Genomic DNA, 56,810 nt, shown 5'->3' on the forward strand with positions numbered 1-56,810 from the left:
CACTTTTTTAAATATTCCCCTTTCCGGGTGTCCAGGTTTACTTGACCACTACAGTGCCGCCCCGCACAGGGGCAACGCTAATAGACCACTAACAAAACAAGGCACCAAAGCCAGAACAAGGAAAGGCCAAAGCCCCAAGAACACGGCCAATGCCGCCGCAAAAGGCAAAAAAGCCAAAAACCAAAACCACTAGCCGCCGCGAGGCGCCCGAATCGCCTCTTCAAACCTCCGGTTAGCCTCCCCAACCTCAGCCCTGAACTGCTGCAAAGCACTAACCTCCAAATCCGGCGGCATCAAAGCCGCCCACAACACATCGATTAACTGCCCCGCGGTAGCGTCAATATCGATATGCCGATTAGCCAGCGTAGCGTCCCACAGCACATGTTCCATCGGCCCAAACACCATCGACCGCAATAACCTCAACGGCATATCAGCCCGAATCTGCCCCGTCTCCTGGCCCTGCGCCAACACCCTCATCAACGGCGCCGTATACCGCCGCTGCAATTCAGTCAGCGCCTCACTCAACTCATGATGCCGGGCCCGGCCCTCCGACAACACCAAAGCACACAGATCCGTGCCATTCACCAGCATCAACCGCAAATGCGTCCGCACAATAAAAGCAAACTGCTGCCGCACGCTGCCATCCCGTGGCAGCCCCGACTCGATCGCTTCAATGATCTCGTCGTACCAGTCGCCAATCACCCGCGCGCATAACTCGCGCTTGCCGCGGAAATAACTGAATACCGTCGCCTCGGAAATCCCCAGGCGCTGCGCAATCTCCGCCGTCGTCGCGCGCTCGTAGCCCTTCTCGGAGAACACGTCGCGCCCCGCCTGCAAGATCTCTTTCACGCGCTGCTGAGACTTGCGCCCCGCCGGCTGGCGGCGCGAGGCAGGTAACTCAGCCTTCATGGCAACCGTCATATGAGTCCAGTTCAGTTTTGTGAGGCCAATCGCCTCGGTCACACCCATCCCATCACTGTATAGCGGCTCCAGACGCCTGCCAACCGGTTTCTGAGTGATACTCAAAAATACCACTTGACGCTTACGTAAATCTGGCGTGAAATGCGCCTTGAACGTTTCGCGCCTCGTGCGGGGCGGTAATGGCGGCCCATAAGGCCGCTGCCGCCAGCTGAGCCGCACTCAGACGGGCCGGTGCCTACCCAGGCAACCCGGTCCGCCAACGAACTCTGGAGACACTGCAATGAGCAACCTGCCCGGTTTGCAATTCCCGCTCGGCGAAGAAATCGAAATGCTGCGCGACAGCATCGCCGGATTCGCCGCCAAAGAAATCGCCCCGCGTGCCGCGGAAATCGATCGCACGGATCAGTTCCCCATGGACCTGTGGCGAAAATTCGGCGACCTGGGCGTGCTCGGCATGACGGTCTCGGAGGAGTACGGCGGCGCGAATATGGGCTACACGGCGCACATGATCGCGATGGAAGAAATCTCGCGCGCGTCGGCATCGGTCGGTCTCTCGTACGGCGCGCACTCGAATCTGTGCGTCAACCAGATTCATCGCAACGGCACGGCAGCGCAGAAGGAAAAATATCTGCCCAAGCTGGTCTCCGGCGAACACATCGGCGCTCTCGCCATGAGCGAACCGAACGCGGGTTCGGACGTCGTCAGCATGAAGCTGCGCGCGGAGAAGAAGGGCGATCACTATGTGCTGAACGGCACGAAAATGTGGATCACCAACGGCCCGGATTGCGACACGCTGGTCGTCTATGCCAAAACCGATCCCGAAGCGAATTCGCGTGGCATTACCGCGTTTATCGTCGAGAAGGGCATGAAGGGTTTCTCGGTCGCGCAAAAACTCGACAAGCTCGGCATGCGCGGTTCGCACACCGGCGAATTGGTGTTCCAGGACGTCGAAGTGCCGGAAGAAAATATCCTCGGCCAGTTGAACGGCGGCGCGAAGGTGCTGATGAGCGGCCTCGATTACGAACGCGCCGTGCTCGCCGGTGGTCCGACCGGCATCATGGTCGCGGTTATGGACGCAGTCGTGCCGTATATCCACGACCGCAAGCAATTCGGTCAGCCGATCGGCGAATTCCAGCTGATTCAAGGCAAGGTCGCGGATCTGTACACCACGCTGCAAGCGTGCCGCGCGTATCTCTACGCGGTGGGCCGGCAACTCGATACGCTCGGCAAGGACCACGTGCGCCAGGTGCGCAAAGACTGCGCGGGCGTGATTCTCTACACGGCTGAAAAAGCGACGTGGATGGCCGGCGAGGCAATCCAGATTCTCGGCGGCAATGGCTATATCAACGAGTATCCGGTCGGCCGTCTGTGGCGCGATGCGAAGCTCTATGAAATCGGCGCGGGCACGAGCGAAATCCGCCGCATGCTGATCGGCCGCGAACTGTTCGCCGAGACGGCTTGAGCCACACTTTGCATGGGATCGGAGTAAGGGCTTTGCATCCAACTCCGATCGACAGAGGAGATTCCAAGCAATGCCGATCATCGAATCAAAACTGAATCCGCGCTCGGACGACTTCCGCACCAATGCGGCGGCGCTCGAAGCGCTGGTCGCCGATCTTCGCGCGAAGGTCGAGAAACTCGCGCTGGGTGGCGGGCAGGCGGCGCGCGACAAACACACGGGCCGCGGCAAGCTGCTGCCGCGCGACCGCATCGAGAAACTGCTCGATCCTGGCACGCCGTTTCTCGAGTTCTCGCAACTCGCAGCCTATGGCATGTACCACAACGATGCGCCGGGCGCGGGCGTCATCACCGGCATTGGCCGTATCGCGGGGCAGGAGTGCGTGATCGTTTGCAATGACGCGACGGTCAAAGGCGGCACCTACTATCCCGTCACCGTGAAAAAGCACGTACGGGCGCAGGAAATCGCCGCCGAAAACCATCTGCCGTGCGTCTACCTGGTCGACTCGGGCGGCGCGAATCTGCCGAATCAGGACGACGTGTTCCCCGATCGCGATCACTTCGGCCGCATCTTCTTCAATCAGGCGAATCTGTCCGCGGCAGGCATTCCGCAGATCGCCGTCGTGATGGGTTCGTGCACGGCAGGCGGCGCCTACGTGCCGGCCATGAGCGACGAATCGATCATCGTCAAGAATCAGGGGACGATTTTTCTGGGCGGACCGCCGCTCGTCAAAGCCGCAACCGGTGAAGTGGTGAGCGCGGAAGACCTCGGCGGCGGCGACGTGCATACGCGTCTGTCGGGCGTGGTCGATCATCTCGCGCAGAACGACGCGCATGCGTTGGGTATTGCGCGCAGCATCGTCGGCAATCTGAATCGCACGAAGCAGGTGCCGGTGGCGTTGCAGGAGCCGAAGCCGCCGCGCTATGACGTGAAGAGCATGTACGGCGTGATTCCCGTCGATACGCGCAAGCCCTTCGATATTCGCGAGGTAATCGCGCGTATCGTCGACGATTCCGCGTTCGACGAATTCAAGGCCCGTTATGGCACCACACTCGTGTGCGGCTTCGCGCATATCTGGGGACATCCGGTCGGCATCATCGCGAACAACGGCATTCTGTTTTCGGAGTCGGCGCTCAAGGGCGCGCACTTCATCGAACTGTGCTGCCAGCGCAAGATTCCGCTGGTGTTCCTGCAGAACATCACGGGCTTCATGGTGGGCCGCAAGTACGAAAACGAAGGCATCGCGCGTAACGGCGCGAAGATGGTGACGGCGGTGGCCACGGCGAAGGTGCCGAAGTTCACGGTGATCATCGGCGGTTCGTTCGGGGCAGGCAACTATGGCATGTGCGGCCGCGCGTATTCGCCGCGCTTCCTGTGGATGTGGCCGAACGCGCGGATCTCGGTGATGGGCGGCGAGCAGGCGGCCTCGGTGCTGGCCACGGTCAAGCGCGACGGCATCGAAGGCAAGGGCGGTGCGTGGAGCGCGGAAGAAGAAGAGGCGTTCAAGCAACCGATCCGCGATCAATACGAGCATCAGGGCCACCCGTACTATGCCAGCGCCCGTCTCTGGGACGACGGCGTGATCGACCCGGCGCAAACGCGCGATGTGCTTGGGCTCGGCCTCTCGGCGACGATGAACGCACCGATCGAAGACACGCGTTTCGGCGTGTTCAGAATGTGACAGAGCGCAACGCGCAGGAGCTGTAACGATGCAATACGAAACGCTGAATGTCGCTTTCGCCGGGCAGATCGCCACGGTCACGCTGAATCGGCCTGACGTGCGCAACGCGTTCAATGAAACGATGATCGCCGAGATTACCTCGGTTTTCAAGGCCCTGAACGCGCGCGACGACGTGCGTGCGGTAGTGCTCGCCGCGAACGGCAAGGCATTCTGCGCGGGCGCCGATCTGAACTGGATGAAGAAGATGGCCGGTTACTCGGACGACGAGAACCGTGCCGACGCGATGCTGCTGGCGAACATGCTGTCGTCGATCTATCGCTGCAGCAAACCGGTAATCGCACGGGTGAACGGCGACGCCTACGCTGGCGGCATGGGTCTGATCTCGGCGTGCGATATCGTCGTCGCGGTGGAGAGCGCGCGTTTTTGCCTGTCGGAAGCGCGTCTCGGCCTGATCCCGGCCACCATCGCGCCGTACGTGATCCGCGCGCTGGGTGAGCAGGCGTCGCGCCGCTACTTCGCGACCGCTGAGCAGTTCGATTGCGCGACGGCGTTCCGCCTCGGCCTGGTTAGCGAAGCGGTCAGCGCGGAACAACTCGACGCTACCGTGCAGCAGATCGCCGAGACGCTTTGCGCAAACGGTCCGCAAGCGGTGCGTGCCTGCAAGCAGCTCGTACAGGATATCGCCGGCCGTGAGTTGAACGCGGCGCTGATCGAGGACACGGCGGCGCGCATCGCGCGCACGCGAGCCGGCGCGGAAGGCCGCGAAGGCGTCGCGTCGTTCCTCGAAAAACGCACACCTTCGTGGCGCAACTGAAGCGCAAACAAGCAGACATTCCGAGGCGCTCGTCAGCCCTCATCAGAACAACAGCCCGAGCGGGACATTCACCGAGACACCTCATGTTCAACAAGATCCTGATTGCCAACCGAGGCGAGATTGCGTGCCGCGTCGCCGCGACCTGCAAGCGGCTCGGTATCGCGAGTGTGGCCGTGTATTCCGATGCGGACGCCAACGCAAAACACGTAGCCGCATGCGACGAGGCGGTGCATATCGGCGGATCGACCGCGGCGGAAAGCTATCTGCGGGTCGAGCGCATCATCGAAGCCGCTCGCGCAACCGGCGCACAGGCGGTGCATCCGGGCTACGGTTTTCTGTCGGAAAACGAAGATTTCGCGCATGCCTGCGAAGCGGCCGGCATCGTCTTCATTGGACCGCCGGTCGAAGCGATCGCCGCCATGGGCTCAAAGGCGGCCGCGAAGGCGCTGATGCATGCGGCGGCCGTGCCGCTCGTGCCGGGTTATCACGGCGACGATCAGGACGCTGAGTTGCTGCATCGTGAAGCCGATGCGATCGGTTATCCGGTCTTGCTGAAGGCGAGCGCGGGTGGCGGCGGTAAAGGCATGCGCGTGGTCGAGCGCACGGAAGACTTCGCGGCGGCGTTGGCGTCGTGCAAACGCGAAGCGGCCAGCAGTTTCGGCAATGACCGCGTGCTGATCGAAAAGTATCTGACGCGGCCACGTCACGTGGAAGTGCAGGTGTTCGCGGACCGTCACGGCGGCGCGGTGTATCTGTTCGACCGCGACTGCTCGGTGCAACGGCGTCACCAGAAGGTGCTGGAAGAAGCGCCGGCGCCGGGCTTGTCGGCGGAGGTCAAACGTGAGATGGGCGAAGCGGCCGTGGCCGCCGCGCGCGCGGTGAATTACGTGGGCGCGGGCACGGTCGAGTTCATCATGACCAGCACGGGCGACTTCTACTTCATGGAGATGAACACGCGCCTGCAGGTCGAGCATCCGGTCACGGAAATGGTGACGGGACAGGATCTGGTGGAGTGGCAACTGCGCGTCGCCGCTGACGAACCGTTGCCGCTCTCGCAAGAGCAACTGAAAATCGACGGCCATGCGATCGAAGCGCGCATTTACGCGGAGCATCCTGCCCGCGGCTTCCTGCCGTCGACGGGTACGCTCAAGCATTTGCGCATGCCCGAAGGCGTCGAATTCACCCTAGGCGAGCCCGACCGCAAGGCGCCGGTGCGTATCGACAGCGGCGTACGCGAAGGCGACGCCATCACGCCGTTCTACGATCCGATGATTGCCAAGCTGATCGTCCACGGCGCGACGCGCGAAGAGGCGCTCGCGCGGATGAATCGTGCGCTGCGTGCCTGCGAAGTGGTCGGTCCGCACACCAACGTCGAGTTCCTGCAACGCATTGTCACGAGCGAACCGTTTGCGACGGGCGATCTCGATACGGGTTTGATCGAGCGTCATCACGACGCCTTGTTCGCGCCCGTGAAAAAGCCCTTCAAGGAAGCGCTGGCGCTTGCTTGCGCAGCATTGTTGACGCGTGAAGGCGGCACGGCGCACGGCGCGTCGCCGTGGGATGCACTCTCGCACTGGCGTCTGAACAGTGGCTATACGCAGACGCTCGGCTGGCGTGACGTCGAAAACGAAAGCGTTTTCACGGCCACGTTTGCTCGCGACGGCGCCACGCAAACGCTCGAACACGACGGCGTGCGCGAAGGCTTCACCTGGTCGGAAGGCACCGGTCAGCACGAATACCGCGCGACGATCGGCGATGCGCGAGTCACGGGGCGTGTTTTCATCGACGGCGATACGTTCCACGTGTTCTGCCTCGGCGAGGCGCTGGCGTTCGAGTGGCAGAACCTGCTCGCCCATGCCGCGGATGCTGAAGGCGGCGAAGGCCGTTTGACCGCGCCGATGCCTGGCAAGGTAATCGCCGTACTGGTCGAACCGGGCACGGTGGTGGAGAAGGGCACGCCGCTGATCGTGATGGAAGCGATGAAGATGGAGCACACCATCGGCGCGCCGGCGGCAGGCACCGTAACGGAAGTGCTGTATGCGGTTGGCGATCAGGTCGCCGATGGCGCGCAGCTTCTGGTGCTGGACGTAGGCTAACGGTAACGGCCGTGCTTAAACGAGGCGCGCGTAGCCGGCGGCGCGCGCTTCGTTTTCGAGTTGCTCGATCCGTTCGTAGTCGGTGAGCGGCAACGCGGAAAAGCCCTTCAGACGCAGGCGTTTGGCACGTTCGGGCTGGGCGCGGTGCGCTTCGTTGAGTGCCTCGCGCAGCGTCTCGATCGTCGCGGACGGCACGTTGTTGGAAGCAATCAAAGGCAAGCCCGGCGATGCCGCCGTCAAGCCGATTTGCCGAACCTTTTGCGCCAGTTCCGGCAATTCATCACAGACAAACGCGAACGTCACGCAGTCGATTGCGGCGACGTCCGCGCGATTGTCGACCACCGCTCGCAACGACCCGAGATGCGAACCGGTGCGCAGCACCGCGCTGAAAAACGCGCTCTTGCGCGCAAGCGGCGCCACCGCGTGGCGAAACACATTCATGCCGCTATTCGAATCGTCCTGATTGTAGGCGGCACGCGCGCCACGGCACGCCGCGAGCGAATCGAACTGCGACTCCGCTCGCGTGACCAGCACGCTCGAATAATCCGCGCCTGCGCAGCCCGGCGCATCGAATTGCGGCGTGGCGATCACCTGAACCTGCTCGTTCAAGCCATGCACCAAGGGATAGCCGCAGGTTTGCGAGAGCAGTACGTTAGGGCGCCGCCAGAAGCCATGCAATTCTTCGTCGGGCTCGACGATGCGGCAGGCCGGGCTCACCATGCGCAGGACGTCGTCCAGCCACTCGCGCCACACAGTGGCGAGCGCGGGTGTCACGTTGTACATCGGCAGGGCGGCGATCCAGGTCATGGACGCGATTCTGGCATACCTAATGTCTGACCATTCGGAATTCGTCGAGACCCAGGCGCACCGGCTCGGTCTCTTTGAACGGCCACTTGCACTCCACCACCTTCAGTATTTCCAGTTGCGCGTCTTCGAACGCGACGAGCAAATCCGTGCGCCGCTTGCTCGCGGCCCCGCAATAGGTCATCAGCGCCTCGGCGCTGACCTCGAAGACCTGCACCCGATCGTCATAGCAGACGCGGAAGGCGACAGTCGCGCATTCCGTGACACAGGGCCTGAATCCTTCATCGACATATACCGACATGACAACCTCCCGCCGCACGCCTGAGTCATCAGGATGACTGGCCCTAAGCTTTCGGTATGTGGGAAAACCGGCATTTGCTGTGAAAATGCCGGGCCTCCGTTCCATCTTACCGGTCGAAAATAATTGTCGCTTGAGTGGCCGCGTGCGCGTAGTCAGAATTCGCGTCAGGACGGCGGGCCCGTCATTCAGAGTTCCAACGTCAGTCCGTCCGTTGCGGCGACGTCGTCGGCGACCGGCCGGCCCATGCAGATGAGGGCATGGCCTTCCTCGATGGAGGCGTCCGTCGGTGCTTCGTAGGCGACTCGCCCGTTCAACACGCGCGTGGAGCATGTGCCGCACATCCCGGAGCGGCAGCTCGACGGCGCGGCGATCCCGGATGCCTCGGCGAGATCGAGAAGCGTGCCGTTCTCCGGCAGCCATTGAACCGTGCGCTGCGAGCGCGCGAACGTCACGGGTATGCCTGCGCCGTCGCTTGCCGGCACGTTTGCGGGGCGCGCGCTTTGGCCGTTTTCCGCCGCCGCCGGTGGGATTGCCGGCGTGCGTTTGACAGTTGCCGGTCCAAACGCCTCAAAGCGAATTCTGTTATCGGCGACGTTGAGCGCGCGTAATCCTTCATACAGTTCACGCATGAACGACTCGGGTCCGCACAGATAGAAGTCGTAGTCGTCGAAGGGCAGCGCGCGTTTGATTTCAGCCAGGGTCACGCGACCGGGTAAGGCGCCGTAAGGCGATTGGGTGGCTGGATCGGCGGCGCTGTCGAACAGGTGCATCGAGACGGCCGGATGGCGCGACGAGAGTTCCTGCAGGTGCGCGCTGAACGGCCGGTCGCCGTCGCGTCGCGCGCCATGGAAAAAATACAGCGGCTTGGGCGGACTATTCGGTTCGCGCGCGGCAATCGCGTGATGCAGCATCGTGATCATCGGCGTGATGCCGATGCCCGCCGAAATGAACACGGCAGGGCGCGGGCTGGCTGAATCGTAGGTGAATGCGCCACGTGGCACCATCGCTTCGATCTGCATGCCGGCGGCGAAGCGGTCATGCAGCCAGGCGGAGCCGACGCCGTCGCGTTTCACGGTGATTCGGTACTGCTGCCGGTTGCTCGCGTCGGACAGCGTATAAGTGCGCGTCAGCGGCTTGTCCAAGCCGTCGACCGGGACGCGGATCGGCAAGTATTGCCCAGGCTCGTACACCGGCAACGGCGAGCCGTCCGCCGATTCAAAATAGAACGATCGGATCATGGGCGTTTCTTCGCGCACGGCGGCGATCTTGAGCTTTTTCCACGGCGATTCGAGTTGTGAAGCTGGCAGTGAAGCGGGCACCGAAGCCTGCGTCACGAACTGCGGCGCATAGCCGACTTCCGACCAACGAAACGGTAACGCCTGGCGGCTGCGCCGCACTTCGGTAATACGAAAGCGCACCAGCCGCTCGGCCAATGGAAACCTGGCCAGTTCCGGACCGTCCCACACGATCTCAGCGAGGGCCGCGATGTACAGCATGTCGCCGCTCGCAAAGTCTACGAACAGCAGGCCGGCGCGTGGATCGTGGACCAGGTTGCCCAGTGTGTTGAAGAAGCGGTTGCCGCTGAAATCGGGCGTTGTCAGGGTAGTCGCGTCGTCAACGCGTACGAAGCCCGGCATGCCGCCGCGATGCGAAACATCGGCGCCGCGAGCCGGACCCGCATCTTCACTGACGTTCGCGCTGGCGATAAAGAAAGTATCCGCGTTGGCCAGCACTGCGCGGTCCGCGTCGCTGAGTTGAGTCGACGTCTCAACGGGTGTCCCAGTGCCGGTTGCACCACGCGTAACAAAAGTCGGCGTACGACTTTGAATATATTTGGCGCAGTTGCCGAAGCTTTGCATGACCTCGAGCGTGACCGTATCGCCATCTACCGACGACACCACGCCGTTGACGCGATTGCGTCGGCGGGTCTGCGCCTGCAGCCCCAGGCCACCGATCATCATGCCGGGCTGCCAGTACCCAGCCAACGGATCACCCGGTAAAACGCCGCCTTCGATCCGCAACGTGCGCGGGTCCGGGGACGATACAAAGCCCGGTTCGGCCGCGCGCAGGGTTGCCCACGGCTGGCCGTTTGCGTCGAGGCCGCCGAACACCATGAATGGCTGTTCGGCATAAAACTGCCGATGCTGATCCGGCATATAGCGACGGATGCCGCGACGACCGATCGATTCTGCCTCTTTGTCCACTCCGGCATGTTGCTGTACCAGGAGTTCGGCGGCGTGAAACGGCGACTCGGCGGCGTCCCAGCCGCGCGGCGCGCTGGAAGAATGCTGGGACATATCGGCCTCTGCCCATTAGGGCGTGTGCACTTCTCTGGTTAGGCGGCGAGCAGTCCAGCCTTCGTCGCAGGCATCGCGATGAAGCGCGGCAGCGCTTCAACACGGCGGAGCCACGCCCGGATGTTCGGGTACGGCTCGAGCGAGACACCGCCTTCCGGCGCATGGGCGATGTACGTATGCGCGGCGATGTCGGCAATGCTTACGTGGTCGCCCGTAGCGAAATTCTTGTCGGCAAGCTCCGCGTCGAGCACGTCGAACAGCTTGAGCGCGATCTTCTGCGCGGTGTCGAGATTGAGCGGCGCACCGAATACGGTGACCAGCCGCGCGGCGCACGGTCCATATGCGATCTGCCCAGCTGCGAGCGACAGCCACCGTTGCACGGTGGCGGCGCCGAGCGCGTCTTCCGGCAGCCATGACGGGTCGCCATAGCGTTTCGCCAGATAGACGAGGATTGCGTTGGAATCGAACAGCACCGTCTCGCCGTCTTCGATCGTCGGCACCTGGCCGAACGGGTTGAGCTTCAGGTATTCCGGGCGACGATTGTCGCCGGCAGCCATGTTCAGCTCGATCACTTCAAAAGGCAGATCGAGCAAAGTCAGGAACAACTTGACGCGGTGTCCGTGCCCGGAGAGAAGCGTAGTGTGAAGGCGGATGGGCTGGGCGGGTTTAGCGGCTGACATTGAAAGCTCCTGGGGCGGGGAAAGCCGACAACCGTCGACTGGAATGGAGTAAGCGTACCGGTCCGTGGCGCCGCGCAGAAGCCTGCTAAGCTAGAAAACATAATCAATCAAAGATGGACAATCGGCGAATGGCAGATCTAAAAGATGTCAATCTGAACCGCCTTGCGATTTTTGTTGCCGTGGTGGAAGCGGGTTCGTTTACCGCCGCCGCGGCGCGTCTCGGCCTCACGAAAACCATGGTCAGCACGCATCTGCAGCGGCTCGAGCGCGAAATCGGCGCGGGTCTGCTGGTCCGAACCACAAGGCGGCTCAGCGTGACCGAGAGCGGGCGTGCCTTCTACGAGGCAAGTTGCAAGATCTTGCAGGCGGCGGAGGAAGCGCTATCGGCCGTAACAGGGGAATCGGCGCCGTTGCGCGGCACGTTGCGCGTGAATGCGCCGATCGACTATGGAGCGTTGGTGGTGACACCCGCGTTGGTGGAGATGCGCCGTGCGTATCCGGAACTCGACATCGAACTGGTCTGCAACGACCACTATGTCGATCTGATCGCGGAAGGCATCGACGTGGCCATCCGTCTGGGGCAACTGGCCGACTCGGGCTACCGCGCTGTGAAGCTGGGTGGTTTCGTCAAATGGATCGTCGCGAGTCCGGAGTTCATCGATACGTGGGGTAAGCCGAAGACGCCGGCTGCGCTCGCGCCCATGCCTCATGTCGCGCTATCTGTCTTGCAGCATCCGCTTACGCTTGAGCTGCAGCGCGTGAAAGGCGCAAAACAAAGCGTGCGCTGCGAGAATGTTCTGCTGGTGAATACGGCCGATTCAGCCCGTGCGGCGACACTCGCGGGCGGTGGCTTCGGATTGCTGACGGATTTTTCGATCGCTGACGATGTGGCGGCGGGGCGGTTGGTGCGCCTGTTGCCGGACTGGGCCGGAAAGCCCAAGGGCATCTACGCGGTGTTTCCGCCTACCCGTTATCCGACGGCAAAGGTACGCGCGTTGATCGACGTGATCAGAAGAAGGCTCGAGGCGCCGGTGGACGGTTAGCGCCTCGCAGAGCATGGAGTACGCACTGGCTCTCAATGCCGTTTTTCATCGTTATGCCTTAGCCTGCTAAGCATAGCTAAAACGCTCGCTTATCCATGCGATTCGGCGTTGTTACGATCGCGGTTTGATCGTATTGACCAGACCGGAATTTCGAGCCGTGACCTTTTCTATTTTTCGTTTGCTCGCTCGTGCGGCGCTGACTTCGTTGCTCGTCATCAGTACCGCTCACGCGCAGACCACCACCAATTCTTCGGCTCCGATAAAACTGCGGATCGGCTATCAAAAGTCCTCAACGCTCATCACGATCCTGAAGGTGCGTGGTTCGCTCGAGCAGGCGCTGGCGCCGCTAGGCGTCAGCATTAGCTGGAACGAGTTTGCCAGCGGCTTGCCGCTGACCGAAGCGCTCAACGCCGACGCGGTCGACTTTAGCGCCGATGTCGCCGATACAGTCCCGGTGTTCGCCCAGGCCGCTCATGCACGTTTCGTGTATGTCGCGCAGGAAGCGCCGTCGCCTGGCGCCCAGGCCATCATCGTGAAGCGCGACGGGCCGCTGCATACGCTTGCCGACCTGAAAGGCCAGCGCATCGCGGTGACCAAGGCGGCAGGCAGCCACTATCTGTTGCTCGCCGCGCTCGCCAAAGCGGGCCTTGCACCTGCTGACGTACGCATCAGCTATCTGACGCCCGCCGATGGACGTGCCGCGTTCGAGCGCGGCAGCGTGGATGCCTGGATCACCTGGGATCCGTATGTCGCGTCGGTGGACAAAGCGCCGGACGTGCGCATCCTCGCCAACGGTGAAGGCCTCGCCTCGTATCAACGGTACTACCTCGCGTCCAGCAGCTTCGCCGCGGCTCACCCTGATGTGATCAGCATCGTGGTTGCACAGTTGACGTCGGCGGGGGGATGGGTCCGCAGCCATCCTGACGATGCGGCAAAGCTGCTCGCGCCGATCTGGGGCCTGGACGCAGCGACGATCGAGCGTGCGAATGGACGCCGCAGCTATGCCGTACGCGCTGTAGACGCGCAGAATTTCGGTGAGCAGCAAAAGATCGCCGACACCTTCTATCGAGCGGGTCTTCTGCCGGCGCCAGTCGATACGGCCACAGCGCAACGCTGGAACTTCACCACGAAGCGGGCCGAAACAGCGGCCGTTTCGACCACCACTCCGACCACAGCTTCTGGTGGATAAGCCCTGCAGCGAACAGGGGTTTGGGGCCGAACGCGGCCCGCAGCGCGTTAAAGCATCGGGTTTATCACTCCAGCAGATAACCGTATGGGATTTGCTTCGTTGTCGTCGCGCGTATGCACCGGTAAATTCGTCTGACTTCGCCTTTGCCGGCGTCCTTCGAACAGATTCGACGAAGAGCTTCCTGTGACGACTGCTATTACACCCACCGCCGCCAGCGCCGCTGGCCATGCCAATCAAGCCCAGCACATCGAAATTCGCGCTTTCGACGGTCCCGTCGGCGCTGAAGTTCTGGGGCTCGATCTCAGCAAGCCGTTAGGTCAGGAGGATTTCGCACGCATTCACCGCGCGCATCTGGACCATCACGTGCTGGTGTTTCGCGATCAACGCATTACGCCGGATCAGCAGATTGCCTTCAGTCGCCGCTTCGGCCCGCTGCAGATTCACGTGCTGCATCAATTCCAGTTGCCGGGTTATCCGGAGGTGCTGGTCGTCTCGAACATCGTCGAGAACGGCCAGCCGATCGGTCTCGGTGACGCCGGTCATTACTGGCATTCCGATCTGTCGTACAAGGAGAAGCCGAGCCTCGGTTCGCTTCTGCATGCGCAGGAGCTGCCTTCGGAAGGCGGCGACACGTTGTTCGCCAACATGCACCTTGCGTGGGACACATTGCCGGAGCACTTGCGCAGCGCAGTGGAAGGGCGTTCGGCGGAACACACGTATCTAGCGAAATACGCGGAACTGCAGAAGCGCAGCCCGTGGCGGCCGAATCTGTCGGCGGAGCAGATCGCACAGGTGAAACCGGTGGTCCAGCCGATCGTGCGCACCCATCCTGAGACCGGGCGGCGCGCGCTCTTCGTCAGCGAGCATTTCACGACCCGTGTGATCGGCTTGCCGGAAGACGAGAGCAAATCGCTGCTCGAAGAGATTTTCGCGCACAGTGTGCGCCCCGAGCATCTGTACCGGCATCAATGGTCCGAGCACGACATGGTGTTCTGGGACAACCGCTCGCTGATGCATCTTGCGGCTGGCACGCCGGATCATCTGCGCCGCAAACTGTATCGCACGACGATTGAAGGCGACGTGCCGTTCTGACGGCAACGCCGCCCGCTATAACCACACCCACACGCTCACACGCTGACCGGAGTTCCGATGCTTGCCAGGTTTCACCCGACCGCTCTTCGGTCGTCCCTTTCCCGTCGTTTGACCGCCACGCTGCTTACTTTATCGATGGGTGTCGCCGGCTTTGGCGCAGCCGTACCCGCGCATGCCGAAGGGCAGATCCGCATCGCGGAGCAGTTCGGCATCGTCTATCTGCTGCTGAACGTGGCGCGCGACCAGCAATTCGTCGAGAAAGAAGGGCGTAAGCAGGGCCTCGATATCAAGGTCGACTGGGTGAAGCTCTCGGGCGGCTCCGCGGTCAACGACGCGCTGCTCTCCGGCGCGGTGGATGTCGCCGGTGCGGGCGTTGGCCCCTTGCTGACGATCTGGGACCGCACACATGGCAAGCAGAACGTGAAGGGCGTGGCGTCGCTCGGTAATCTGCCGTACTACCTCGTCAGCAACAATCCCAATGTGAAGACGATCGCCGACTTCACGGAGAAGGACCGCATCGCGCTGCCGGCGGTCAATGTGTCGGTGCAATCGCGCGTGCTGCAGTACGCGGCGGCGAAACGCTGGGGCGACAAGGATTACAACCGCCTCGACAAGTTCACGCAGGCGCTGCCGCATCCCGATGCCGCGGCGGCGATCATCGCGGGCGGCACGGAAATCACCGGGCACTTTGGCAATCCGCCGTTTCAGGAGCAGGAACTCGCCGGCAATCCGAAGGCGCACATCGTGCTGAATTCGTACGACGTGCTGGGTGGTCCGAGCTCCGCAACTGTGCTGTACGCGACAGAAAAATTCCGCGACAACAATCCGAAGACCTATCGCGCGTTCGTCGATCCGCTGGCGGATGCCGCACGCTTTATCTCGGCGAATCCCGATGCCGCAGCCGATATCTACATCCGCACGAACCAGTCGAAAATCGACCGCAATCTGCTGCTGAAGGTCATCAAGGACCCGCAAGTGCAGTTCAAGGTCGCGCCGCAGAACACGTTTGGACTCGCGCAGTTCATGTATCGCGTCGGTGTTATCAAAAACGAGCCGAAGTCGTGGAAGGATTATTTCTTCGACGATCCGGCAACCGCGGCGGGAAGTTGAACGTGATTTTCTTCGCCAGCTTCGCCGGCTATTCATCGGCGCGCGCGGTCGGCTTACAGGGAGCGATCTGATGGTGGCCAATCCTACCTTGCTGTTTCCGAACGATGCTGAGCAGACCGCTCCGGCGACCAGCGAAAGACTGCTCGCAGTCGAACACGTCAACCTCGAATACCGCACGCGTGAACGGATCGTCCGCGCGACCCATGACGTGAGTTTCGATGTTTACGGCGGAGACCGCTTCGTGCTGCTGGGACCCTCAGGTTGCGGCAAGTCGACGCTGCTCAAAGCCGTGGCCGGTTTTATCCAGCCGACGTCGGGCAGCATCTCGCTCGAAGGCGTTGCCGTGCGCGGCCCAGGCGCCGATCGTATTGTCGTGTTTCAGGAATTCGACCAGTTGCCGCCATGGAAAACGGTTCTGCAGAACGTGGCTTTCCCGCTGCAGGTGGCGAAGAAGCTTTCACGCGCAGAAGCCAAAGAACGAGCGCTGCATTATCTCGACAAGGTGGGGCTGGCTTCGTTTGCCAATGCCTATCCGCATACGTTGTCGGGCGGTATGAAGCAGCGCGTTGCAATTGCCCGCGCGTTGGCGATGCAACCGCGCGTGCTGCTGATGGACGAGCCGTTTGCCGCGCTCGATGCGCTGACTCGCCGCAAGATGCAGGAGGAACTGCTGCGCTTGTGGGAAGAGGTGAACTTCACGCTGCTGTTCGTCACGCATTCAATCGAAGAGGCGCTCGTGGTCGGCAACCGGATTCTGTTGCTGTCGCCGCATCCGGGCCGCGTCAGAGCCGAGCTGAACAGTCACCAGTACTCGCAGGATAGTTTCGGGCGCAGCGACTTTCAGCACAGCGTTGCGCGCATCCATCACCTGTTGTTCGAACAAACGGAGGCCGTTCAATGAGTACGCCCACCGTGCTGCTACCGCCGGTTCGCGAAGAGTATGAGCGTCCGCTCGAACCGCTCGGTGAACTTGTTCTCGAAGCACCGCTTCCGCTCGGCAGGCGCCTCTTTTCGCAAAGCTGGTTGCGCAAGACGCTGATTGCGCTGGTGTTGATCGCGATATGGGAAATCGCCGCGCGTGCGGTCGACAACGATCTGCTGCTGCCGACTTTCGGCGCGACGTTCAGCGCCTTCGTACAAGGTGTCTGGTCGGGCGAACTGCTGCAGAAAACGGCGGTGTCGATGTCCGTGCTGCTGCGCGGCTATCTGCTTGGCGCCGCACTCGCCTTTGTTCTGACCTCGCTTGCAGTATCGACGCGCATAGGCCGCGATTTACTCTCGATGCTGACCGCGATGTTCAACCCGTTGCCTTCCATCGCGCTGTTGCCGCTCGCTTTGCTCTGGTTCGGCCTTGGCACCGGCAGCCTGCTGTTCGTGCTGGTGCACTCGGTGCTGTGGCCGCTTGCGCTCAACACGTACTCCGGTTTTCAATCGGTGCCGGCGACGCTGCGCATGACGGGACGTAACTACGGCCTCACCGGTATGCGCCATGTGCTGTTGATCCTGGTGCCGGCCGCCTTGCCGTCGATTCTTGCCGGCCTGCGCGTGGGCTGGGCCTTTGCGTGGCGCACGCTGATCGCCGCCGAACTCGTATTCGGTGCGAGTTCCGGCAGCGGTGGGCTGGGGTGGTATATCTTTCAGAATCGCAACGAGTTGTATACGGATCGCGTTTTCGCGGGGCTGGCTGCCGTCATCGTGATTGGCCTGCTGATCGAGCATCTGGTGTTCGATACGCTCGAACGCGTGACCGTGCGGCGTTGGGGCGTGCAGCACTAACGGTCCAATGTCGCGACAATGAGGGTACGGTAACGCGCTTAAGTATGACGAAATGGGAAGCGCGCTGAAGTTCGCGAAACAACCGGTCGCTCCATCCGCTACCGGCCCCGAACCAGATCGACAGGAGACCCCGTCATGGGAATGCGCCCAGATCCTACGTTTCACGCATCGCCGAAACTCGCCATGGATGCGCCAGCGGAAGACTTCGCTTATACGCTGCTGCTCAGCCCCGATTTCTCGCAGCCCGATGCGCTCGCCGTCATCGACGTGAAGCCCGGATCGCCCACCTATAGCCAGGTGGTGCACACGGTGCCGGTGCCGAACAAGGGGGACGAGTTTCACCACTTCGGCTGGAACGCCTGCTCGTCGTCACTGTCGCCGCTGACCGGCCACGCCTTTCTCGAACGGCGTTATCTGATCATTCCGGGGATGCGCTCCTCGCGCATCTACATCGTGGATACCAAGCCCCATCCGACTCAGGCGAAGATCCACAAGATCATCGAACCCGAGGAAATCTTCCGCAAGACGGGCTACTCGCGTCCCCACACGGTTCATTGCGGACCGGAAGGCATCTACGTCAGCACGCTCGGCGGCGCTGGGAAGGATGGCACAGACGGGCCGCCGGGAATCTTTATCATGGACTGCGAGACTTTCGAGGTCCTTGGCCGCTGGGAAATCGACCGCGGGCCCCAGGAAAAACACTACGATTTCTGGTGGAACCTGCCGCGCGACTACATGGTGTCGAGCGAGTGGGCGTTGCCGCCGCAATTCGAGAACGGGATCGTCCCCGAAGATCTTCTCTCGAACAAGTACGGGCACCACATCCACTTCTGGGATCTGCGGGCGCGGCGCAACGTGCAAACGATCGACCTCGGCGCCAACCATCAGATGGCGCTCGAAGTGCGGCCCGCGCACGATCCCAGCCGCGAATACGGTTTCATTGGCGTGGTGGTGGATACGACGAACCTTGAAGGATCGATCTGGACCTGGTGGCGCGAGGATGGAAAGTTTCACATCGAGAAGACCGCGACGATTCCACCCGAGCCCGCAGATCCGGAACTGCTTCCGCCCTTGCTGCAGGGATTCGGCGCGGTGCCGCCGCTCGTCACCGATATTGATCTCTCCATCGACGACAAATTCCTGTACGTCGCCTGCTGGGGAACCGGCGAAATGCGCCAATACGACGTGACGGAACCCCGCAAGCCGAAACTCACGGGATCGGTGCACATCGGCGGGATCGTACGGCGCACGCCTCACCCGAACGGTCAGACCTTCGCGGGTGGTCCGCAGATGGTCGAGATCAGTCGTGACGGGAAGCGCGTCTACTGGACCAACTCGCTCTACTCGACGTGGGACGACCAGTTCTACCCGGCCGGTGTGCCGGCGGCACAGGTCATGGCGCGGGCTGAACCGGGCGGCGGCCTTGCACTGGCCGAGGAGTACTGGGTCGACTTTCCCGACGGATACCGGGCTCACCAGATCCGGCTCGAAGGCGGGGACTGCTCGACGGATTCGTTCTGCTACCCGTCGGTGGGGACTTGATTGGGAGTGGCTGGCCGCAGACCGGCCTCTGGTTAGCCGTCGCGGCGAGCGGCCTCTATCACGGGCTTAACCCGGCGATGGGATGGCCGCTCGCTGTTTCTAGCGGGCTGATGGAAAAACGTGCGCGGGCGCTGTTCTCCGCGCTCCTGTATCTCGCGGCTGGGCACGTACTGGCGATGTTCGTGGTGATCGTGCCTTTCGCCATGCTTGCAATGCTGCTCACCTGGCAGCGCGAGATCCAGATCGGCGCGAGTGTGCTGGTCATCGGCTTCGGTGTTTGCCTTCTAATCTGGCGGCGCCATCCGCGTGTCCTCGCGCGTATCCCGCCGTCGCGGCTTGCGCTCTGGTCCTTCGCCGTTGCCATCGCGCACGGCGCTGGATTGATGCTTGTGCCGATCTACCTCGGGCTGTGCCGGTCGTACGACATGGACCGAGGGCATCAGGCCGCACGCGCACTGATCGACTTCAATCTGGGGATGGCGCTGCTTGTCTCCGGCGTTCATGCCACCGCCATGATCGCGGTCGGTGGACTGCTGGCCTGGTTGGTCTATCGCTACCTGGGGCTCAAGTTCGTGTCACGGAGCTGGTTCAACCTGGACGCAGTCTGGGCATCGAGCCTCATTCTGGTGGGCACGCTCTCGTTGGTGTTCAATGCCGCGTTGTCTGGCGGTGAGGGCTGATAGGGGCGAGCGCAGCGATGCAAGCGGCGGGCTTGCGCTGCTCAGAAGCCATTCAGGCGCTGTTCAGGAGCCGCCGAACCAGTTGTAGCCCTGGTTCTCCCAGTAACCGCCGGGATATTCGTTCGTCACACTGATCGCGACGATATGCTTCGGATTCTTGTAGCCGAGCTTGGTCGGCATGCGCAGCTTCATCGGGAAGCCGTATTTCGGCGGCAGCACCGCACCGTCATAGGTCAGGGTGAGCAGGGTCTGCGCATGCAACGCCGTTGGCATGTCGATGCTGGTCCAATAGTTGTCCGCGCAATGCAATGACACGTACTTCGCCGTCATGTCCATGCCCGCACGCTTCATGAACTCGGAGAAGCGCACGCCACCCCAGCGGCCAATCGCGCTCCATCCTTCAATGCAGATATGCCGCGTAATCTGGCTTTCCTGCGGCAATGCGCGCAGCTCGTCGAGTGTCCAGACGCGTTTGCCATTCGCGAGGCCACTCACCTGGAGGCGGTAGGTCGCCGCGTCGACTTCGGGCACATCGTCGATGCCGTAAAACGCGTTGAACGGAAACGGCCGGGTGATCATCGACTCCGGATAGGTCGGGGCCATCTCTTTCGGATTGAACAGCAGTGCCTGCACATCATCGTTGAAGAACGACATCTTGCGCAGCATGGTGTTCACCGACTTGTCGTTGGACAAACTGCAGCCTGACAGCAGCGCAATGCCGCCGAGTGTGAGAATTCGTTTGCCGAGCAGGCGGCGTGCCGGATCTTTCAGTTCGCTGCGTGCATCCTTGATGATGGATTCGGCGTGAGACGAAAGAAACGTATCTAGCTTCACAGGTCGTTTTCGAAAAGTCATGGACTACCGTCCGCGAATCATCAGAAGCAGCGAGCGCGGCACCAGAGCGACCATGACGACGTGTACGAAGAAGAACGCAACCAGCACGCTCATCGCAAAGAAATGCACGACGCGCGCATTGTCGTACCCGCCGATCAGCGTGCGTAGCAACGGAAATTGCACCGACTTCCACACGGCCAGACCTGAGAGCACCAGCAGCGTGATATCGACGATTACCGCCAGGTAGGCGAGCTTCTGGATGGCGTTGTAGTGGCTGAGGTCTTCATGCCCGAGCTTGCCACGCAGCGCGGCGACGAGATCGGTTGTAAGTGACTTGAAGCTGAGCGGCAGCAGTTTGCGACGCAGACGTCCGGAAGCTAAATTCAGCCCGACGTAAACGAGGAAATTAGTCACCAGCAGCCACATGACCGCAAAGTGCCACAGTAGCGCGCCGCCAAGCCAGGTACCCAAGGTGATGGAGGAAGGAAATCGCAAGACTGGAAAGATGGGCGAGGCGTCATACACCTGCCAGCCGCTCATTACCATCAGTACAACGGCGAGCGCGTTAATCCAGTGCGTGATGCGGACCCAGGCGGGTTGAATCGTTACGTGGCTCAAAGCGATCTCGTAGTTGATGAGGTTGCCCGCGGCAGGAAGAGCGCCAACACGCTGCCTTTCCAGTCACGGGCATGCACACCGTGGCTTACTGGCCGGATTTCTGCGCTGCCTGTTCGATCATGGCGGCGACTTCCCGCGGATGGGATTCAAACACTGCATGGCTTGCACCGTTGATTTCGACCGTAGTCGCGTGAGCACGCGATGCATACATGCGTTCGAGCTCCGGATTGATTATCTTGTCGGCTTTAGCGACCATGTACCAGCTCGGCTTTGTCTTCCATGCCGGGTCAGAAACCTGCGCTGAGAACTCGGACGCCGCAAGCGGGATCTGCGCATGCGCCTCGAACTCGGCTTGCGCACGGGGCAGGTCGGGCGCGAACTGCAACGGATAGTCAGCCGGTTTCAGGTAAACAAAATTGTCCGATGTGCCGACGATGGACAGCGGACCGCCCGGGTACTTCTTGCCGTTCTCACCGATGGTTTCACCGGCGTCGAGCGCATGCGCGGCGATGTAGACCAGCGACTTCACGTGCTCGTCGTTCCCGGCTTCGCTAATGATCGCGCCGGCATAGCTGTGGCCGACAAGTACGCACGGGCCGTCGAGGCTATCGAGCACGCGTTTTGTGGCGGTCACGTCGTCGTTAAACGACGTCAGAGGTTGTTGCACCAGCGTGACGTGGTAGCCGTCCTTCGTCAGAATGTTGTAGACGGGACGCCAGCCTGCAGCATCGGCGAATGCGCCGTGGACGACTACGATGTTCTTGACGGGTGCGGCAAAAGCAGGCGCGGCGGCAACAGTAAGCAGGCAGAGCGCAGCAGCGGCTTGCGCGGCGGTGGATCGTAACGTCGGAAAGCGCATGTAAATCCTTGAATATTGAAAACGCAACAGTCGATTAGGATTGTTGAATGAATGGAAAAGACGACACGCAATGTCGGCGACGTAATGCGTTAGAACTGCGGCGCCACGCCGTCCTTTTCGACGAACAGCACGTGCGCGTCATAAACGCCGTTCGCACCCGGTGTAACCACAATGAATACCTTCTTTCCTGCCGTCAGATCCGTCTTGCTTGCCGGAACTGGTGTCACGACGGGCACGTTTGCCGGTACGGTTACCGTGCTGCTGCCGCCCTTGTATGACAGATTCAGCTCGCGGCCGCTGGTGCCAGTGACAACCGACACTACGTTTGCATTCGTCATCGTGCTGTTAGGACCGAAGTCGTAAGCGAAATGCCCTTCGGCCGTACCGCGTGCGGCCTCAGGAAAAACGATCATCGAAGTGGCCGTCAATTTTCCATCGCTGCCCGTGATCGCCGGCGTCCCCACGTATGAACCGACTTTGGCGTCGGAAAGCTTGGCGGGTTTGAACGCCGATACCCCGACGTCCGGTTTGACGTCGACAGACACGGTGTCGCCACTGTTCCGGTGTACGGTCAGAATTTCGCCCTTGAAGGACACAACATCGCCGCGAATCCGTTCCGGTTTGACGTCAGGCGTTTGCGCAAAAGATGCGCCCGAAAGCGTAAGGGCGGCAAACAGAGCACCTAATTTGTAATGAATCGACACGAGTTACTCCATCTATATGAATGTGATTGAATCGGAATGTCAGACGCTGGCGGACGTCACGTCTGCAACAAGCATCTTGTGCGGCTGGATGGGTTGGATTGGTGCGCTACCGAGGCGCAAGCAACTCACGCCAGTTGATTCTTCATGCCCAGAACATCGATCGCCTCGATCGACGGAGGGCTTGCCAGCAACTCGTCGGCGTGCGCCATCAGGGCTTTGGCAATATCACCCTGCAGGTGTGCCTGGCGATCCTCTTCACTGGCAAACGCGTCGAAGATGGCGAATGTGGTCGGCGATAGCTTGAGGGCGAACCAGATCGGCGTAGTCGCTTCCTGGCGTGCCATTTCCAGACCGGCGGCAAGGAAGTCTGCAAGCTCCTGCTCCTTTCCGGGTTTGGCTTCGAGTCGGACAAATAGCGCGGTCCTGATCATCTCTGTTCTCCGTTGTCCGCGTGATGAATTCATGCGGTGAACGACACTGTACAAACAGAGTGCGCTGCGGAATACTGTCTAAATCGACAATATTGGTACCAATCCTGCCATGCGAATTTTTGTCCTCGCACTCGAGGGAGTGTTCGACACAGGTCTCACCACGGTGCTCGATAGCCTGACGATGGCCAACGGTCTTGCGTGCACGATGGGGATGGCCACAACGCGCTTTGACATCACTATCGTGGGGATCCGGCCCGAGGTGCGTACCGCACTTGGGATGCAAGTGCCCGTTCACGATATGAGCGACGCTCCTGCGCCGGACTGGGTTGTGTTACCGGCGCTCAACCGCATGACGGGCGAAGATCTCGTGCCCGTGCTCGGCCGGAACGATGTGGTCGATGCATTCGGTGCTTTGCGTTCATGGCGTGAGGGCGGGGCCCGCGTTGCGGCCGCCTGTACGGGTACGTTCGTGCTGGCTGAAAGCGGCTTGCTCGATGGTGGCGAAGCTACGACTACCTGGTGGCTCTCGCCACTGTTCCGGCAGCGCTACCCGAAGGTGCACCTGGACGCGCATCGCATCGTCGTTCCGAGCGGTAGCGCGCTAACGGCAGGCGCGGCTTTGAGCCATGTCGACCTTGCCCTCTGGTTGATCCGCAATTACAGCCCTGAGCTTGCGGCGCTCGTCGCCAGGTACCTCGTATTCGATTCGCGCTTGTCGCAGTCTGCCTATGCGATTTCCGATCACCTTTCCCATTCGGACCCGCTCGTCGAGCGTTTCGACCGTTGGGTACGTGAACACCTCGACACGACAATTTCGCTCGACGTTGTCGCCGATGCATTGGCGACCACCACGCGGACGTTGACGCGACGTCTGAATGGCGTGCTCGGTAAAACGCCTGTCGAGTACATTCAGGATCTTCGGGTGGAGCGGGCCGTTCATCTGCTAAAGACGACCAAGCTCACGGTTGATCGCATTGCGGAGCAGGTCGGGTATGCGGACGGCCACACCTTGCGAACCTTGCTGCGGCGGCGGATAGGTAAGGGCGTGCGCGAATTGCGGGGCGCTTGAGCCGCCCCGTGCACCGCGAAATATTTCGTTTGCCGAATTAATTTTCCTGCGCCAGCGCCGCCGCCAACTCGCGTGCCGTCTGTCTCGCCGCGTGATCGAGTTCGGGACCAAGCAGTGTTTTCTCGACGACGATCGACTTGACGTCGGTCACGCCGACGGATCGCAGCCACGCTTCCATATATGGCCGCTGAAAATCGAACGAATGGGCGGGTGTGCTCGAGCCCACTGAATAGTCGAGACCTCGCGCATAAACGACCACCGCTTTCTTCTCTTTCAGCAAGCCCTGCAATCCACGCTCATCGAATGAGAACAGAATGCCGCGCTGCGACACGACGTCGATGAAATGCTTGAGCTTGTAGGGAATGGAAAAATTCCACAGCGGCACGGAGAACAGCAACGTATCGGCGTCGTGCAGTCGCTGCGCGAGTTCACGGATGCTCGTCCACGCCTGCTGCTGGCCTTCGCTGAGCGGTGTGCCGCTCAGGTCGGCATATTTGGCATCGAGCGCGTCACCGTCGAACTCCGGCAGCGCGACTGACCAGAGGTCAAGCACGTCGATCCGATGAGCCGGATGAGTGTCGCGATAAGCGTCCACGTACGCGCGTGCGACGTCGAGTGAAGCTGACCGCTTCTTACGCGGAGACGATTCAATGTGCAGCAAGGTAGACATGGCGATACTCCGAATGGGTTGGGAGTTGCCATCACAACATATTTCGATTAGAAATATAAACGACGTGTCATCGCCAAATTAAGTTCGAATCGCACTGTATAGGAAAGGGCTATTCCATGTTCGATACCGTGCTGCTGCGATCCTTCGTGGCCGTGGTTCAGGAAGGCGGCTTCACGGCCGCAGCCGCCCGTCTCAATCTGACGCAGTCTGCCGTCAGTGCGCATCTGCGGCGTCTGGAAAAACAGACCGGCCGCGAGCTGCTCGCGCGCACCACGCGCTCGATTACGCTCACGGCGGACGGCGAGCTGCTGCTGGGTTACGCGCGGGCCATCCTCGCGCTCAACCGTGACGCACGGGCACAGATGCTTCGCGGACCCAGCGAGGGAGCAATCCGGGTCGGTCTCTCCGACGACCTCGCCAACGTCAGACTGATGAATGTCATGCATGCGTTCGCAGTGCGCTACCCGCGCATCGCCTTCAGTGTCAGGGTCGGCATTCCCGCCGAACTGCTGCACGCGATGGATCAGGCCGAACTCGACATGGTGATCGGCGGCCGCTGCGAGGGTGGCCGTTCTGGACGGGTTCTCTGGCGCGAACCGCTCGTGTGGGCGGGCGCCGAGTGGGCTGCGCTCACGCCCGGCGTTCCAGTGCCGCTCGCGGTATTGCCCGAGCCGTGCCCGTATCGTGAGGTGGCATTGGCCGCACTCGCCCGGGCTGGCCGCGATTACCGGATAGCGCTGGTGTGCTCGAGCGGCGCCGGTCTGTGCGCCGCAGCGCAGGCTGGCTTTGCGGTGACGCCGGTGGTCCAGACACAACTCGTGCACGGCTTGCGCGTAATTCCGCCGGATGCCGGCTTGCCTTCGTTGCCGGATGTCGAGTTCACGATTTTCACTGCGGCGGGGGCATCCCCACACATTCAAATCGCCGACGAACTGAGCGACGCCGTCGTGCTCGCGTTCGCGAACAGAGGATGATGCGGGGCGAGCGCATGGCGGGCGGCCAAAGATAAGAAATCAAACCGTTGCTTGACCCGTGCCGGCCCATCAATCCCCGAACCTCGATCCGATTTGTTCCGCTCACGCAAAATAGTTTGTCCATAGCGGGTGTTTGCTCAGCGCGTGAATACACCTAGATTAGGCACCTATCGGAGCCACCGGCCCGGTGGGCAAGAAAGCCCAATCCAATATTCGAGGTATTCCATGAGCACGTCGCAAAAGGTCGTAGTTGTTACTGGCGCATCGCAAGGCATTGGTGCCGAGACCGTCAAAGCATTTCGCAAGCTTGATTACCGCATCGTCGCAACGGCACGCAGCATCAAGCCGTCCGAAGATCCCAACATCGTGACAGTGGCGGGTGACATCGCTGATCCGGCAACGGCGCGTCGCGTGATTGCCGAGGGCGTGGCACGCTTCGGCCGCATCGACACGCTGATCAACAACGCCGGTGTTTTCATCGCCAAGCCGTTCACCGGTTATACGTCTGAAGACTACGCTTCGGTGACGGGCGTGAATCTGAACGGTTTCTTCTACATCACGCAGTTGGCGATCGCCGAAATGGAGAAGAACAACAGCGGCCACGTGGTCAGCATCACGACCAGTCTGATCGACCACGCCATCGACGGTGTGCCGTCGGTACTGGCGTCGCTGACTAAAGGCGGTTTGAACGCAGCCACCAAGTCACTCGCAATCGAATATGCGAAGCGCGGTATCCGCGCGAACGCGGTTGCTCCCGGCATCATCAAGTCGCCGATGCACGCCCCCGAAACGCACGGGGCACTCGGCGCACTCCATCCGATGGGCCATATGGGCGAGATGAGCGACATCGTCAACGCGATCCTGTATCTGGACTCGGCGCCGTTCGTGACGGGCGAAATTCTGCACGTCGACGGCGGTCAGAGCGCTGGGCACTAAGGCAACACGGGGGGCGCTACTGGTTGCGCCCGTTATCTGAATCATCAATAAGGAACTGACTATGTCGATAGAAAACGTCCTGTACCGTGCACACGCTGAAGTTACCGGAGGCCGCGAAGGCCGCGCCGTGGCGCCGGAAGGCGGACTTGACCTGAAGCTGACGAGGCCGAAGGGATTGGGCGGGAAGGGCGAGAAAGGCACCAACCCCGAAGAGCTTTTTGCTGCCGGTTACAGCGCGTGTTTTATCGGTGCCATGCAATTCGTTGCTGCGCGCGACAAAATCGCTATCCCTGCTGATGTATCGATCAACGGAATCGTGGGTATCGGTCCCATTCCCAATGGTTTCGGCATCGAAGTCGAGTTGAAGATTTCGTTGCCGGGCATGGCACGCGAAGCGGCTCAGGACTTCATCAACAGAGCTCATATTGTGTGCCCCTATTCGAACGCAACGCGTAACAACATTGACGTTACGCTGACGCTCGTCTAAGCCGCAATCCGGTTCGACCGGTTGCAGGTCGCCGTGCGCCTGGCGACCTGCAGGGCCTGTCCCGCTGCGAGTTGCGCCAATCTGTAACAACGCGGCGCTTCACGTTGAATTTTGTAGACGGACGGTCTAATATCGGCTGTATGGACATGCATACAGCTCCGCGCCGTAGAGGGCGCCCACCGAAGAACCTTGCGGGCCACAGCGAGACCCGGGAGATTCTCGTGCGCGCGGGCGTTGCTGCGCTCACGGAAAAAGGTTTTTCCGCCACGGGTATCGACGAGATCTTGCGCAGCGTGAATGTGCCAAAGGGCTCGTTCTATCACTACTTCGGAAGCAAGGAAGAATTCGGCCTCGAATTGATCGACCGCTACGCTGCGTATTTCGCGAGAAAGCTAAACTGGTTTTTCACGGACAAATCGAAATCACCGTTGCAGCGCTTCCACGATTTCGTTGCGGATGCGGAAGCAGGGATGAAACGCTACAGCTTTCGGCGTGGGTGTCTGGTCGGTAATCTCGGGCAGGAAATGGCGGTACTTCCGGAGAGTCATTGCATACGGTTGCGCGAGGTTTTCGCCGACTGGGAAGCTCGGACGGCAAGGTGCCTGAAGGAAGCGCAGGCGGCCGGCGAGATTGCGGAAGGGGCCGATTGTTCGAAACTTGCGGCGTTCTTCTGGATCGGCTGGGAAGGCGCAGTGTTGAGGGCAAAGCTCGAAGGCGGCCCTGAAGCGTTGCACATTTTCGCGGACGGATTTTTCGCCGGGCTGGGTTAGCGCCGTTTTTTTTTCTATTTAAATAGACGATCGGTCTAATTTATGCCGGCAGCGATGAAAACGCTCGCGAGGGTAAATGGGATGCAAATGGAAAGTACGACATTTGACTTTGTTGTTATTGGCGCCGGTTCTGCCGGCAGCCTGCTCGCGAATCGCCTGAGTGCTGACAAGACCCGGAATGTCCTTCTGGTCGAGGCGGGCGGTAGTGACGATTACATGTGGATTCATATCCCCGTCGGCTATTTGTATTGCATCGACAATCCGCGCACGGACTGGCAATTCCGCACCGAGCCGGACAAAGGACTCAACGGCCGGCAGATCCTTTATCCGCGCGGCAAAACGCTGGGCGGATGCTCCAGTATCAACGGAATGATCTACATGCGTGGCCAGGCGCGCGACTACGACCAATGGGCCGAGCTGACTGACAATCCGGAATGGACGTGGAACAACTCATTGAAGGACTTCAAGGCTCACGAAGACTTCTACAAACTCGATCCGAGCCAGCACGAACGGCTGAACGCCAATGCCGAGGCGATTGCAAAGATTCACGGAAGCGGCGGCGAGTGGCGTGTCGAAAAGCAGCGTCTCAGGTGGGAAATTCTTGATGCGTTTGCCGAAGCGGCGGAGCAGGCCGGCATTCCGATCATCGACGATTTCAACAAGGGCGACAATTTCGGCGTGAGCTACTTTAATGTCACGCAGAAAAACGGTTGGCGCTGGAATACGTCAAAGGCCTTCCTGCGTCCGATCAGACACCGCTCGAATCTCACGACGTGGACTAACGCCCACGTGAAGAAGCTCAACATCGAACGCGACAGTAACGGTGCGCTGCGTTGCACCGGCGCGGAAATCGTTCGTAATGGCGAGCTTGTGTCGGTGAATGCCGCCCGCGAAGTCGTGCTTAGCGCGGGTGCGATCGGATCGCCGCACATTCTGCAGCACTCGGGGATTGGTTCGGCATCTCTATTGAAAAAGCACGGCATCGATATTGTTCAACACACACCTGGCGTCGGCGAAAATCTGCAGGATCACCTGCAGATTCGCGCGGTCTACAAGGTTGAAAACTGCGATACGTTGAACGTTCTTGCCTCGAACATGATCGGCAAGGCGAAGATCGGCCTTGAATATGCGCTGCACCGATCCGGCCCGATGAGTATGGCGCCCTCCCAGCTCGGGGCCTTTGCCAGAAGCGATCCGTCAAGGAAGCACGCAAACATCGAGTATCACGTGCAGCCACTGAGTCTCGACGCTTTCGGGCAGCCGCTGCACACGTTTCCGGCGTTCACCGCAAGTGTTGCCAACGTGAACCCGACGAGCCGGGGCACGGTGCACATCAAGAGCGGCAACTTTGAGGATGCGCCGGCCATTGCGCCGAACTACCTCAGTACGGAAGACGATCGGAAAGTCGCTGTAGATGGCCTTCGCCTGACGCGACGCATTGCGAGCCAGGCGGCGCTCGCGAAATACCGCCCGCAAGAGTACAAGCCGGGCGCGCAATACGAGTCCGACGCCGAACTCATGAAGCTGGCCGGGGACATCGCCACCACGATCTTCCATCCCGTCGGTACGGTTCGGATGGGCACGTTAGCGGATCCGAATGTCGTTGTCGACAGCCATCTGCGCGTGCGCGGCGTTGCAGGACTTCGTGTGGTGGACGCGAGTGTGATGCCCACGATCACCAGCGGCAATACGAGCTGCCCGACGATGATGATCGCCGAGAAAGCTTCGCACTGGATTCAGGAAGGCGTTTGACCTTATTCAACCAGGAACTGGCTATGGCTGAGAACAAACCCGGGGTGAAGAAGCGCTTGCCCCTTGAAGGAATAACGGTTGTCGATTTTTCGCGTGTGCTGTCCGGGCCGTATTGCGCGATGACGCTGGCTGACCTCGGAGCACGCGTCATCAAGATAGAACGTGTGGGCACCGGAGACGATACGCGTGCCTTTGGTCCGTTCGTCGAGAACGAATCGGCGTACTTCATGTGCTTCAACCGCGGAAAAGAAAGCATTGCGCTCGACTTCAAGTCTCCACGTGACCGCGAACTTCTCGACCGTCTGCTGGATAAGGCGGACGTGGTGGTCGAGAACTTCCGGCCCGGCGTGATGGAGCGGCTCGGCTACGGCCCCGAGCAATTGGCAAGGACGCATCCGCACATTGTCTATGCTTCGATTTCGGGCTTTGGCCACACCGGTCCGTTCAAGGATTTACCCGGCTATGACACCGTCGTGCAGGCCATGGGCGGCGTTATGAGTCTGACGGGCTGGCCCGACAATCAACCGGCACGTGTGGGTACGGCGTTCGGAGATCTCGGTGCCGCGCTATTTGCCGTGATAGGGATCCTGGCGGGGCTATACAAGCGCTCTAAAGATGCACAAGGCACGCATGTGGACATTGCGATGCTCGATTGCCAGGCGGCGTTGATGGAAACGGCGTTTGCGAGATTTGACGTCGAAGCAAAGGTGCCCACGAGGACTGGCGACGCCCATCCCTCGCTCGCGCCGTTCGAAAGCTTTGCTGCGCAGGATGGCCGATTCATTATCGCCGCGGGCAACGATCAGCTTTTCCTGTTGATGGCCGATGCCTTGGGCGTGCCGGAAGTGGCGCTCGACCCGCTGTTCCTGACCAATGATCTCCGCGTGCAAAACCGGCCCGCCATGATCGAGACCGTTGAGCGGGTGACCCGCTCCGCGCCGGTCAGCGTCTGGCTCTATAAGTTGAACGAGGCTGGCGTGCCCTGTGCACCGATCAACACGATCGACAAGGTCATCGATCATCCGCAACTGCACGCGCGCAACATGTTCATTCATGTCCAGGGCAAGTCCGAGCGGAAAGTAAAAACAGCCGGCAATCCGGTCAAGATGAGTACCTCGCCAGACGAGGATGTCACGGTAGTCAGAAAAGCGCCGGCGGTGGACGAGCATCGCGAAGCAATTCTGGCTGAGTTGATGGCTTCATCAGGCGCCTATGCGTCGCAAGCGGATGCTGAATCAGACAACGATCCTTTGAAGCGCTCGATAAGCCTTCCCGCATAACGCCTCACATTTGAACTGACAGGTGAATATATGTCGAACGATGTTTCAGCAGTGCGTGGCGCATCCGCTAAACAAACCAGCGTGCAAGTGATCGACGCGAATGCCGATACCGCAGGGGCCACGTCGGAAAACGGTGCGTACGAAACCATCAAGATCGACCGAAGGGAGCGCGTCGGTCTGATCACGCTCTATCGCCCGAAGAACCTGAACGCGCTCAACGTTCAGATGTCACGCGAAGTGCTCGCAGCGCTTACAGCTTTTGACCAGGACGACGGAATTGGCGCCATCGTGATCACCGGCAATGGGCGCGCATTTGCGGCAGGGGCGGACATCGAGGAAATGGTCGACAAGTCCTTCGCCGACTGGCACGCGAAAGATCTTTTCGCCGAGTGGGACCGCATTGCGACGATTTCGAAGCCCATCATCGCGGCTGTGGGTGGCTATGCCCTCGGCGGCGGATGCGAACTGGCGATGGCGTGCGATTTCATTATTGCGGCCCATGATGCTCAATTCGGCCAGCCGGAAATCAAGCTCGGAATTCCGCCAGGTATTGGCGGTTCGCAGCGCTTGACGCGTGCGGTCGGAAAGTCGCTTGCAATGGACCTGATCCTCACGGGCCGGAACTTGCGCGCCGATGAAGCACTTGCAGCCGGTCTCGTTGCGCGCGTGGTTCCCTCGACCGACTTGCTGCAAACGGCGCTCGAGACAGCGCACACCATCGCCGGTTACAACCTGCCTGCCGTACGGCTTGCAAAGGAGGCCGTCAATCGGGCATTCGAGACGCCGTTGAAAGAGGGTGTTCTGCATGAGCGCCGGCTCTTCCACGCCGCGTTTGCGACCGAAGGTCAAAAGGAAGGCATGTACGCATTCCTTGCCAAGCGCGCTCCTGTATTCCGCCATCGATAGGTCATGGTTTTTCGTTAGTAACGTGGGATGGGCGCAAGTGCCACTATGCGCCTAGTTTCTCCATCAGGAAGTCCACGAAACAGCGCACACGTGACGACAGATGGCGGCCGTGCGGATATAGCAGGATGAACGGTCGCGAACATCCGCCATACGGCTTGAGCATTTCCTTGAGCGTTCCGTCAGCTATGTCTTTCTCTACGATGAACCGATAGGTATGAAACACGCCTGCTCCATGGCGCGCCAGGGTGACGCCGGCAAGCGCATCGCCCGATGATCCATGACGGCCGTGCGTAGTGATCTCGTCGAGTTCGCCATCTCGATTGAATACCCAGGGCAGGTTGCGGCCGGTGCTCGGTAACTCGAACTGAATGCAGTTGTGATTGATTAAATCGTCCGGCGTTTCCAGTTTGGCCGCTTTTCGCAGATAAGTCGGTGATGCCACGACTACCGTTTCCGCGTCTTCGAGTTTTCGGGCAATCAGACTCGAGTCCCGTGGAGTACGACCCCGGATTGCCAGATCGAATGGTTCGTCCGCAAAGTCGATGTTACGGTTGCTCAGATGCGTTTCGACGGTGACCTCCGGGTAGCGCTCATGGAAGTCTGCCAAAAGGGGAAGGACGCGATAGTGACCGTACGGCGTTGGCATGCTGATTCGCAGCACACCCGCCGGCGTTGTCTGTTGCCCGGTAGCTTCTCGTTCTGCATCCACGAGATGACTTAGCGCCAGCCGACACTGCTCGAAGTACCGGCTCCCCACGTCGGTGAGCCGGATCTGCCGCGTGGTTCGGACAAACAGGCGTGCACCGAGTCGTTTCTCGAGACGCGCCACCGCACGGCTGACGGCTGCAGGTGTAACGCTTGCGGCGTTCGCAGCGACAGTAAAACTACCCAATTCAGCTGCCAGACAGAACAGTTCGATACTGCCTACAAGGAGGTCATCAAATTGACGCTGCATGGTTTCTCACGGTGGTTGTTATCTGCCAAACAGATAGCCGTATATTTTCTCTTCGCTTGTTAAGCGTGCAAAACGGTGCGAGGGTGGGACGTTGATCATGCTCCTGAACGCATGGACGATGTGATGGGTCTTCGCTGAAGTATTGGGCAAACGCGGATTGCCTTAGCGGTTAGTCAGACTATGTATGCCTATCCCTAACGGAGAAGTGATGACGCTTACCACCAGACAACAATCGATCAAGGATGAGTTCATTCGTGTGCGCAATACCTGGGCACCGCAGTGGGAAAGTATTCTTCGCAACGACTGCGATTTCCTTCACGCTTACCTGAAGCTCTCAGCCGTACCGCTGTCGCACAACCGTCTTGAGGACAAGGTCAAGGAGTTCATCTACATTGCCGTCAATGCATCCTCGACGCACCTCTTCGCTCCCGGCATCCAGATGCATCTGAAAGCGGCGCTGGATTTTGGCGCTACACGTGAAGAACTGATGGAGGTGCTCGAGTTGACCAGTACGGTCGGTATTCACGCTTCGAACGTGGCGATGCCCATTCTCGCCGAGGTGCTTCAGGAAGAAGGTCTGCGAAAGCCGGCGGGGTCTGACAATAGTCGTCTTCAAGCGTTGAAGCGGCATTTCACCGAAGTACAAGGGTATTGGGATCCCATATGGGACGATGCGCTGGAACTCGATCCGGATTTCTTTGAAGCGTATCTCGAGTTCTCTTCGGTTCCGTGGCAGACCGGTGTGCTCGCGCCGAAGGTCAAGGAGCTGGTGCTGTGTGCGCTCGATATCGCCGCCACGCATCTTTACAAGCCGGGCATCAAGATCCATATGCGCAACGCAATTCGCCATGGGGCAACTGCCGAAGAAATCATCGAGACTGTCGAAATTGCCAGTGTTATCGGAATTCACGGTGCGCTGATTGGAACTCCGATGCTGGACGACGCAATCGCGGCGGCGCGGGCTTCGTGAATTTGACGGGAGGTAGATCGTATTTCCTCCATCGCGGACTGGCAACTTCGGTGACAGTCGAATAGCCGAAAAAAGGCGCACGTCCGAGAGCGTGCGCCGCGACAACAGAAGGGCAGGGTTAGGAGGAGACTCCCTTCATGCCGCAAAGAGAATAAACGCGAGCACCCGATGCATTGTCTGCATCCTGTCGACGTGGTGCATCACGCTACCGAAATGTCGTGCCACAGCTTGGCCACAATCATGAAGGAGCCGTCGACATACGCCCAGTTCAAGTGATCGATAAAAACCTTGTCGTGAATGCGCAGGCGAACCTTGGTGACCGAAGTATCGGCTGACAGAAAGTCTGCGGAGATCAAGGTGTCGTCACGCGGTTGACCCTTGCTCATTGGCGACACACGTTCGGCGATCACGCGGCGGTAGTCGGCAATCGGGGCGACGGTCAGTTTTCCATCGTCTGTGTCAAACAGACTGCAACTTGTGTGGAAGACCCGATCAAATTTTTCCAGATCGCACTCGTGCAGCGCCTGGAAGTAAAGATCGACGGCTTCGACAAGCGCGGGCATTTTCTCGATAGACATACGGGCTTTCCTGTTGATTTCGGTGACTAAAAGTCCACTGCCTGGAACTGGAACGATCGCATTTCGCGAGCAAGAATATGCGACATGTGCGTCGCAAGCAACTCATCGCCGGAATATCAGTTTTTCCAGGTGGGAAGAAGAGATCCGGAATTGGACCCATCACGCTCAATGATGTTTATCTGGATGCATCCCGTCTCTACGGACAGACACGCCTGACTTGTTCTAACCGAGCAAGAGTGTTTGTCCTCGGCGGGTATTCAAACGCGATGGCAGAGAACCTAGGATTCACCATATATCAGCGCCGCTGGCCGGTGCTCCTTTGCGTCAATCACCGTAAGGCGGAAAGACATGCCTATTGTTACGATTCAGATCACCCGCGAGGGGACCACGCCCGGCACAACTTCGGTCACGGCGGAAGAAAAGGCCCGCTTGATCAACGGTGTCAGTCACCTGCTGCTCGACGTACTAAACAAACCTCTCGACGCGACGTTTGTTGTCATCGAGGAAGTGGAAACGGAGAACTGGGGCTGGGGTGGGCTGCCGGTAGACGAGTATCGCAGGCAGCGGGGAAGCAAACCGGGCTGAGGGCCCGTGGAAGGCCCATGATCGACTGGCTTAGCCGCTTCATTCCGTCGCCCATTTCGGTAAGCTGGTCCGAGCGTATTCGTTCGTGCGTGGGAGCGCTGATCGGCATTACGATCACCGGCATCACCATGCGCAGCTTCAATCAGAGCGGTGCATTGGTGCCATTCCTGGTCGCCCCTATGGGTGCGTCGGCAGTCTTGCTCTTCGCCGTGCCGGCAAGTCCAATCGCTCAGCCGTGGTCGTTCGTTGGCGGGAATCTGATTTCCGCCACGATTGGCGTGACCTGCTCGCAATTTATCTCTGACCCCGTCCTCGCGGCAGCTGCTGCAATCGCGTTTGCGCTATGCGCGATGTTCGCGTTCAGATGTGTGCATCCTCCTTCTGGCGCCGTCGCGCTCACGGCCGTGTTGGGAGGAGCTAACGTTCACGCTCTCGGATATGGCTTCGTGTTTGCGCCGATCGCTGTGCAATCTTTGATCATGCTAGCGTGTGCGATTGTCTATCACGCGCTCACCGGACACCGTTATCCCCATACCCGGCACGACAGCAGTGCCACAAACGACCCCGGCGAGTCGCGCCGAGAGATCTCCCGCGTTGAACTGGAGTCCGCCTTACGCCGACACGGGGAACTCCTCGATATCGGCACCGACGATCTTGCCTCGCTACTGCAGGAAGTACAGATGCTGGCTTACGCGCGCAGCTTCAGCGAACTGACATGTGGTGACGTCATGTCGCGCCCGGCCATCTACATACCAACCAGGACCTCGGTCAAAGCAGCACATGACATTTTACTTAGACATAGCATTAAAGCGCTTCCGGTAACCGACGAATCGGACCGGGTCATTGGCATTGTCACGCGGGCGGATGTTCGTGGACGTGAAGAAACCGCCAGCATTGCTGAGGCCTGCGATCGGTGTCTCGAGCGCGGGACTGTTCGCAATCAGGAGACGCTAGTCGATAGTTTAATGACAACACCGCCGGAGACTGTCGAAGCTGGAACATTATTGATAACGGTTGTGCCGATGTTCGCGAAGCACGGACATCACCACATACCCGTTGTCGACTCTCATGGCCGGCTCGTCGGAATGATGACCCAGGCCGATGTTGTTTCTGGCCTCTATCAGCACAGTCACGCGTTCACTGACATGCAACGCGCGGCATGACGTTGGGCGACGTCTCGTGGCTATCTACTTTTGCGATACCCCTATCGCGACAAACCGCCTATGCGTTCCGGAAACATTGCTAAGCTGTTCTCCTACGTGATACGTCAACAACCCGAACGTACGAACGCCGCCATTGGGTCCGTCGGACTTTCGATGGGACCATCAGCGATGATGGCAGCCGCCGGATTTTTGCATCCGCGACAGTCCCGGTCACGGGGGATGTTCGCTTTGTGAATCTATCAGCGAGGTAGGAGATGGACCAGCTATACATGTTGCGGACTTTCGTTGCAGTCGTACAGCATCGAAGCTTTAGCAAGGCTGCCGCGTCGTTGGGCGTGACCACCGGCTCGATCTCCAAAGCCATCACAAGACTCGAAGCGAGTATCCAGACGCGGGTTCTGTATAGAACAACTCGAACTGTTTCGGTGACAGACGCGGCGCAGTCGTACTATCTGAGTTGCTGCCGTCTCCTCGAAGAACTTGACGAAGCAAATCGCCGCATTGCGCAGGAGCGTGAAATCGACAGCGGAAGATTGCGACTCGTCGTGCACCCGATGCTGGTGAGCAAGACGCTCTCTCGACTTGTGTCGAACTATCACGCTATCGCTCCGAACGTGAACCTCATGATCTCCGTTCAGGAGGGAGCTGTGAATCTGTATGACGGCCATTTCGACGTGGCGATTCTTCCACCTCATCTTGTCGAGCAGTCTGCGGTCATTCGCCGTACGTTATCCACGTCATCGCACATTTTCGTTGCCGCACCGGGTTACCTTGAACAATGCGGTACACCCGAGACAGCTTCGCATTTGGCCGCGCATTTCCTTCTGGTGGACCCCGCCTCGAGGCAGAAGGGCACGAATTTCATCGATCTGCTGGAAAACGGGAAAAGCGTGAGTGTGCTCCCAATGTCGTCCATGGACGGTAACGAAGTGCTGCTTCGAGCGGCAGCGCTTACAGGTACCGGCATCGCGAGCTTACCTGAAGCGATGGTTCGGGAAGACATTGCCACCGGGCATCTCACGCACATCTTGCCGCAGTGTTCCACCTCAGAAAGCGGTGTCGAGATATGCCTGTTCTACTCACACCGCGAACTGCTTCCTGCAAGACTCAGGAATTTCGTCGACTTCTGCACCGAGTTTTTTCGCTCGGGGCCCCGAGATATCCCCAATGAGATCGCGACGATTTCACAACCCTTGGGCCGCAGCGCTGAGCGCACGCTAACAGCGGCCTGAGATCATCGCGCAGCCTGCTTTCAAATGCGACTGCGACCGTGAACTCAAATTTGAACGATGGCGAAAATGGTCCGTTGTCTCATCGCGAGCCGTCAACTGATGGTAAGGACACTCCCATGACATTGAAAGACGGTGTATCTGGGGGCCGTGTCACGCCTGAAGACTACAAAACCGTCGAGGCAGCACAACGTACCCAGATTGAACGACGCCGGTATCAGATGTACCCCCGTTTGACGGAAGCGCGGATTGCCAAGGCGGCTCGCTTCGGGACGACGGAACATTGGAAGGCCGGCGACGTTATGTTTCGCGCTGGAGAGCAGAGCGAAGGCATGAGAATCCTGACGCGTGGGACGGTCCATCTGATCGTACGAAACGGGTTCGGCCAGTCTCACCTTTTTCAGGAGGTCAGTGAGGGACACTTTCTCGGGGAGACGGCAACCCTCAGCGGCAAACCCTACCTCGTCGATGCGATTGCCATCACTGACGTCGACGCGTTCCTCATCTCGCCTGAGCAACTCCGGTCGCTTCTGATTGCGGAAGCTCAGCTTGGCTCGGAGATCATGCGCGCGTTCATTCTCCGACGCGTCGGACTGATTCAGGACGGCAGTGGTCCGATTCTGATCGGGTCTTCAACCGATCCGAGACTCATCGTCCTCGCGGATATGCTACGACGCACCAATCACCCGCATCGGATTCTTGATCCGGTCACGGACGACGAGGCTCGCGATTTCCTTTCGAAAACACCGTACGTAGAAGGAAAGATGCCACTGGCCGTGCTGGTTGATGGCGCTATCCTGCACAATCCTGACGAAACACTCCTCGCGTCGAAGCTTGGTCTCCTGTGCGGCTTCGATGAAGCTGACACGTACGATGTCGTTATTGTTGGCGCCGGTCCAGCCGGACTTGCAGCAGCCGTGTACGCAGCGTCAGAGGGGCTATCCGTGCTGGTTTTCGATTCAAAGGGGTTTGGCGGACAGGCCGGTGCAAGCGCCAGGATCGAAAATTATTTTGGGTTTCCAACCGGCATTTCCGGTCACGTTCTCGTGAGCCGCGCATTTGAGCAGGCGGTTAAATTCGGAGCGGAAATCGTCATACCTACCGAAGTGGCAAAACTGCACTGCACGGAATCGCCCTTGAAGGTCGAACTCCGCGATGGGCGGTGCGCGCGAGCGAAGACGGTCGTTATAGCATCCGGTGCCGCCTATCGCCGCCCGCAGATTAAGGGTTTAGATGAGCATGGGATTCATGGTGTCAACTTTTGGGCGTCGTCGATCGAGGGGCGCCTCTGTCAAGGCTCGGAAATCGTGCTTGTGGGAGGGGGAAATTCCGCTGGACAGGCAATCGTCTTCCTGGCGAGCTATGCAGCACATGTACATGTGCTCATTCGACGCGAGAGCTTGCGCGACACCATGTCGAGGTATTTGATCGATCGCGTAAGCTCGATCGCCAACGTGACGATTCATAATAATGCCGTCATCGAGTCTATAGTGTCTGACGAGGACGGCCTGACGGAGGTTCATTTCTGCTCGACTGGCAGTTGCACGCGAATCCCGACTCGCCACCTCTTCCTTTTTACCGGTGCTGATCCAGCCACCGGCTGGCTACGTGGCTGCGGCGTGGAAGTTGATGACAAAGGTTTCGTCATAACCGGCCGCACGGGTTCGACGGAGTCGGCGCTCGCCCGCTTCGCCTTCCAGACAAGTGTTCCAGGCGTTTTTGCAATCGGCGACGTGCGCTCGACGTCGATCAAGCGCGTCGCATCCGCCGTCGGGGAGGGGGCTGCTGTAGTGTCGGAAGTCCATACGCTATTGGCGGCCGAATAGCAATCGCAAGCAATGGATCGGCAATCTATTGCAGGCGAGGCAACTTCGACAATTCCAATCCGGGCTGAACGATCAGCCAACTTGTGGAGCGACTAAATGACATTACGAGTGCCCGACCTTTCCCGGTATCCCAAAGCGCAATTGCGCGACGGACCTTCACCGATTGTGGCGCTCCCAAGATTGAGCCAGCACTTGGGCGGCGCTGAAATCTATGTCAAACGGGAGGACGTTGACGGCCTTGGGGGCGGAGGCAACAAGCTGCGCAAGCTCGAATTTCTGATCGGTGAGGCGCAGGCGGCCGGCGCGGACACGATCATCACGGTCGGCGGCCGGCAGTCAAACCATGCTCGGTTGACAGCAGCGGCGGCCGCGCGCGTAGGAATGAAATGTGAACTGGTGCTCTCAAGGCTGGTTCCGATCGAAGACGACGACTACGTCGAAAATGGCAATGTGGTGCTGGATCGTCTCTTTGGCGCACTCATTCACGACATTCCAGGAAACGTTGGCGCACTGCAGGTTGCGGAAGAGCGAGCCGCAACGTTGCGCGGCGAGGGACGAAAAGTTTATGTGTGTCCGCTCGGTGGATCGAGCCCGGTAGGCTGTTTGGGCTATGTTTCCTGTGCACTTGAGATTCTTGACCAGTCCACGAAAAGCGGCATTCTCTTCGACCATATTGTTGTTGCGAACGGCAGCGGCGGCATGCAAGCGGGGCTTGTGGCCGGTGCTATCGCTGCTGGTGTGTCGCCAACGAAAGTGGTGGGGTATACGGTTCTTGCGCCGCTCGAAAAAGCTTATGCCACGACTTTTGAAAAAGCGCAGCAAACGCTTGACCTGATCGATTCAGGCTTCACGGTTTCCAGCGACGACATTGTTCTCCATGGTGATCAGCTCGGGAACGGCTACGGGTTACCTACCAGTTCAATGCGCCGGGCAGTTACGCTTTTGGCCAGTCAGGAAGGTCTTCTACTAGACCCGGTATATAGCGGCAAAGCGTTCGCGGGTCTGATCCAGAGCGTCGAGAACGGAATATTCGGTGCGGGACAAAAAGTTCTGTTTCTCATGAGTGGGGGGACGCCTTCGCTGTTTGCCTATCGCACCACGTTTGAGTCCGCACTGCGCTGACGCATATGTGACGCCCAGGAACAATTGAATTGCCACCGACTGCAATAATTTCGCGTCGAAGCTCGTCCAGAATACGAGGCATTCCGATCGCGACCGAAACGCCATCGTGCGGCATCTGGAGGGCAAGCATTCGCGATTCGGCTAACGCTGAAACAGGCGCCTTTTTGACAGGACAGTGTTATGGATGTTGCCGATCTCAAGGCATTTGAAGCGGTTGCTCGCCACGGGAGCATGAACAGGGCGGCCGTCGAGTTGCATACTGTTCAGTCCAACGTAACGGCCAGGATCCGTTCACTGGAAAGAGAAGTGGGTGTAGCGCTCTTTCAGCGGCATGTCCGCGGTGTGAGTATGACGCCGGCGGGTCAGCGCATGCTTCCCTACGCGGCGCGAATTGCCAAGCTCGTTGCCGACGCCCGCGTGGCGGCCATGGACGACGGTCCGCCGCGCGGTTCCCTGGTGCTGGGAACCATGGAAACCGCAGCGGCTCTGCGGCTCTCGCCGATAGTAAGCAACTTCGCGCGGATGTATCCGCAGGTCAGACTGTCGCTGACAACTGGAACCAGCCGCAGCCTCGCGGTGGATGTCGCGGAATGCCGTCTGGATGGGGCGTTCATAGCAGGTCCGCTCGACCACCCGGAGCTTCATAGCGAGACCATTTTCCGTGAAGAGCTGGTGCTGGTGACGCCTCGCAGCATATTCTCACTGGAGTCTTTGACGTCGATCCCGCACCTGAAGACGATTGTGTTTCGCGTGGGCTGCTCGTATCGGCATCAGCTGGATGCGCTGCTTCTGGAGAGGGGAATTCTCGTGACGGCGCTCGAGTTCGGCTCGCTGGACGCAATCATCGCGTGTGTGGCGGCCGGTATCGGAATCACGTTGCTGCCGCGGGGCGTGGTCGCGGCGGCAGCGCAGCAGGATATCGTTGCGATCCATGAGATCTCGCGCGAGAAAGCTTGTGTCGAGACGCTTTTCATCCGACGGCATGACGCCTACATTTCGAGTGCCATGCGTGCTTTCGTCGAGGTGTCGCGCTCGGCGCTCGGGCCTTTGATGGCGGCGGCGTAAGGGGCGACTTGCGATTTTCGCAGACGCACTTCCTGCTTCCCCTGCATAGTACGTACATGCGAGGCCATTTCGGCGCTGGCTAATATTGTCTGAGTTTGAAAGGAGAGATTGCGATGGCTGCTGCACCTCTAACACTTGGCATCGACCACGTCGGCTTGACGGTCCGGAATTTGAACGTCACTCGGGACTTTTTCGTCAACGCCCTGGGCTGGACGCAGGTTGGTGAAAGACCAGCCTATCCGGCCGCTTTTGTGTCCGACGGGCACGTCATGCTGACACTCTGGGAGGTCAAGGATCTGGCGAATCGTGTGGAGTTTGACCGCAAGGCGAATGTCGGTCTACATCACCTCGCGCTGCGGGTTGGCAGTCAGGAGGCGCTCGACGCCATTTTCGCGCAGGTTTCCGCATGGCCAGGTGTAGTGGTTGAGTTCGCACCGGAGAACCTGGGCGAAGGACCCAAGCGTCACACGATGGTGTACGAACCGGGCGGCATCAGACTTGAGTTCGACTTCGATCCGCGAATTCAGCCTGCTTGAGTTGATCTGAGGCGCTGAGGAAGTGGTTCTGGCAATTCGAAGTTTACCCAAAGCGAGGTTTCAATCGTGAGCAAAACCGCCCAGCGGATTTTTTTGATTACCGGTGCGAGCTCCGGGTTTGGCCGCGCTTTGGCGAAAGCCGCATTGGCCGCCGGCAACATTGTGATCGGTACGGTAAGAAACCATCCCGCGAAAGTTGAATTTGAGGGATTGCACGCGAACCATGCGCACGGCGTACTCCTCGACGTGTCTGATTTCGATTCCATCGATGCCGCGATCAATGAAGTCGCCCAGCGCTTCGGCCCGATCGACGTTCTCGTGAATAGCGCGGGATATGGTCATGAAGGCATTCTCGAGGAATCACCGCTCGAGGAACTGCGTCGACAGTTCGATGTGAACGTGTTCGGCGCCGTGGCGATGATCAAGGCCGTGCTCCCGTCAATGCGCATACGACGTACCGGTCACATCATCAATATCACGTCGATGGCGGGGCTCGTTACATTTCCCGGCATCTCATACTACTGCGGTAGCAAATTTGCGCTTGAAGGGATATCGGAAGCCCTGGAGCAGGAAGTGCGCAGCTTCGGTATCAAGGTGACGGCTGTCGCGCCGGGCGCGTTTCGAACAGATTGGGCTGGGAGATCGATGGTGCGTACGGAGCACAGCATCGACGACTACGATACGGTGTTTGCGCCGATCCGCCGTGCCCGTTTGGCGAAAGACGGGAAGCAACCGGGGGACCCTGCTAAAGCGGCGAAGGTCCTGCTGGACCTGATCGACGAGGATGTCCCGCCGGTCCACCTCGTGCTGGGCGATGACGCGTTACGCGTGGTCCGGGACAAAATATCCGCATTGAGCCGTGAAATTGACGCATGGGAATCCGTTTCGAAATCTACGGGGTTCTCGTGAAAGCGTATCGGGATGTTATGGCGGAAATCCTGCCGCGAAAGTTTCCCTAAGATAGGTGACAAACAGTTCGACAGCGCGTGGTACGTGCGGGGTGTAGGGCCGAACCACATAGAGTTGCTCGGCAAAGGTGCCTATCGGTCGCCAATCGGGCAGGAGAACAACAAATTTCCCTGATTGAATCGCGGCCTGTGCCGTGAAATCGGGCAGTAACGCGATGCCCAGATCGTCAAGGGCGGCGTCTCTCAATGCTTCGCTATTGTTAGCGGAAAGAGGGCCGTTTACCGTGATCATCAGAGGAGCGGAGTGCGTGCGTCGCGCCGTTCTGCGTTCGAACGACCAGATTCCAGACCCTAACGCACGAGGGTAAAACAGGCAATCGTGAGCGGAAAGATCCGCGGGTGATTCAGGCAGGCCTCGACGCTTCAGGTAAGCGGCTGTCGCGACGATCACGGATTGCGTCTCGCACAGCTTCCATGCGACATGAGTCTCTGGAACCTGGGCGCTGTGTCTGATGGCGAGATCGAAGCCCTCGGTGGTGATCGAACTCAGACGGTCAGACGCTTCAAGTTGTACGCGTACTTCGGGATTTGCCCGTAGAAACGCAGACATTCTCGGTACCAACTGCTGCCGCGTGAACGCCACCGGCGCCGTTACCCGGATCAACCCGCGTGCAACGCCCGCCATCTCCCGTACCGTCGCAAAGCTCGTTGCAATATGCTCGTACTCCAGACGCGTGTTGTCGACGAGCCGCTGCCCGGCCTCGGTGAGTCGTACGCTGCGGGTGGTACGTTGCACCAGTGCGACGCCTGCGGCTCGCTCCAGTTCCGCGATGCGCTGGCTCATTGCGGCTTTGCTCACACCAAGGCGAGCAGCCGCCGCGGTGTACGTGCCTTGTTCGGCAAGAACCGTCAACCAGTGCAAATGCGTCCAAAGGCTTTCAACCTTTTGCGTGTTCATGTGCTTTTTGTTCACCATTGAAAACAATCATTTCAATCTTAGCGTCTTTGCATGGGCAATGGAGACTCCTAAACTTCATTCACCACCCATCAACCAAGGAATCGAGATGCAAGCGTTCAATGACACAGCCGACGTCACCCACTTTATTCATGGCGAGCGAGTACGTGGATCAGGCGTGCGTACCCAGGCGATTTTCAATCCTGCCACGGGCGAACGGCCACGCAAACTTGTGCTGGGCGACGTCGCAGATGTTGACGCCGCTGTGGCAAGCGCCAAGGCTGCATTTCCGAAGTGGAGCAATACGCCGCCGATTCGCCGGGCTCGCGTCATGCTGCGGTTTCTTGAGTTGATGAACAGGCATCGTGATGAGCTGGCTGCAATCATCACAGCGGAACACGGAAAAGTCTTCTCTGATGCTCAAGGCGAGGTGGCGCGCGGTATCGATGTCATCGAATTCGCGTGTGGCATTCCGCAACTGCTTAAGGGGGACTACACGGAGCAGGTTTCAACCGGCATGGACAACTGGACAGTACGTCAGGCGCTAGGCGTTGTCGCAGGCATTACGCCGTTCAACTTCCCGTGCATGGTGCCCTGCTGGATGTTTCCTGTTGCAATTGCGGCCGGCAACGCATTCATTCTGAAGCCAAGCGAGAGGGACCCGTCGGCGTCGTTGTTCATGGCAAGACTGATGAAAGAGGCAGGCCTGCCCGATGGCATTTTCAACGTGGTTCAGGGTGACAAAGTCGTTGTGGATGCGTTGCTGGCACACTCGGATGTGAAGGCGGTGAGTTTTGTTGGATCGACGCCGATCGCCAATTACATCTACGAAACGGGCGCGAGGAACGGTAAGCGCGTGCAGGCGCTGGGCGGCGCCAAAAACCATATGGTAGTGATGCCCGATGCCGACATCGATCAAGCTGTCGACGCACTGGTTGGTGCTGGGTACGGTTCTGCCGGCGAGCGTTGCATGGCTATTTCGGTTGCTGTTCTCGTAGGCGATGTTGCTGACAAAATCATTCCGAAGCTTGCCGAGCGTGCGCGCAGTCTCATTGTGAAGAACGGCATGGAGCCCGATGCGGAAATGGGGCCAATCGTTACGCAACAGGCGCTCGAACGCATCGAAGGGTACATCGCGATTGGCGTCGACGAAGGTGCAAAGCTGGTTGTTGACGGTCGCGGCCTTAAGGTAGACGGCTTCGAGGGCGGTTTCTTCACGGGCGGCACGCTGTTCGACAACGTCACGCCGGAGATGCGGATTTACAAGGAAGAAATCTTTGGACCCGTGCTTGCCTGCGTCCGTGTGAAGGACTTCTCGGAAGCGGTCGATCTGATCAATGCTCATGAGTTTGGCAATGGTGTGGCGTGCTACACGCGGGACGGGCACATCGCTCGCGAATTCGGTCGGCGCATCGAAGTAGGGATGGTCGGAATTAACGTGCCCATTCCGGTTCCGATGGCCTGGCATGGTTTCGGTGGCTGGAAGCGCAGCCTGTTCGGCGATACGCACGCATACGGCGAAGAAGGTGTTCGCTTCTATACAAAGCAGAAGTCGATCATGCAACGTTGGCCGGAAAGCACGGAAAAGGGTGCCGAATTTGCAATGCCTACGGCGAAGTAGACTAACTGGCATGGCATGTGATTGGACGCCGCACGCAGCACGGTGCGGCGTTTTTCTTTGTGTGAAGTCGTGGCCTGGCAATGAGTTAAACGCCCGGTCTGCAATCGGCACTTTGAACCCGGTACCTTGACATAGATTTACGCCACGATGGAAAGAGAGTTTTTCCCGCCCACCGGTTGACGGTACGTCCAGCCGAACTGAACACTCGTATAGGTTGTATTCCAGAGCGAGAATCAGATTGGGGGCGATATGAATTTCTCATCGTTAGAAATATTTTGTGCTGTCGCCACCGAACAGAGTGTGACCCGGGCGGCTCGTCATCTGGCCCGTGTTCAGTCCAATGTAACGATGCGCGTGCAACAACTGGAAGAGGAGTTGCAGGTCCAGCTTTTTTCCAGAAGTGGAAAACGGATGAGCTTGACGCCGAGTGGCCGAACAATGCTGGGCTATGCGCAACGGCTCTTGTACCTCGCAGAAGAAGCAAGGCTTGCGATGAGTCCGGAGCAGCAGCCCGGACGATTGAGCATCGGCGCTATGGAAAGCACGGCAGCGGCGCGCCTTCCGGCACTGCTCTCGAAGTACCACAGCAGGTGGCCGCAGGTCGAGCTGGAGATTTCGATCGGTACGTCACGTTCACTGGTCGATGATGTGGAGAGAGGGCATCTCGACTGCGTTTTTGTCGCGGATAGTAGTTTTCCGGGCACGCGCGATCCGCGACCAAAGTTCGCTGCGCGCGGGCTACGCGCAACGCGCGCATACCGGGAGGATCTACTGCTTGTGTTGCCGCCCAACCATCCAACGGTAAACCGGCCTACGGATCTCAGGATCAAAACGCTGGCCGCTTTTTCCGATGGTTGTGCCTATCGGAACGTACTCGAGCAATGGTTGGGTATCACTGGTCTGGAGACGGGCGGTGGCTGGAAAGTCACGGAGCTTGTTTCGTATCACGCCATTCTGGCCAGCGTTGCGGCGGGTTCGTGTTTCGCACTTTGCCCGAGGTCCATTCTGGATTTGCAGTGTGTTCCGATGGATATTTACGCGCAGAAATTCGCCACGATCGATACGTATCTGGTTGCACAAGCGAGCTATGAGAGCAGCGCTTACAAAGAGCTGCTTCAATTTCTTCAGACTGCGATGTACTCGGAGCCCGGAGGCACCAACAACTGATAAACACGCCTGGCGAGCGTGTCTCACCCCCAACGGCGGGCGTTTGCGACCATTCACTGCACCCTATCTATCTAAGAGATTACTGGTATCAAAACAAATCGTTTCTTGTGCTGCGATCTGAGTAGCAGTATTACACCTGTGATTGCAGACGAGACAGATTCGTTGACGAAAAAAGCGAGGAGACGACGATGTTTGAGCGATACGAGCAACTTAAATCGATACTTGGTGTGGATCATCCGATACTGCTTGCGCCGATGGACCGGGTGGCCGGCGGCAGGCTTGCCGCAGCGGTCACTGACGCAGGCGGGTTCGGAATAATAGGTGGCGGGTACGGCGACGAGACGTGGCTGCGGGAGGAGTTTGCCGCAGCACGTGGGGCCCGGATCGGGGTGGGGTTCATTACATGGAGTCTATCCAGGCAACCGCACCTTATCGATGTCTGCATTGAACATTCACCCGCCGCAATCATGTTTTCGTTCGGTGACGCGAGCAAACATATCGAGCGAACGAAGAAGGCAGGAATTCTCGCGATCTGCCAGGTTCAGACTGTTGCGATGGCACGTGAGGCGGTTAGCCAGGGCGCGGATATTATCGTCGCTCAAGGTGCAGAAGGCGGCGGTCATGGCGTTGCCTGCGGCACGATCTCACTTGTTCCAGCTGTCGTCGACGCAGTGGGTGAGATGGTGCCGGTGGTTGCGGCCGGCGGCATCGCCGACGGCAGGGGTTTTGCAGCGTCTCTTGCGCTTGGCGCCTCGGGCATCATGTTGGGAACCCGCATGTACGCAAGCGAGGAGGCGATTGGACACGACGATGCCAAACGACGGATCGTCGACTGTACGGGCGGCGAGCAAACCATCCGTGGGATTCTGTTTGATATAGCACGCGATAACGTTTGGCCGGCGCCGTACACGGGCCGGGTGCTGCGAAACGAGTTCTCCGAAAAGTGGGTTGGGCGTGAGCGCGAACTGTTTCAGCAAATACATGAGGAGCGGGCGAGGTATTCAAGTGCTCGAGAGAATCACGACTACGATACCGCTGCCGTGATCGCGGGCGAATCTGCTGCCTTGATCCACGATGTACTGCCGGCCAGATTGATAGTCGGAAACATCGTCAGGGAGATGGACGCGATACTTGGCTACTCCCTCTACGCGCAAAATCGGACGGTGACGTCATCAACGTAATCGCCGCCCGGCTGCTCGCGGTTAGCGTAGGTTCGAGTGCTCCATTAGATGTAGGGAGCACCTCGCAAGGGATGGTAGTTAACTCCGGAATACGCAAAACTCCTGTCAGTTTGCTTCACAACCGGACTTGTATCGAGGTTCGCAGGCTAGGCCTGGTCGGCGACGAGCAGGTAGACCTTAGTGTACATGGGGGCCTTGAGAAGGCTGTGTACATGTATCCGGTCGAACACTATGAGTGGTGGCGAGAGCGCAGGCTGGAAGCAGGCATTGCCGGTGCCGCCGACCCGCTGCCGTTTGCCGCCGTGGGAGAGAATTTGACGACCTGTGGGCTGCTCGAAACCCAGCTCTGGGTCGGGGACCGAATATTGATTGGTGACGTCGAATTTCGCGTCGAGTCGCCCCGGAATCCCTGCTACAAGTTTAATGCCGTGATGGGCTATGTACGCGCTGCCAAACATATGATAACGAGCGGGTACTCCGGTGTTTACTTAAGCGTGTCCAAGACCGGTTTTATTTCAGCGGGCTCGCCGATTCAAGTGATTCCCGGTCGTCGGCAGGAGTCGATAAACGCAGTGCTGGACCTGCGACGCAGCCGCGCGCGGCACGAACCGTAAGGCGTACATTGCGTCCGCGTCTGAAGCCATCAGAGTAGTGGCTGTTTGTGATTGAGACCGAACCAGATAACTCGATTCCGGCGACGAAATAGTCCCGGAAACTATTGGCCGTTGAGAAACAGCAAAAACCGGGGCACGCGAGCAGACTCTTTTGTGCGGCTCCGTTGGCGCAGCGACCGCATTGACGAGGATCCTGGTGTGGCAGGGTTATCTCTGGGATAGATAGCGGTATGTAATACCTTCGCTTGATGTTCGACTCAAACGGTGCGAGTTTGTATTACTGGATTGAGAACCACAATGTCACATTGAACTCGACATCAGGGTGAGGAAACAATTGGATTGTCATTCGAGGCGATCCGGTTTTTTTGGAGGGACAGACTTCAAATGAGTACACCTACGACTGCTCAGCGTATCGGCCGTTTTGCATACGACGCACGCGCGGAGCATCTTACGCCTGGCACAAGGGCAATCTTCAAGCGGAATATTCTCGACAGCCTGGGTTGCGCCATAGCAGCGCTGCCAGGTAAGCCGTTCAAGGCGCTTCGCGATCAGTTCGACGAGTACCGTGGCTCGGGGACCTGTTCATTGATTGGCGGCGGTAAGACTTCGCCCGATCAGGCCGCGTTGTACAACACGGGTTTGGTCAGGTACGTCGACTTGCTGGATAGCTACATGTCTCCTGGCGGACTATGTCATCCAAGCGATAACTTCGGAACCATTCTGGCCGCTGCTGAACATGCGTCCGCAAGTGGCGAGGAGTTCATGCTGGCATTGGCGACGTCCTACGAGATTGGCTGCCGCATTACGGCGATAGTTCCTGTTATGGCCAAGGGGTTCAATCACGCAATCCAGTTGGCGATGTCTGCCGCGGCAGGGTCGGGAAAGCTGTTCGGTCTCGATGCCGATCAGATCGCAAACGCGATTGCAATCGCAACGATCGACAACATTTCGCTGTCGTGTGTGCATTCCGAACCGGTTTCGCAGTGGAAGGGCTTTTCTCCCGGTATCACGGGTATGAGAGCCGTTTATTCAGCGTCTCTTGCCAAGCGTGGCTTTACAGGCCCTCTGCGCCTTTTTGAGGGTCCCAATGGTCTGGTGCGAATGTTTGACCAACCGCTCGAAGTCGATTGGGAAGACCAGCGGCTCGAGGTCGTTCACCAGACGGTCATGAAGAAATACTGCTCGCTTATTCACGGTCAGCCCGTTCTCGAAGCTACGCTCGCGTTAAAGCGCAAACATGGTTTGAAGGGCAGTGACGTGGATGAAGTCCAATGCGACATCTTTCAGACTGGATTTGAAATTGCCGGCGGCGGCAGCTTCGGCCCAAAGGATAACCCGCAGACTAAAGAGCAGGCGGACTACAACCTCAAGTACCTGATCGCTGCAGCGTTGCTTGACGATCAGGTTGGCCCGGCTCAGCTCGAGCCCGAGCGTGTACAGGCTGCCGATGCACAGGCGTTGCTCAGGCGAGTGACTGTAAAGCCTGATGCCGAATTCTCGGCGCAGTATCCGCGCGAGCTAAACACGCGTGTGACGATCAAATGCAAGGATGGTCGTGTGTTGGCCGAGGAGCATGTGGGATTCGAAGGCGGATTGGATAACCCGTTCACGTGGGAACGTACCGTCGAGAAATTCAACTGGTTGAGCGAACAGTACGCGGACCAGGTGCTTCGAAATCAGATCATCGATCTGGTTTCAACGCTGGAGCAACACTCAATTGAAGAGTTGATGACCATTTTGGTGAAGGTAAGTCCTGAACCACGATTCCCGGTTATGCATCCGGGGATTCAATAGTCCAGAGAGATTTTTAGGAGATATATATGGCACTCATTTCTTGTGACATGCGTTTTGGTCGGACCGACGAACAGAAGCGACTGCTTGCTGCCGGATTACTCCGGGTGGTCAGCGCCGCGACGGGCGAGACGAAGAACGACATTTTTCTCGTGATTCGCGAAGGACGCGGAATCAACTTCGTCGAGCACGGTGAGCATCTTCCCGAATATGTCGAGGGTGCGGCGAACGACAAAGAACTTATTGAGCGTCTTAAATAGAACTACCGGAGAGCCATCATGCCTTTCATCGAATGCCATATCAAGACCGGTCTCACGCATCAACGACGTGAACAACTTATCAGGGACATCATCCAGGTCACGCACGACTCGATCGGGTCGGATCCGAAGATCATTAACGTGATTTTGCATGAACATCCGGCTGAAAATATCAGCATTTCCAGTCGGATCAATGGGGAGGACTTCAAGAAATCCGCAGGATAGCCGCGCGAAATTTCGCGTTAAGGACTTCCTCTGCGTTCCGCCGACGTCGCGTCCGGCGGCCAGCGTTTCAGATGTATGCGGCGGCGATAGACCATATGACGAAGCCATAAGTTCGTTTATTTCGGGCTTCTATGAGAATCAGGTTCTTTGAGCTAAATAATACGTAGTACAAAAAATATGGAGGAGATATGAGTAGAGCAACGATGGAGGTGGACAGTGCCGACACCGGACGTGAAAGGGTGGGGCTGGCAATAGTCCTGACGCTTGTGGAGGTGTTGATGTTTTTTGGATTCATTACGCTTGCCGCCGCGTCGCCGGCAACGCTCGCTTCGCCAGTGGTAGAGGGGTCAAACATTACGCTTGCGTTTCTGTACGGAATAGTAATTCTGGTCGCTGGCGTGCTGCTTATCGGGTTGTATGTACTGATCGAAAATGCCGCAGACTCGCGAGATTTCGTATCGACACAGCCGAAAGTTATCCGTTGATTACCTGGTGACCTGCTATGACTATTCATCGGTGTGGTGCTTTGCTCGCGCTGTCATTTTCCATATGCGTTGTGAGCACCGAATCCTTTGCCGCTGGAAGCGGCGTCGGTAACGGGAACGGCGTCGCAATAGTGTTCTTTCTTGCCTTCGTTCTTGCGACACTGGCTATTACCTACTGGGCCGCGAAGCGCACCAGATCGACCGACGATTTCTACGCGGCTGGCGGCGAGATAACGGCGTTTCAGAATGGTCTTGCAATCGCGGGTGACTTCATGTCGGCCGGTGCGTTCCTTGGCCTGACAGCTTTGGTGTTCAGTAGCGGATTTGATGGTCTGGTCTATGCAGTTGGGTATTCGACGGGGATGCCGATTGTTGTCTTTCTGGTGGCAACCAGGCTGCGAAAACTCGGTAAGTATACGGTCGCAGATGCGGTTTCCGTGCGTCTTGGCGAGAAGCCGATTCGCATCTTCTCGGCCTGCGCATCGCTATGCATTGTTTCGTTGTATCTCATCGCGCAAATGGTAGGGGCGGGGCAGTTGATCAAGCTGCTGTTCGGCATCGACTACATATACGCCGAAATCCTTGTAGGCACGCTCATGATGTTTTATGTGGCCTTCGGAGGCATGGTCGCCACGACCTGGGTACAGCTCGTCAAGGCAGCGTTGCTGCTGACCGGCACACTTGTGATGAGCTTTCTGGTTTTGCGGCAATTCGACTTCAGCTTCTCCGAACTGTTGCGGCGCGCGGTGGAGATTCATCCAAAGGGCAATGCGATCCTGAGCCCCCAGTTTCTGGCCAGAGATCCCGTATCGGGATTCTCGTTGGGTCTCGCGGTGATGTTCGGTACTTCAGGCCTGCCGCATATTCTCATGCGCTTCTTCACGGTTCCTGATGCACGGGCCGCACGGGGGTCAGTATTTTGGGCCAGTGTATTTATGAACATATTCTTCGCCCTAGTGTTTGTCATCGGATTCGGATCTATCGCTCTGGTCGCCTCTAATCCGGACTTTCTGGATGCCGCGGGCAAGCCGCTGGGCGGGATAAACATGGTTGCCGTCCATCTTGCGAAGGCGGTGGGGGGAGACGCGTTGTTGGGGTTTATCTCGGCAGTTGCATTTGCCACCATCCTTGCGGTTGTGTCGGGATTGACGCTTGCCGGTTCTTCAGCGGTTTCGCATGACCTCTACGCCTGTGTGTTCCGCAAAGGTACGGCAAGTCAAGTGGATGAAGTGCGAGTATCGAGGATATCGACTTTGGTACTGGGCGTGGTCGCGGTGGTGTTGGGCATTGCATTCAGGACACAGAATGTGGCTTATATGCTTGGGCTCACGTTCTCGGTCGCCTGTAGCTCGACTTTTCCAGTGTTACTGCTTGCCCTTTACTGGAAACGATTGACCACGTTTGGGGCCGTTGCGGGAGGAACTGTCGGCTTGGTCTCCGCCGTATTGCTGACCATCGCAGGCCCGGCCGTCTGGGTGCATGTTATGGGGAATGCGAAGCCACTTTTCTCGATCGATCCGCCGACGATAGTGACTATGCCGCTCGCTTTTGTGACGTGCTGGCTGGTATCCGTGCTGGACCGCAGCAAACAGGCAGATACTGATCGGGCGCGGAGTGCTGTTCCACAAGAGCGTCGGGTGTTCGCGGGGCCGGTTGGCCACTAGATTCAGGAACGGCGGCGCATGAAAGTCGGATCGCCGTCAGGCAGTTGAGATTGCGAGCCAGTCAGTGCGGTGTTCCGGCGCGGGGAAAAGTGGCACTGCGTGTGTTCGGTTCGAAGGCGGATCCGCGAGGTCCGCCTTGCCCGTTTACGCTGCGTCTTTGCGTTGGATGCAAAACGTCTGAACTTTGGACTGTCTCGAACCTATCTGGCGTTTGCGGAAATGACCAATGGGAATTGTATCCGTTGGATGTTTAATTTCGCTTTGATGTAGGATGGAAGAGAAGTTCTATCAAGGTTGTGGACATTTCATACAGGTGCGAAGCATGGACGTTGCCGACCTCAAGGTCTTCGAAGCCGTAGCTCGTCATGGCAGTATGAACCGGGCGGCTACCGAGCTAAATACCGTTCAGTCGAACGTGACAGCGCGAATTCGAGCTCTGGAGCGGGAGGTCGGAGTCGTTCTCTTTCAGCGCCATGTGCGCGGCGTGAGCTTGACCCCTGCGGGGCAGCGCTTGCTCCCGTATGCCGCGCGTATCGCGAAGCTCATTACGGATGCCAGGATAGCTGCGCTGGATGACGGCGCACCGGGAGGCGCTCTCACACTTGGAACGCTCGAGACGACGGCGGCGCTTAGGCTTTCTCCGATATTGAGTAATTTTGCTCGAATGTATCCGCAGGTTCGGCTATCCCTGACGACCGGAACGAGTTGCGGTCTCACTGCCGATGTAGCGGAATGTCGGCTGGATGGGGCATTCATAGCAGGTCCGCTGGACCATCCGGACCTTCACACCGAGACGGTCTTTCATGAGGAACTGGTTCTGGTCACACCGCGCACCATGCGCTCGCTGGAGGTGATCAGATCGGTACCGGACCTTAAAACAATTGTCTTCCGTTTGGGTTGCTCTTACCGTCAGCGGCTCGACACCTTGCTTACCGAAATGGGGGTGCTCACGGCCGCGCCGCTCGAATTTGGTTCTATGGATGCGATCATTGCCTGCGTCGCTGCGGGTATTGGTATCACGCTTTTGCCACGAGGCGTGGTCTCGACGGCAGCGGAACAGGATCTCGTCAGTATCCACACGATATCGCCAGAGACGGCGCACGTCGAAACGCTGTTTATCCGGCGGCATGATGCTTATGTCTCGAGTGCAATGCAGGCTTTCGTTGACGTGGCACGGTCCCAGCTCGGGCCGATGATGGCCGCCGCATAGACGCGGGGCCCATAGCCGTTCGCGATTCAGTCTGCCTGTTTGAAGGCATGATGTGTCGATTTATGCCGAATTCCGGTCGATGGTTTTAATCTGGAGTTGACTTACCCGCAGACAGCACAGCGCGTCAATTCCGACGTGAATAACGCTTCGCCTTCTGTCGTCTTTGCAGCTCTCTCTCCCGTTTATTTTTCTTCAGAAGCTAACTCACGGTTAGCAGCGATGGTGCTTTTCTGATCAGCGCCGGTGCCTGTTCGTCTCCGTGATTAGCCAGGCGACACTGTTGCGCAGACGGCAACAGAATACGTAACCTGTTCACTTGTTCTCGGCAAGCTACCTGGATACGATAACTGCGTGAGCGTCGCCAATATGATCGCCACGCCACGAACAAATCCGTTAGTGATCCTGACACAATTCAAACATTTGTCGCACGCACATGCCACACTCATGGAGTCTGATTTGAACAAGCACCTGATTGCAGTCGGCATTCTTGCCGTGATCGCCGGCTCAGCCATGGCGACCCCGACAACTTACAACCTTGACCCGAGGCACACTTATCCGAGTTTCGAAGCCGACCATTTTGGCGGTATTTCGGTGTGGCGGGGCAAGTTCACGAAAAGCAGCGGCGTAGTGACGCTTGACGTCGCGGCGAAGACTGGCACGGTCGACGTGTCGATTGACACCGCGTCGATCGACACCGGAAATGTGCCACTCGATACGCGCGTGAGGTCGGCAGATTTCCTCGATGCCAGCAAATACCCGAGCGCGACATTCAAAGGCAGTGCGCTCCGTTTTGACGGCGACACGCCGGTCGAAGTCTCAGGTGACTTTACGTTTCACGGGGTAACCAAGCCGCTGACGTTGAAGATTGATTCGTTCAAGTGCTTCATGAACCCGTTGATCAAGAAAGAAGTGTGCGGTGCAGAAGCCAGCGCACAATTCGACCGCGCGGACTACGGCGTTGCTTGGGGCACCAATTACGGTTTCAAGACGCTGACCCGCCTGCAGATTCAGGTTGAAGGCGTGAAGGCGGATTAGTCTGTAGGCGGCATCGACAACTACCCGGTGCCGCCATCGCGAACGTAACTTTCCGTCCTTATTCGCCACTTCCCTGAGTCGGTGTCCTTAGCAAAACGAAAAACGGCCGAACCACCCCGCTCAGCAGTTCACGGTCGGGATTGGCGCGGGCCAGAACCCGGAGGCCCAGGATAGTGCTCAGTGCCAGCCGCGCGATGTCGGCTGGAGGTTGCGAGGTAAGGATTGATCCGTCGCGCTGCCCAGCCGCGACACATTCGCGGACACATTTTTCGATTTCGCCAAACACCCCGGTTACAACATCTCTGAAGCCCTGGTCGTGCGGCGCCACTTCCAGCGCCGTGTTCACGACAAAACACCCCTTGTGAAGCGTGTCGGCGAGCGCTTCGTCAATCGTCGCGTCGAAGTACCGCTCCAATGCCCGTAAGGGCGGCTCATCGCCTCCGAAAATCACCGAGCAGGTCTCAAGCGCCAGACGGACATACCGATCGAGCACGAGACGGTAGATGGCTCTCTTATCACCGAACGCGTTGTAGAGGCTTGGCGTAGTCATTCCGGTGAGGTCGGCGAGGTCGCGCATCGATGTCGCCTCATAGCCGTTATTCCAGAAGCGCTGCATTGCGGCTTCGAGCACCGTGTCTTCGTCGAATTCCCTGGGCCTGGCCATCTGGATCCTTCGGTTAGTGGTGAGAGTGAACAACCCAAAACTCATTTTATCGCGATCGTCACAAAAAACTGTTGCGGGTTTTCTGACGTTCGTCATAAAATACGTGGAGTCGATGTCGCACCCGGCCTCGACCGTCGAACTGCAGCGCATCTCAACCGATCCGCATTGCCCCAGGGCAAGGAAAATTCATCATGGTGAAAGTATTTGCTCTCCGCGACTCCACCCACGGACACGCCGAAAAACTTGCACGAGTTATGGCCGATGGCGCGCGTTCGGAGGGTGCAGACGTGACGGTAAAGTGTGACTGGCGTCACGGCATCCTGCGTCCGTTCTCGAATCGGGGATGCCCGTCCCCCCAGCCTAAGGAGCTGGGCATGTCCGCAGCCGTTTCGTCCACGTTCTCCCGCCGTTTCCGCCGAGTCGTCGCCGGTCTTGCCGTCAGCCTGGTGCTGGGCACCGTGTCGGCGTACGCGGCGCCCACGCCTTTTCCGGCCGACTTCCGCACCTCGCAGGTGGTGAACGACGACGCGACGATCAACGTCCGCGTCGGCGGCCACGGACCCGCGGTCGTGCTGATTCACGGCTTCGGCGAGACCGGCGACATGTGGTCGCCGATGGCCGCCGCGCTCGAGAAGGATCACACCGTCATCGTGCCCGACCTGCGCGGCATGGGCCTGTCCTCGCACCCCGCCGGCGGCTACGACAAGTGGACTCAGGCCGGCGACATCCGCGCCGTGCTCGACAAGCTCGGCATCGATCGCGCCGACATCGTGGGCCACGACATCGGCGTGATGGTCGCGTACGCCTACGCGGCACGCTATCCGGACAAAACAACCCGCCTCGTCGTGATCGATTCGCCGGTACCCGGCATCCCGCCATGGAACCAGATCGTGCGCATGCCTGCGTTGTGGCACTTCAACTTCGGCGGCCGGGACGCCGAGCGCCTGGTCGCCGGCCGCGAGCGCATCTACCTCGACCGCTTCTGGGACGAGTTCGCCGGCGATCCGTCGAAGATCGACGAAGCGACCCGCCGCCACTACGCCGCGATCTACGCCAGACCTGGCGCGATGCATTCAGCGTTCGCCCAGTTCCTCGCGATCGACCAGAAGGATGATGCCGACAACCTCAAGGCGATGCAGACGAAGCTGACGATGCCGGTGCTCGCGATCGGCGCAGAGAAGGCCTTCGGCGCCAACGTAGCGGTCCAGATGCGCAACGCGGCGACGAAC

Annotated in this window: 57 protein-coding genes (1 of these 57 running past the window's edge); 42 read left to right on the forward strand and 15 right to left on the reverse strand. The window is 59.1% G+C overall.

The window, feature by feature from the left end; all coding sequences use genetic code 11:
• On the forward strand, positions 1-193 hold a 193-nt coding region (locus tag BM438_RS45935; RefSeq protein WP_208620748.1), incomplete at its 5' end, for a hypothetical protein.
• On the opposite strand, the gene BM438_RS38995 is transcribed toward BM438_RS45935, so the two are convergent.
• On the reverse strand, positions 190-921 hold the full coding sequence (locus tag BM438_RS38995; protein WP_093645851.1) for a TetR/AcrR family transcriptional regulator: 732 nt from the start codon (positions 919-921) through the stop codon (positions 190-192). The two genes, BM438_RS45935 and BM438_RS38995, sit on opposite strands and share 4 nt — an antisense overlap.
• A gap of 280 nt (positions 922-1,201) precedes the next feature.
• Here BM438_RS38995 and BM438_RS39000 point away from each other — a divergent pair, with 280 nt between their 5' ends.
• The 4 genes from BM438_RS39000 to BM438_RS39015 all read left to right on the forward strand — a co-directional run bounded on the left by BM438_RS39000 (position 1,202) and on the right by BM438_RS39015 (position 6,971).
• Positions 1,202-2,383, forward strand: coding sequence for an isovaleryl-CoA dehydrogenase (locus BM438_RS39000; protein WP_093645743.1), 1,182 nt, complete (start codon positions 1,202-1,204; stop codon positions 2,381-2,383).
• 70 nt (positions 2,384-2,453) lie between these two features.
• Positions 2,454-4,061: a carboxyl transferase domain-containing protein gene (locus BM438_RS39005; RefSeq protein ID WP_093645745.1), complete on the forward strand. Its 1,608-nt coding sequence runs from the start codon at positions 2,454-2,456 to the stop codon at positions 4,059-4,061.
• Positions 4,062-4,089: 28 nt separating this feature from the next.
• The gene (locus BM438_RS39010; RefSeq protein WP_093645748.1) at positions 4,090-4,875 is read left to right on the forward strand and encodes an enoyl-CoA hydratase/isomerase family protein; all 786 of its coding nucleotides are present in this window, start codon (positions 4,090-4,092) and stop codon (positions 4,873-4,875) included.
• Positions 4,876-4,958: 83 nt separating this feature from the next.
• Positions 4,959-6,971 (forward strand): acetyl/propionyl/methylcrotonyl-CoA carboxylase subunit alpha, encoded by a 2,013-nt coding sequence (locus BM438_RS39015; protein WP_093645750.1) that lies wholly within the window; start codon positions 4,959-4,961, stop codon positions 6,969-6,971.
• A gap of 15 nt (positions 6,972-6,986) precedes the next feature.
• On the opposite strand, the gene BM438_RS39020 is transcribed toward BM438_RS39015, so the two are convergent.
• From BM438_RS39020 to BM438_RS39035, 4 genes are all read right to left on the reverse strand, one after another.
• Complete coding sequence (locus BM438_RS39020) at positions 6,987-7,778, reverse strand: phosphate/phosphite/phosphonate ABC transporter substrate-binding protein (protein ID WP_093645752.1); 792 nt, start codon at positions 7,776-7,778, stop codon at positions 6,987-6,989.
• A gap of 19 nt (positions 7,779-7,797) precedes the next feature.
• Positions 7,798-8,076 carry a DUF1488 family protein gene (locus tag BM438_RS39025; protein ID WP_093645755.1) on the reverse strand — a complete coding sequence of 93 codons (279 nt, stop codon included), beginning with the start codon at positions 8,074-8,076 and terminating at the stop codon, positions 7,798-7,800.
• Between the two features lie 185 nt (positions 8,077-8,261).
• Positions 8,262-10,373, reverse strand: coding sequence for a pyridoxamine 5'-phosphate oxidase family protein (locus tag BM438_RS39030; RefSeq protein WP_093645757.1), 2,112 nt, complete (start codon positions 10,371-10,373; stop codon positions 8,262-8,264).
• A 38-nt stretch (positions 10,374-10,411) separates the two neighbouring features.
• The gene (locus BM438_RS39035; RefSeq protein WP_093645759.1) at positions 10,412-11,053 is read right to left on the reverse strand and encodes a glutathione S-transferase family protein; all 642 of its coding nucleotides are present in this window, start codon (positions 11,051-11,053) and stop codon (positions 10,412-10,414) included.
• A gap of 128 nt (positions 11,054-11,181) precedes the next feature.
• Between BM438_RS39035 and BM438_RS39040 the strand changes: the two genes are divergently transcribed.
• The 8 genes from BM438_RS39040 (at position 11,182) to BM438_RS39075 (ending at position 19,485) form a co-directional block, all read left to right on the forward strand.
• A complete protein-coding gene (locus tag BM438_RS39040) occupies positions 11,182-12,096 on the forward strand; it encodes a LysR family transcriptional regulator (protein WP_093645761.1) in 915 nt (304 codons plus the stop codon).
• 196 nt (positions 12,097-12,292) lie between these two features.
• A complete protein-coding gene (locus tag BM438_RS39045; RefSeq protein ID WP_425270760.1) occupies positions 12,293-13,285 on the forward strand; it encodes an aliphatic sulfonate ABC transporter substrate-binding protein in 993 nt (330 codons plus the stop codon).
• 183 nt (positions 13,286-13,468) lie between these two features.
• Complete coding sequence (locus BM438_RS39050; protein ID WP_200621161.1) at positions 13,469-14,377, forward strand: TauD/TfdA dioxygenase family protein; 909 nt, start codon at positions 13,469-13,471, stop codon at positions 14,375-14,377.
• A gap of 57 nt (positions 14,378-14,434) precedes the next feature.
• Positions 14,435-15,487 carry an ABC transporter substrate-binding protein gene (locus BM438_RS39055; protein ID WP_093645763.1) on the forward strand — a complete coding sequence of 351 codons (1,053 nt, stop codon included), beginning with the start codon at positions 14,435-14,437 and terminating at the stop codon, positions 15,485-15,487.
• A gap of 70 nt (positions 15,488-15,557) precedes the next feature.
• The gene (locus BM438_RS39060; protein ID WP_093645766.1) at positions 15,558-16,388 is read left to right on the forward strand and encodes an ABC transporter ATP-binding protein; all 831 of its coding nucleotides are present in this window, start codon (positions 15,558-15,560) and stop codon (positions 16,386-16,388) included.
• Entirely contained in the window at positions 16,385-17,263 is an 879-nt protein-coding gene (locus BM438_RS39065; protein ID WP_093645768.1) for an ABC transporter permease, read from the forward strand. The genes BM438_RS39060 and BM438_RS39065 overlap by 4 nt, the downstream gene beginning before the upstream one ends.
• Before the next feature lie 135 nt (positions 17,264-17,398).
• The gene (locus tag BM438_RS39070; protein WP_093645770.1) at positions 17,399-18,805 is read left to right on the forward strand and encodes a selenium-binding protein SBP56-related protein; all 1,407 of its coding nucleotides are present in this window, start codon (positions 17,399-17,401) and stop codon (positions 18,803-18,805) included.
• A complete protein-coding gene (locus BM438_RS39075) occupies positions 18,802-19,485 on the forward strand; it encodes a hypothetical protein (RefSeq protein WP_093645773.1) in 684 nt (227 codons plus the stop codon). The genes BM438_RS39070 and BM438_RS39075 overlap by 4 nt, the downstream gene beginning before the upstream one ends.
• Positions 19,486-19,548: 63 nt before the next feature.
• Here BM438_RS39075 and BM438_RS39080 read toward each other — a convergent pair whose 3' ends face one another.
• The 5 genes from BM438_RS39080 to BM438_RS39100 all read right to left on the reverse strand — a co-directional run bounded on the left by BM438_RS39080 (position 19,549) and on the right by BM438_RS39100 (position 22,931).
• Positions 19,549-20,340: a molybdopterin-dependent oxidoreductase gene (locus BM438_RS39080; RefSeq protein ID WP_093645775.1), complete on the reverse strand. Its 792-nt coding sequence runs from the start codon at positions 20,338-20,340 to the stop codon at positions 19,549-19,551.
• Positions 20,341-20,343: 3 nt separating this feature from the next.
• Positions 20,344-20,937 (reverse strand): cytochrome b/b6 domain-containing protein, encoded by a 594-nt coding sequence (locus BM438_RS39085; RefSeq protein WP_093645777.1) that lies wholly within the window; start codon positions 20,935-20,937, stop codon positions 20,344-20,346.
• Between the two features lie 85 nt (positions 20,938-21,022).
• On the reverse strand, positions 21,023-21,796 hold the full coding sequence (locus tag BM438_RS39090) for an alpha/beta hydrolase (protein ID WP_093645778.1): 774 nt from the start codon (positions 21,794-21,796) through the stop codon (positions 21,023-21,025).
• 89 nt (positions 21,797-21,885) lie between these two features.
• The gene (locus BM438_RS39095; protein ID WP_093645780.1) at positions 21,886-22,500 is read right to left on the reverse strand and encodes a hypothetical protein; all 615 of its coding nucleotides are present in this window, start codon (positions 22,498-22,500) and stop codon (positions 21,886-21,888) included.
• Positions 22,501-22,625: 125 nt separating this feature from the next.
• Positions 22,626-22,931 (reverse strand): putative quinol monooxygenase, encoded by a 306-nt coding sequence (locus BM438_RS39100; protein ID WP_093645782.1) that lies wholly within the window; start codon positions 22,929-22,931, stop codon positions 22,626-22,628.
• Between the two features lie 109 nt (positions 22,932-23,040).
• Between BM438_RS39100 and BM438_RS39105 the strand changes: the two genes are divergently transcribed.
• Entirely contained in the window at positions 23,041-24,000 is a 960-nt protein-coding gene (locus BM438_RS39105) for a GlxA family transcriptional regulator (protein WP_093645784.1), read from the forward strand.
• A 37-nt stretch (positions 24,001-24,037) separates the two neighbouring features.
• Here BM438_RS39105 and BM438_RS39110 read toward each other — a convergent pair whose 3' ends face one another.
• Complete coding sequence (locus tag BM438_RS39110) at positions 24,038-24,670, reverse strand: FMN-dependent NADH-azoreductase (protein ID WP_093645786.1); 633 nt, start codon at positions 24,668-24,670, stop codon at positions 24,038-24,040.
• Positions 24,671-24,786: 116 nt separating this feature from the next.
• Between BM438_RS39110 and BM438_RS39115 the strand changes: the two genes are divergently transcribed.
• From BM438_RS39115 to BM438_RS39145, 7 genes are all read left to right on the forward strand, one after another.
• Entirely contained in the window at positions 24,787-25,644 is an 858-nt protein-coding gene (locus BM438_RS39115; RefSeq protein WP_093645788.1) for a LysR family transcriptional regulator, read from the forward strand.
• A 225-nt stretch (positions 25,645-25,869) separates the two neighbouring features.
• On the forward strand, positions 25,870-26,580 hold the full coding sequence (locus BM438_RS39120; RefSeq protein ID WP_093645790.1) for an SDR family NAD(P)-dependent oxidoreductase: 711 nt from the start codon (positions 25,870-25,872) through the stop codon (positions 26,578-26,580).
• Positions 26,581-26,641: 61 nt separating this feature from the next.
• A complete protein-coding gene (locus BM438_RS39125; protein WP_093645792.1) occupies positions 26,642-27,067 on the forward strand; it encodes an organic hydroperoxide resistance protein in 426 nt (141 codons plus the stop codon).
• A gap of 140 nt (positions 27,068-27,207) precedes the next feature.
• Positions 27,208-27,837: an acrylate utilization transcriptional regulator AcuR gene (acuR, locus tag BM438_RS39130; protein WP_093645794.1), complete on the forward strand. Its 630-nt coding sequence runs from the start codon at positions 27,208-27,210 to the stop codon at positions 27,835-27,837.
• Between the two features lie 87 nt (positions 27,838-27,924).
• Entirely contained in the window at positions 27,925-29,589 is a 1,665-nt protein-coding gene (locus BM438_RS39135) for a GMC family oxidoreductase (protein WP_093645858.1), read from the forward strand.
• Between the two features lie 23 nt (positions 29,590-29,612).
• Positions 29,613-30,869: a CaiB/BaiF CoA transferase family protein gene (locus BM438_RS39140; RefSeq protein WP_093645797.1), complete on the forward strand. Its 1,257-nt coding sequence runs from the start codon at positions 29,613-29,615 to the stop codon at positions 30,867-30,869.
• A 30-nt stretch (positions 30,870-30,899) separates the two neighbouring features.
• Complete coding sequence (locus tag BM438_RS39145; protein WP_093645799.1) at positions 30,900-31,775, forward strand: enoyl-CoA hydratase-related protein; 876 nt, start codon at positions 30,900-30,902, stop codon at positions 31,773-31,775.
• Between the two features lie 43 nt (positions 31,776-31,818).
• Here the strand turns inward: BM438_RS39145 and BM438_RS39150 are convergent, their stop codons facing one another.
• Positions 31,819-32,730, reverse strand: coding sequence for a LysR family transcriptional regulator (locus BM438_RS39150; protein ID WP_054035910.1), 912 nt, complete (start codon positions 32,728-32,730; stop codon positions 31,819-31,821).
• Between the two features lie 208 nt (positions 32,731-32,938).
• Here BM438_RS39150 and BM438_RS39155 point away from each other — a divergent pair, with 208 nt between their 5' ends.
• Positions 32,939-33,700, forward strand: coding sequence for a carboxymuconolactone decarboxylase family protein (locus tag BM438_RS39155; protein ID WP_093645801.1), 762 nt, complete (start codon positions 32,939-32,941; stop codon positions 33,698-33,700).
• A 200-nt stretch (positions 33,701-33,900) separates the two neighbouring features.
• On the opposite strand, the gene BM438_RS39160 is transcribed toward BM438_RS39155, so the two are convergent.
• Positions 33,901-34,278: a nuclear transport factor 2 family protein gene (locus tag BM438_RS39160; RefSeq protein ID WP_093645804.1), complete on the reverse strand. Its 378-nt coding sequence runs from the start codon at positions 34,276-34,278 to the stop codon at positions 33,901-33,903.
• A gap of 348 nt (positions 34,279-34,626) precedes the next feature.
• Here BM438_RS39160 and BM438_RS39165 point away from each other — a divergent pair, with 348 nt between their 5' ends.
• From BM438_RS39165 to BM438_RS39200, 8 genes are all read left to right on the forward strand, one after another.
• Positions 34,627-34,863 carry a tautomerase family protein gene (locus BM438_RS39165; protein ID WP_093645806.1) on the forward strand — a complete coding sequence of 79 codons (237 nt, stop codon included), beginning with the start codon at positions 34,627-34,629 and terminating at the stop codon, positions 34,861-34,863.
• A 17-nt stretch (positions 34,864-34,880) separates the two neighbouring features.
• The gene (locus BM438_RS39170) at positions 34,881-36,026 is read left to right on the forward strand and encodes an HPP family protein (RefSeq protein ID WP_093645808.1); all 1,146 of its coding nucleotides are present in this window, start codon (positions 34,881-34,883) and stop codon (positions 36,024-36,026) included.
• A gap of 269 nt (positions 36,027-36,295) precedes the next feature.
• Positions 36,296-37,258: a LysR family transcriptional regulator gene (locus BM438_RS39175; protein ID WP_267914069.1), complete on the forward strand. Its 963-nt coding sequence runs from the start codon at positions 36,296-36,298 to the stop codon at positions 37,256-37,258.
• 116 nt (positions 37,259-37,374) lie between these two features.
• Complete coding sequence (locus BM438_RS46800) at positions 37,375-39,081, forward strand: FAD-dependent oxidoreductase (RefSeq protein WP_093645812.1); 1,707 nt, start codon at positions 37,375-37,377, stop codon at positions 39,079-39,081.
• A gap of 96 nt (positions 39,082-39,177) precedes the next feature.
• Positions 39,178-40,203 (forward strand): D-cysteine desulfhydrase family protein, encoded by a 1,026-nt coding sequence (locus BM438_RS39185; protein ID WP_093645814.1) that lies wholly within the window; start codon positions 39,178-39,180, stop codon positions 40,201-40,203.
• A gap of 180 nt (positions 40,204-40,383) precedes the next feature.
• Positions 40,384-41,268 carry a LysR substrate-binding domain-containing protein gene (locus BM438_RS39190; protein ID WP_093645817.1) on the forward strand — a complete coding sequence of 295 codons (885 nt, stop codon included), beginning with the start codon at positions 40,384-40,386 and terminating at the stop codon, positions 41,266-41,268.
• A 113-nt stretch (positions 41,269-41,381) separates the two neighbouring features.
• On the forward strand, positions 41,382-41,804 hold the full coding sequence (locus tag BM438_RS39195; protein ID WP_093645819.1) for a VOC family protein: 423 nt from the start codon (positions 41,382-41,384) through the stop codon (positions 41,802-41,804).
• A 66-nt stretch (positions 41,805-41,870) separates the two neighbouring features.
• A complete protein-coding gene (locus BM438_RS39200) occupies positions 41,871-42,713 on the forward strand; it encodes an oxidoreductase (protein WP_093645821.1) in 843 nt (280 codons plus the stop codon).
• Between the two features lie 15 nt (positions 42,714-42,728).
• Here BM438_RS39200 and BM438_RS39205 read toward each other — a convergent pair whose 3' ends face one another.
• Entirely contained in the window at positions 42,729-43,670 is a 942-nt protein-coding gene (locus tag BM438_RS39205) for a LysR family transcriptional regulator (protein WP_054036077.1), read from the reverse strand.
• Between the two features lie 106 nt (positions 43,671-43,776).
• On the opposite strand from BM438_RS39205, the gene BM438_RS39210 reads away from it, so the two are divergent.
• From BM438_RS39210 to BM438_RS39260, 11 genes are all read left to right on the forward strand, one after another.
• On the forward strand, positions 43,777-45,288 hold the full coding sequence (locus BM438_RS39210; RefSeq protein WP_093645823.1) for a CoA-acylating methylmalonate-semialdehyde dehydrogenase: 1,512 nt from the start codon (positions 43,777-43,779) through the stop codon (positions 45,286-45,288).
• A 249-nt stretch (positions 45,289-45,537) separates the two neighbouring features.
• Positions 45,538-46,455 (forward strand): LysR family transcriptional regulator, encoded by a 918-nt coding sequence (locus BM438_RS39215; protein ID WP_093645825.1) that lies wholly within the window; start codon positions 45,538-45,540, stop codon positions 46,453-46,455.
• Positions 46,456-46,643: 188 nt separating this feature from the next.
• Positions 46,644-47,636: an NAD(P)H-dependent flavin oxidoreductase gene (locus BM438_RS39220; protein ID WP_093645827.1), complete on the forward strand. Its 993-nt coding sequence runs from the start codon at positions 46,644-46,646 to the stop codon at positions 47,634-47,636.
• Between the two features lie 71 nt (positions 47,637-47,707).
• Positions 47,708-48,250: an MOSC domain-containing protein gene (locus tag BM438_RS39225; protein ID WP_093645829.1), complete on the forward strand. Its 543-nt coding sequence runs from the start codon at positions 47,708-47,710 to the stop codon at positions 48,248-48,250.
• Between the two features lie 384 nt (positions 48,251-48,634).
• On the forward strand, positions 48,635-50,044 hold the full coding sequence (locus BM438_RS39230; protein ID WP_093645832.1) for an MmgE/PrpD family protein: 1,410 nt from the start codon (positions 48,635-48,637) through the stop codon (positions 50,042-50,044).
• Between the two features lie 26 nt (positions 50,045-50,070).
• Complete coding sequence (locus BM438_RS39235; RefSeq protein ID WP_054035934.1) at positions 50,071-50,301, forward strand: tautomerase family protein; 231 nt, start codon at positions 50,071-50,073, stop codon at positions 50,299-50,301.
• A gap of 18 nt (positions 50,302-50,319) precedes the next feature.
• Positions 50,320-50,523 (forward strand): tautomerase family protein, encoded by a 204-nt coding sequence (locus BM438_RS39240; RefSeq protein ID WP_093645835.1) that lies wholly within the window; start codon positions 50,320-50,322, stop codon positions 50,521-50,523.
• Positions 50,524-50,711: 188 nt separating this feature from the next.
• Complete coding sequence (locus BM438_RS39245; protein ID WP_093645837.1) at positions 50,712-51,008, forward strand: DUF485 domain-containing protein; 297 nt, start codon at positions 50,712-50,714, stop codon at positions 51,006-51,008.
• Positions 51,009-51,025: 17 nt separating this feature from the next.
• The gene (actP, locus tag BM438_RS39250) at positions 51,026-52,672 is read left to right on the forward strand and encodes a cation/acetate symporter ActP (protein WP_093645839.1); all 1,647 of its coding nucleotides are present in this window, start codon (positions 51,026-51,028) and stop codon (positions 52,670-52,672) included.
• Positions 52,673-52,994: 322 nt separating this feature from the next.
• Positions 52,995-53,882 (forward strand): LysR family transcriptional regulator, encoded by an 888-nt coding sequence (locus tag BM438_RS39255; protein WP_093645861.1) that lies wholly within the window; start codon positions 52,995-52,997, stop codon positions 53,880-53,882.
• Between the two features lie 444 nt (positions 53,883-54,326).
• The gene (locus tag BM438_RS39260; RefSeq protein ID WP_093645863.1) at positions 54,327-54,917 is read left to right on the forward strand and encodes a YceI family protein; all 591 of its coding nucleotides are present in this window, start codon (positions 54,327-54,329) and stop codon (positions 54,915-54,917) included.
• Positions 54,918-54,975: 58 nt separating this feature from the next.
• Here BM438_RS39260 and BM438_RS39265 read toward each other — a convergent pair whose 3' ends face one another.
• Positions 54,976-55,614, reverse strand: a complete 639-nt coding sequence (locus BM438_RS39265; RefSeq protein WP_244179551.1) for a TetR/AcrR family transcriptional regulator — start codon at positions 55,612-55,614, stop codon at positions 54,976-54,978.
• A gap of 341 nt (positions 55,615-55,955) precedes the next feature.
• On the opposite strand from BM438_RS39265, the gene BM438_RS39270 reads away from it, so the two are divergent.
• Positions 55,956-56,810, forward strand: the 5' portion of a protein-coding gene (locus BM438_RS39270) for an alpha/beta fold hydrolase (protein WP_093645842.1). The gene runs 99 nt beyond the window's last position; the window shows 855 of its 954 coding nt (coding positions 1-855); its start codon is at positions 55,956-55,958; its stop codon lies off the right edge, out of view.

Origin of the sequence: Paraburkholderia aspalathi, from assembly GCF_900116445.1 — a bacterium.
GTDB lineage: Bacteria > Pseudomonadota > Gammaproteobacteria > Burkholderiales > Burkholderiaceae > Paraburkholderia > Paraburkholderia aspalathi.

What these genes read in the sequence shown, in the direction of transcription:
- BM438_RS39155 (WP_093645801.1), top strand. Translation starts at nt 32,939, where the DNA reads ATGACGCTTACCACCAGACAACAATCGATCAAGGATGAGTTCATTCGT.
- BM438_RS39100 (WP_093645782.1), bottom strand. Translation starts at nt 22,931, where the DNA reads ATGATCAGGACCGCGCTATTTGTCCGACTCGAAGCCAAACCCGGAAAG.
- BM438_RS39080 (WP_093645775.1), bottom strand. Translation starts at nt 20,340, where the DNA reads ATGACTTTTCGAAAACGACCTGTGAAGCTAGATACGTTTCTTTCGTCT.
- BM438_RS39105 (WP_093645784.1), top strand. Translation starts at nt 23,041, where the DNA reads ATGCGAATTTTTGTCCTCGCACTCGAGGGAGTGTTCGACACAGGTCTC.
- BM438_RS39065 (WP_093645768.1), top strand. Translation starts at nt 16,385, where the DNA reads ATGAGTACGCCCACCGTGCTGCTACCGCCGGTTCGCGAAGAGTATGAG.
- BM438_RS39070 (WP_093645770.1), top strand. Translation starts at nt 17,399, where the DNA reads ATGGGAATGCGCCCAGATCCTACGTTTCACGCATCGCCGAAACTCGCC.
- BM438_RS39240 (WP_093645835.1), top strand. Translation starts at nt 50,320, where the DNA reads ATGCCTTTCATCGAATGCCATATCAAGACCGGTCTCACGCATCAACGA.
- BM438_RS39135 (WP_093645858.1), top strand. Translation starts at nt 27,925, where the DNA reads ATGGAAAGTACGACATTTGACTTTGTTGTTATTGGCGCCGGTTCTGCC.
- BM438_RS39110 (WP_093645786.1), bottom strand. Translation starts at nt 24,670, where the DNA reads ATGTCTACCTTGCTGCACATTGAATCGTCTCCGCGTAAGAAGCGGTCA.
- BM438_RS39195 (WP_093645819.1), top strand. Translation starts at nt 41,382, where the DNA reads ATGGCTGCTGCACCTCTAACACTTGGCATCGACCACGTCGGCTTGACG.
- BM438_RS39185 (WP_093645814.1), top strand. Translation starts at nt 39,178, where the DNA reads ATGACATTACGAGTGCCCGACCTTTCCCGGTATCCCAAAGCGCAATTG.
- BM438_RS46800 (WP_093645812.1), top strand. Translation starts at nt 37,375, where the DNA reads ATGACATTGAAAGACGGTGTATCTGGGGGCCGTGTCACGCCTGAAGAC.
- BM438_RS39010 (WP_093645748.1), top strand. Translation starts at nt 4,090, where the DNA reads ATGCAATACGAAACGCTGAATGTCGCTTTCGCCGGGCAGATCGCCACG.
- BM438_RS39115 (WP_093645788.1), top strand. Translation starts at nt 24,787, where the DNA reads ATGTTCGATACCGTGCTGCTGCGATCCTTCGTGGCCGTGGTTCAGGAA.
- BM438_RS39230 (WP_093645832.1), top strand. Translation starts at nt 48,635, where the DNA reads ATGAGTACACCTACGACTGCTCAGCGTATCGGCCGTTTTGCATACGAC.
- BM438_RS39190 (WP_093645817.1), top strand. Translation starts at nt 40,384, where the DNA reads ATGGATGTTGCCGATCTCAAGGCATTTGAAGCGGTTGCTCGCCACGGG.
- BM438_RS39170 (WP_093645808.1), top strand. Translation starts at nt 34,881, where the DNA reads ATGATCGACTGGCTTAGCCGCTTCATTCCGTCGCCCATTTCGGTAAGC.
- BM438_RS39165 (WP_093645806.1), top strand. Translation starts at nt 34,627, where the DNA reads ATGCCTATTGTTACGATTCAGATCACCCGCGAGGGGACCACGCCCGGC.
- BM438_RS39255 (WP_093645861.1), top strand. Translation starts at nt 52,995, where the DNA reads ATGGACGTTGCCGACCTCAAGGTCTTCGAAGCCGTAGCTCGTCATGGC.
- BM438_RS39090 (WP_093645778.1), bottom strand. Translation starts at nt 21,796, where the DNA reads ATGCGCTTTCCGACGTTACGATCCACCGCCGCGCAAGCCGCTGCTGCG.
- actP (WP_093645839.1), top strand. Translation starts at nt 51,026, where the DNA reads ATGACTATTCATCGGTGTGGTGCTTTGCTCGCGCTGTCATTTTCCATA.
- BM438_RS39125 (WP_093645792.1), top strand. Translation starts at nt 26,642, where the DNA reads ATGTCGATAGAAAACGTCCTGTACCGTGCACACGCTGAAGTTACCGGA.
- BM438_RS39060 (WP_093645766.1), top strand. Translation starts at nt 15,558, where the DNA reads ATGGTGGCCAATCCTACCTTGCTGTTTCCGAACGATGCTGAGCAGACC.
- BM438_RS39245 (WP_093645837.1), top strand. Translation starts at nt 50,712, where the DNA reads ATGAGTAGAGCAACGATGGAGGTGGACAGTGCCGACACCGGACGTGAA.
- acuR (WP_093645794.1), top strand. Translation starts at nt 27,208, where the DNA reads ATGGACATGCATACAGCTCCGCGCCGTAGAGGGCGCCCACCGAAGAAC.
- BM438_RS38995 (WP_093645851.1), bottom strand. Translation starts at nt 921, where the DNA reads ATGACGGTTGCCATGAAGGCTGAGTTACCTGCCTCGCGCCGCCAGCCG.
- BM438_RS39175 (WP_267914069.1), top strand. Translation starts at nt 36,296, where the DNA reads ATGTTGCGGACTTTCGTTGCAGTCGTACAGCATCGAAGCTTTAGCAAG.
- BM438_RS39005 (WP_093645745.1), top strand. Translation starts at nt 2,454, where the DNA reads ATGCCGATCATCGAATCAAAACTGAATCCGCGCTCGGACGACTTCCGC.
- BM438_RS39000 (WP_093645743.1), top strand. Translation starts at nt 1,202, where the DNA reads ATGAGCAACCTGCCCGGTTTGCAATTCCCGCTCGGCGAAGAAATCGAA.
- BM438_RS39220 (WP_093645827.1), top strand. Translation starts at nt 46,644, where the DNA reads ATGTTTGAGCGATACGAGCAACTTAAATCGATACTTGGTGTGGATCAT.
- BM438_RS39120 (WP_093645790.1), top strand. Translation starts at nt 25,870, where the DNA reads ATGAGCACGTCGCAAAAGGTCGTAGTTGTTACTGGCGCATCGCAAGGC.
- BM438_RS39015 (WP_093645750.1), top strand. Translation starts at nt 4,959, where the DNA reads ATGTTCAACAAGATCCTGATTGCCAACCGAGGCGAGATTGCGTGCCGC.
- BM438_RS39055 (WP_093645763.1), top strand. Translation starts at nt 14,435, where the DNA reads ATGCTTGCCAGGTTTCACCCGACCGCTCTTCGGTCGTCCCTTTCCCGT.
- BM438_RS39235 (WP_054035934.1), top strand. Translation starts at nt 50,071, where the DNA reads ATGGCACTCATTTCTTGTGACATGCGTTTTGGTCGGACCGACGAACAG.
- BM438_RS39225 (WP_093645829.1), top strand. Translation starts at nt 47,708, where the DNA reads ATGGTAGTTAACTCCGGAATACGCAAAACTCCTGTCAGTTTGCTTCAC.
- BM438_RS39260 (WP_093645863.1), top strand. Translation starts at nt 54,327, where the DNA reads ATGGAGTCTGATTTGAACAAGCACCTGATTGCAGTCGGCATTCTTGCC.
- BM438_RS39035 (WP_093645759.1), bottom strand. Translation starts at nt 11,053, where the DNA reads ATGTCAGCCGCTAAACCCGCCCAGCCCATCCGCCTTCACACTACGCTT.
- BM438_RS39210 (WP_093645823.1), top strand. Translation starts at nt 43,777, where the DNA reads ATGCAAGCGTTCAATGACACAGCCGACGTCACCCACTTTATTCATGGC.
- BM438_RS39025 (WP_093645755.1), bottom strand. Translation starts at nt 8,076, where the DNA reads ATGTCGGTATATGTCGATGAAGGATTCAGGCCCTGTGTCACGGAATGC.
- BM438_RS39160 (WP_093645804.1), bottom strand. Translation starts at nt 34,278, where the DNA reads ATGTCTATCGAGAAAATGCCCGCGCTTGTCGAAGCCGTCGATCTTTAC.
- BM438_RS39205 (WP_054036077.1), bottom strand. Translation starts at nt 43,670, where the DNA reads ATGAACACGCAAAAGGTTGAAAGCCTTTGGACGCATTTGCACTGGTTG.
- BM438_RS39020 (WP_093645752.1), bottom strand. Translation starts at nt 7,778, where the DNA reads ATGACCTGGATCGCCGCCCTGCCGATGTACAACGTGACACCCGCGCTC.
- BM438_RS39145 (WP_093645799.1), top strand. Translation starts at nt 30,900, where the DNA reads ATGTCGAACGATGTTTCAGCAGTGCGTGGCGCATCCGCTAAACAAACC.
- BM438_RS39150 (WP_054035910.1), bottom strand. Translation starts at nt 32,730, where the DNA reads ATGCAGCGTCAATTTGATGACCTCCTTGTAGGCAGTATCGAACTGTTC.
- BM438_RS39140 (WP_093645797.1), top strand. Translation starts at nt 29,613, where the DNA reads ATGGCTGAGAACAAACCCGGGGTGAAGAAGCGCTTGCCCCTTGAAGGA.
- BM438_RS39215 (WP_093645825.1), top strand. Translation starts at nt 45,538, where the DNA reads ATGAATTTCTCATCGTTAGAAATATTTTGTGCTGTCGCCACCGAACAG.
- BM438_RS39040 (WP_093645761.1), top strand. Translation starts at nt 11,182, where the DNA reads ATGGCAGATCTAAAAGATGTCAATCTGAACCGCCTTGCGATTTTTGTT.
- BM438_RS39030 (WP_093645757.1), bottom strand. Translation starts at nt 10,373, where the DNA reads ATGTCCCAGCATTCTTCCAGCGCGCCGCGCGGCTGGGACGCCGCCGAG.